Source organism: Pandoraea sp. SD6-2, from assembly GCF_000389825.1.
Lineage (GTDB): Bacteria > Pseudomonadota > Gammaproteobacteria > Burkholderiales > Burkholderiaceae > Pandoraea > Pandoraea communis.
Window position 1 is genome coordinate 115,344 of the sequence record NZ_KB944434.1, and the last position, 57,671, is coordinate 173,014.

Here is a 57,671-nt window from a genome sequence, read left to right on the forward strand (position 1 = left end):
GCGAATCGTCGAACAGACCGGAGGCTTGAGCACCGGCGCCGGCGGCAATGGCGATCACCGACCGGTTGCCCATCGACAGCAGACGGATCTGATTCGCGCCCAGCGCATCGGTAGCGAGCGGTGCGCGTTGGGCACGCCATGTCTTGAAGGCGTCCGTGGCATCGCTGTCGTTGACCAGTTGCCCTTGCAGTGCGTCGAAAGCGGTAGCCAGGCGCGTGCGCATCGCAGCGTCCGAAACGGCGATTTCGCCGCTCACTGCCGGGGCCCCGACAGCCAGCAGCGCGCCGAGTTCGGCGTCGTTGGCCAGCTTGTGCGCCGCATTGTTGTCCTTGATGGCGGCAAACGCAGGCAGGCCGGCAAGCGCGGCGGGCACGACCACATCGCGGGTGTCCACCGTATCTCCCACGGCCGGCAGTGCGCGCACGACCACACGCTTACCGCTGCGCTCAAGCGCGACACCGATACGCCACGCGCTGTCGAACGCCTCCTTGCTCAGGGTTTTCGATGCAATGAGCAGCGCGGGCGAGCCCGGCAACGTGCTCCACGCGTCGTCCAGGCTGGTGACCGACTTCTGGTCAATTCGATAGGTCAGACGCGTTTGCGGCATGATCGTCACCGAATTGGCAAGCGAATGATCCGGCTCGCAGCGATAGGTGCCGGTGCGCGAATGCCAATTCACACCGAGGCGCACGAAGCCGGTGTCGCGCGGACGCGACGGCACGGCCAGACTGCGCTGAAGCGGCCCGTCGCCATCCGGCACCGACTGCGAAGTCAGGGGCTGACCGTCGATCGACAGCACGACCGAAGCCGGGCCCTTCTCCCCCTTCAGATAGCGGCCATCGAAGGTGAGCGAAGCGTCGGCCAGCGGCAACCCCTTCGGAACGGGAAGATAAAAATCCTGGTTTGCGTCACCAGACAGCACGATCGGCGCCGTGACGCCGAGGTCGGCAAGCGCAATGGTGCGCGATAGGTTAGCGCCCGCCCCCAACGCCCGGACACCGTCGCCCAGCGCGCTAGCGTGAGATACGGCTGGCAGCATCACGCCGGCAGCCAGCGCGCTAAGCGCCAGGGTCGAAGTCGCACGGCTCACGGCGCGCTGCGCGCGCGACGGCTGGCGGGAGGAAACGCTGTGGGTGGTCATCCGATTAGGCAACGGCATGGGTATTCCGTGAGTTGACGTGACGTTGCGCAGACGCGACGGCACGGAGTAGAACGGCACCGGCAAATCCGGCAAATTCGCGTACACGTGATCGGACACGGTCGGCGCTCCCGATCAATTGACGCTCGAAGCGTCTGGGCTGCCCGTCAGTCCGGGGGCGAACTCTGCCACCGGACGTCCGCACAGTGCGTCGACGATGCGACCCGCCGCATGGCCATCGCCATACGGGTTCAGGCGTCGCGAGAACGACGTGTGATATGCCTGATCATCCAGAAGACGCATCACGCCTTCGATGATGCGTCCCCGGTTTGCACCGACCAGCGCCACCGTGCCGGCCTCGACCGCTTCGGGCCGCTCGGTGACGTCTCGCATCACCAGCACCGGCTTCCCAAGGAACGGCGCTTCTTCCTGCACGCCCCCCGAGTCGGTGAGGATCACGTAGGCGCGCTGCATGAACCAGACAAAATCGACGTAATCAAGTGGATCGATCAGATGCACGTTGCCGAAGCCGGCCAGCTCGGTCATCACCACTTCGCGAACCGCCGGGTTCAGATGCACCGGGTAGACGATCTGTACATCGTCGCGCCGTGCGAGTTCGGCAAGCGCGGCGCAAATGTTGCGGAAACCATCGCCGAAACTCTCGCGACGGTGGCCCGTCACGAGTACCAGACGGCGCGATGCGTCAAGCCACGAATAACGCGCCGATACGGCAGCGGCGAGCGGCGAGTCATCGCGCAGGCGGGCGGTGAGTGCCGCGAGCGCATCGATCACGGTATTGCCTGTCACGGCAATTCGGCCGTGCAGGTTTTCACGCAGAAGGTTCTCCCGAGATGTCGCAGTCGGCGCGAACAACCAATCGCCAACACTGTCGACCACGCGGCGATTCATCTCTTCGGGAAACGGTTTTGACAGGTCGCCAGTACGCAGACCGGCCTCCACATGACCGACCGGAATGCGGCGGTGGAAGGCAGCGAGTGCGCAAGCAGAGGCCGTGCTCGTGTCGCCGTGAACCAACACGTAATCGGGCTTTTCGGTTTCCAGTACTGCGTCGACCCGTTCGATGGTCCGCGAGAAGAGGCCGTTGAGCGTTTGATTGGGCACCATGACCTCAAGGTCGTACTTGGCCTTGAGATCGAATAACGACATCACCTGATCGAGCATCTGCCGATGCTGACCGGTTACACACACCACGCTATCGATACCGGGTTCGCGATTGAGCGCCGTCACGAGAGGCGCCATCTTGATCGCTTCGGGACGCGTGCCGAAGATAGACAGGACTTTCATAGTTCTACGTTTTCGTCGGAGCCTATTCATGCCGTGCGGCACTCAGGCTTCATTTGCCCCTGGAAACTTCAGGCAAGGGCGGTGTGTGGCATGAGGTCGAGCCCCCGCATCGAATCCAATTCGATTACATTGGAAGCCGACTTATTTCGATGAATTTGGCCATCTCGACTGGCGATCATCAATGCGCGGGTGAGAATACCTGGATCGATGCGCGCCTCTTACCACCTGTGTGTTCGCACGGCGCCGTTCCCCTCCCGGCATCCCATGCAAACTCGATGACGGATGGTATAAGCCAATCGTCCCCTTACTGTCCCCCCAATATTCGGAAGATTACTCATGTCGCGCAGGCACAACACCTGAAGTCCGGCAGAGGCGGGATGGGAGGGGTAGCGAAAGCGACGAAACCCCCGTGCCGACGCCGGAATCGACGTCGAGGCGGGGCCCAGGCGCTGGAAAATAGTCAGGCAGATTTATTGATTTCCCGATCGTCATGAAACCGTCATTGCGCATGACGACTGTGCGATCGCATAAGGAAATCAATAGGAACGGTAAACGCAAAAGGCCGGATGTCTTTAAAGACATCCGGCCTTTCCTATGCATTTTGCCGAATCCGACGCCGGCCGGTCGCGAAGTGTGAACCCACTGCGACCGATAGATGGCGTCCCCTAGGGGATTCGAACCCCTGTACTCACCGTGAAAGGGTGATGTCCTAGGCCTCTAGACGAAGGGGACGGAAACTGTCATTCGTTTGGTGGAGGTAAGCGGGATCGAACCGCTGACCTCTTGCATGCCATGCAAGCGCTCTCCCAGCTGAGCTATACCCCCCGCGCGAAGAGGCGTGACTATAGCGCATTTGGCGGGGGCTGACAACCCGCGCCTCGGGCGCTTCGGCGGGCCGCCGTGAAAGACCGCTGATCGCCCCCCCGGTATCGCCATCGAATTTCCGGCCCCGGCATCCACGCCAAATTACCTGCATCGGACATACAAACAGGCTCTGCCGCCCCCCCTATCAATTCATATAGGATCAATGCCAATGAATTGACTTGAAATAGTTAGTAGTCCAGTATTCCGCGTCCACGCGCCCATCTTCAATGGGGGCGTACCGGGGGAGCATAACAATATGAAAGCCGGCGGATTCTTCTTCCGTCTTGCCATCATCATTTCGATGGCATTCTCGATGGCGTTTGCGGGCCGCGTTCAGGCCCAGGCCGCAGACAAGACAGTGACATTCGCTGGCGCAGCTTATGGGGGCGACGCCGCCAGCATCGACAAACGATTTCCCTATTCGCGCGCCTATGAAACCGGCCTGAAAGCGGCGGGCGATTCGCCATACAAACGTCTGCTGGCGGCCGTCAATCAGAATCCGGCCAGACACCTCACGCTCACGACCGGGCCGATCGACCAGTTGAAGGGCCGTGACCAAGCGCTCGTCGTATCGCTCGTCATCAATACCGAGACTGTCTCCGTCGAGCGCTTCGGCGCTATCCGCAAGCTGTTTGTCCTGCTGCGCGGCCAAGTGCTGTTCTTCGACTTCAAGTCGATGACAGTACTGCGCTCCTATCCGGTCAGCTTCGGTTACGTCGACAACCTCGATCACGAGCCGACGCGCGCAGAAGTGCTGGAACGCGTGCGCATGGTCTATGACGGTGCGAACGGCAAGCCCGGGCTGTACGCCCGCTTTGCCTCGTCCGTCGCACAAGCGCAGTTGCCCGATCAGGCCCCCCGCTATCTGCAAGTCACCCACGTGGAAGTCACGCCGGAGGCCGCAGCCGTGCTGCCCGATTATCTGAAGGCCACACCCGCCGCTGCGCAGACGTGGGTCGCCGACATGGCCAGCGAAGCGATCTCCACACGCATCGGCGTGCCCGTTGTGCCTTACTCGAAGGGCTATGCCATTGGCAATGTCATGTCGATGCAGATCATGGACGGCACGGTCTTCAATCTCAAGCTGCCGCAGCCGGACTATGAGATCGACGTCGCGCTCAAGAATTTCAAGAAGATCAAGTACAGCGAGAACGCTGTGGGCACGGCGTACATCTACGGCAGCTACGCGGATGTCGCCATTCGCGAGCCGCTGACCGGTGCGACCTACCTGAACACCTCGCTCAAGAACGGTGAGGTGAAGCCGGTTCCTGCATCGCAGACGTGGGTCGACGATTTCCCGGCCTATTACGACTCCGTCAACGGTCTGTTCGTGAAGCTTGCCGAGTCGGTGGCGGGGACGGACACATCATGGGTGAAGTCTGCCGCTTCGGCGCCGGACATTTCGTCGCAAATCGACAAGACGATGGGATTGATGAAGCTATGCAAGTAATGAAGCGATTTTTGTTGTTGTGTGCCGCGGCCTTGTTCGCATCGGGTGCTGCTGCACAGGTGCAGCAGGCGCGCGGCAAAGCGACCGTAACCTACGAGGGCTGGTCGATCTCGCGCGACGACAAGGCGCGCGCCCTGTCAGCCGCCCAGATGAAGGCCGTGGAGTTCTACTACGCCGAGGCCGGCGAGGCCGAGTCGGAGAACTTCGACGCGATTCGCCAGAAGATTCTCGCCGAGCCGGATCGCTACATCCTCGACTCGACGATCCTTGCCGAAGAGGAAAACTCGGACAAGAAGCAGTACACCGTGGCCGTGCGTGTCTCGCTCAACGTGGCGAATCTGCGCAACGCCGTGAAGCGCAATTCCGTGGTCGCCAAGGGAGGGCCGGCCGGGCGCTCGCCGCTGGCGTTCATCTTCGTCTCTCGTGAAGTCGGCACCTCGCGGGCGTATGACGACCGCGTGTACAAGCGCATTGACCGCAAAGCCGACGTCAAGGCCCAGGTCAATGCGTCAGAGCAAGGCACCGAGGGCGAGAACATTCGCGGCAATCAGATCGGCACGAGTGCGGCGACGAACGCGAAGATGTCCGCATCGATGCAAAGCTCCGCGTCCGTCGAGACGGGTGGCAGCACCACGCGACGCGCCACCGACAACACGTATCGCCTGATTCCCAGCGCCAATCTGTCGCAAGTCTTCACGTCGACGTTCGCGAAGGCCGGCTTCAAGGTCAACGAAGCCGCGCTGGTCGAGCCTTATACCGGCGGCCAGTTCAAGGTCGCCAATGTCGAGGACGATTACAAGAACGGCATGGATCTGAAGCCGGCAACGCTCGCGTCGATGGTCTCGGGCATGCGCGTCGCACGCATGTCCTACATCGCACTAGGCACGCTCGACGTCGGCCTCGCCGATCGCGATCCGAACTCCGGGCTCATGCGCGTGGCTGTCACCGTCAACGCAAAACTGCTCGACATCGGCCAGACCATTCCGGATACCGTCGCCTCGGTGGGCCCCGTTCAGTACGCCGGCACCGGTCCGACCGAAGACGAGGCCCGAACCAATGCGCTGCGTCTGGCGGCCAACAACGCCGCGCGCGAGTTGACCAGCCAGATCACCAATCTCAGTCTGCGTTAATCAGCAGATTCAACCCTCCCTCTCCTGGAGAAGACGTTCATGAAGAAAATCATCGCTTGCGCCGTTGCGGCCGCTCTGGTGGGTGCCTCGGGCGCCTCGTATGCCCAACTCGGCGGGCTGACCAGCCTCGTGGGCGGCGGCAGCAAGTCGGATAGCACCGCCGATCTGTCGGGCCAGCAAGCGGCGCTGGTGAAGAACTACGTCGCCGCCAACGTCGACGTGCTCAACGCCAACGCCAAGATGGGCGAAGCCCTCGGCCTGAAGACGCAAGCCGAACAAGCAGCCGCCGTCGTGGCGCAACTGTCGTCGGGCTCGACGCAGGACAAGGACTCGGCCTCGAAGGCCGTCAACGCCGTGGGCGACACGAGTGGCGCCATCGCAGCGAAGCTCAAGGAAAAGCCGGTGCTCGACGATGCTTCGAAGAAGACGTTCACGCAAGGCCTCGGCCACCTCGCTCTGGGTATGGTGCACTACGTCGGCATGCGCAACGACGTGACGTCGATGGGCAACAACATGAAGAGCGCCTCGCCGATGGCGCTCACCTCGCTGGGCGGCGCCACCTATGTCGTGTCGAACTTCCCTGGCTCGGTCACGGAAGCGGGCAAGGCACTGAAGAACGCCATCGACTTCGCACGCAGCAACGGCATCGAAGTCCCGGCGGATGCCACCAAGGCACTCGCAGCGCTGTAAGCCAAAGCACCCTACCCACAACATGATGCGTAACTCGCTCACGGGGGCCCTTGCGGCCCTCTTTTTTATTGCCGGATGCTCCGAGAAGCCGGCAGACGCGCCTCAGGCCCCCTCCTCCGCACCGAACGCAGCCGCGCCCGTACCGGACGCCGGTAAGGTCGAGACCGAAAAGACAACGGCAGTCGGTTTCGGCAACACGGCGGGCGAAGCCATGCTCGAAGCGATGAAGCTCGCGCTGATGCAGGTCAACGGCGCCGTGGTGCAGTCCGACAGCGTGACGGCCAAGTATGGGCTGGACGTCAGCCTCAATCAGGATTCGGCATCGCTGCGCGCAAACGCATTCGCCGACATCGTGCAGCAGCGTTCGGGGGGTGTTATTCAGCATCTGCGCGTGATCAGCCTTGACGAGCCGGGCGTGCTGTCCAAACGCTATAAGGCCAGCATCGAGGCCGATATCGCCAAGTTCAAGCCGTCTGCCGACATGCGCAAGCTCAAGGTCGTCGTCGGTCCGGTCGTCTTCTCGCAGGCCTCGCTGCCGATGGGCGACACCACCGTTGCGTCTCGCGAAGTCGCGGCAACACTGCGTCAACGGGTCAGCGATGCCCTCGTGCAGACTGGCCGTTTTGCGGTGCTCGACCGGGAGATGAGCCCCGAGATCGAGCAAGAACTCGACATGATCAAGTCCGGCGAAGCGCCCAGCGCCGAGTTGGCGAAGCTCTCACAAGCCGCCAGTGTCGATCTGGTGTGGAGTGCACGCGTGAGCGCGTTCAACTACACCCGGCAGGCACGGCAGTTGCGCACGAGCGATCGGCAACTCGTGAGCTATTCGGGCGGCTGGGCGCTTTCGCAGAAAATGGTGAACGTGGCGACACGCCAGGTCTCGGCGGCCAGCTCGTTGAGCAATACATTGCCGGCGACCGCGCCGACCACGTTGGGCACCGGCGTCGACGGACAACGCATTCTCGCCGAGATGACCGATCAGGCCAGCAAGGCCATCGTCAGCGCAATCCTGCAATCGACGTTCCCGATTACGGTACTCGGACGCGACGGCACGAATGTCGTCGTCAGTCAGGGCGGACAGGCGCTGCGCGAAGGGGGCCGCTACGCGGTCGTCGCGTTGGGCAACGAGTTCAAGGATCCGCAGACGGGGCAAAGCCTCGGACGCACCGAGAACCCGTGCTGCGAACTGGTTGTGGAACGCGTGACGCAGAACCTGTCGTATGGGCATCTCGAGAACGTGCGCAGCAATCTCAACCTCGACACGCTGCCGATCGCCGGTCTTCAGGTACGTGGCGAGCTTGCTGGCGGGCAAGGCCGCTCGGCACCTCAGGCCGGGAGCACCGCAGCGCCCGCCGCCGTGGCAGGCAAGGCCGCGACCGGGGAGAAGGCGGCGAAGAAGGGCTCGACGCCGGCCAGTGCGCAATCAGCACCGGCGCAAGACGATAAGTGGTAAAGCACCGTAGCAAGTCGTAGCGTACAGTCAAGCATCAGGCCGTCGCCCCTCGCCGGGGCGACGGCGCTGTCCGCAAATCCATGAGCGGGCTCCGAGGCAGGTTGCCGGGGCCGGCCGCGCGAGGCGAGTAGAATCCGCGACACAAACAGTTGGCGATTGTCGCCGCTGCCGCAGAATTCGACGGGCCAGACGCATGAGGCATCATCGTGTGTCGCCCCGCCCTCAGCAAGGTCGACGTCATGAGTGAAACTCCATCCCCTGCGCGCAGCCCACGCTTCGTGCCCAACGGTCCCGCATTGACCGTCGAGCAGATCGCCCTTCAGGTCGCGAACGAGCGGATCTGCATCGCCATGGCCAATGCCGGCACCGGCAAGACGACGACACTCGTCGCGCGTATCGGCGAAGCCATCGCCGGCGGCACACCCCCTGAGCAGATCCTCGCGCTGACCTTCACCGCCACCGCAGCCGACGTGCTGCGTGCCCGCCTGCAACGCTCCGGCATCCACCCCGAGTTGCACAAGCGCGTGCGCGTCTCGACCTTCGACGACTACAGCCACGAAGTGCTCGAGACCTTGCCCACTGCGAACGAACGCGCCCGGCGCATTCAGCGCGACAGCTTCCTCACGTCCTCCATCGCCGACGCCATGGAGACATTGCGGGACGACGTCGAACACCGCTACGCACCGGGCGCCTTCGAGGACAATCACATCAATGTGGCGCAAAGTCTCGAAGCCATGCGAAAGCTCAAAGCGGGCGGCGCGCTATTCGACGACGTCGATGACGAACAGCTTGGCGATTTACTCGAACGTCTGGACGTCACGCCGGCCCAATACGCCATCGCTCAGGCTTATGAACGCATTCGCCTGGGCGCGCTGGACGAGCCGAAGTTCCGGGACCGTTTCGACGCGACGTACGATCTCGCGCAGTTGATCGATCGGGAGAGTGTCTTGCCGCAATACTTCGCGCCTTGCCGGTTGATTGTGTGCGACGAGCAACACGACTTCAACGAAGCGTCGTATCGCGTGCTGCGCCATTTGCTTCGCACGCTGAATTGCCGCTTCGTCGGCGTTGGCGATCGCGATCAGGTCATCCACGGAGAGATGGGCGCGAGCGACGTCTATATGGGCGAGCGCTTCCAGATGGATTTCTCCGGCGCGACCGCCTACAAACTCACGCGCACGTTCCGTCATGGCCCGCATATCGCCTATCCGGTCGCCGCTTTCAAGCGCAAGGCCATCGAATCGTATGTCCGGCGTCACACGCCCATTGAGGTCATCACGGCCGACAGCGCGCAAAATGCCGTTGCCGATGTCGTGCTTGCAGACGTGCGTCGCTGGCTGCAAGAGAGTGATAAGCGTTCGACGTGCGCGGTACTTCTGCGCGACTGGCATCAAAGCGCCGCGATAGAAGAAGCACTGTGGCAGGCCGAGATTCCGTTCGAGTCGCCGAACAAGGGGGGTTTTCAGTTCCGGGAAGAGATCCGTTTCGTGCGCGCCGTATTCGCGTTGGCGATGCGCGCACACGAGACAATCGACGAGCGCGAGCGCATGTCCGTTGCGGCAGTGCTGGGCATCTTCGCGAGCATTCGCCTCTCGCGCGATCAGTACCAACTGACGGCAAAACACCCGGAACTGATCGAACAGATTTACGCGTCGTATTTGCTGGGCGCGCCACCGGGCACACCGGCGGCCAATATCGGGCAGTTGATTCGCGAATTGCGCGCGAGCCTGCCGACGCTCTCGGCCAGCGACGCCTTCCGCCGCATCCGTCAGAAAATCGATTTTCAGGCAGTAGCCACGCGCCTCTACGCGCGCCCCTACGATGTCGATCTCGTCGAACGCACGCTGCGCGCGTTTGCGTCTACACTCCCCTCCGACGACACGCCGCTCGCCGACTATTTCTCGTCGATGATGGCGCGCCTGTCTGCCATCCGGCGCACACGAACGGGCACTCGCGTGAGCGTGGACACTGTTGCGAACCTCAAGGGCAAGGAGTTCGACCACGTCATCATTCCCTTTCTGGAACGCAACGAGTTCCCGAATCCGTTCGCGCAGATGGAAAGCGAGAAGAACCTGTTCTATGTGGCGCTCACCCGGGCGCGGGAATCGCTGTCGCTGATTACGTCGCGGGACGAAACCCGTCAGAGCGGGTTCATCGCCTCGCTCGACCTGCCCCGCACGACTCGCCTCGCCGACGACGCGCTCGTTCGCAACATGGCGACGCCCGTGGACACCGCACCTGCGCGCCGCTATCTGAGCGGCGACACCTATGACGCAAAAGACGAACTGATGGCCCTCGGCGCCGTCTACGACCCCGCGCGGCGACAGTGGTACATCACGCCGGAGAGGGACTCGGCGGCCTTCTCGCAATGGTTGTAACGATGCTCACGCGACGCGGGTAGAATCCGCAACGCGCGGCACACATCGCGGGCGAAGGTCGCTGCTAACGCAACATTTGACGGAACACATCCTCATGAAGAAAGCACTCGGACTGGCACTGGCGCTGACAGCCGCCGCGAATTGGGCACATGCCGAGAGGATCGGCGACGTGAGCACGGCATTCAAATTGCTGGGCCCGGATCACAAGATTGTCGTGGATGCCTTCGACGATCCGAAGGTGCGCGGCGTCACGTGCTACGTGTCGCGCGCGAAGACCGGTGGCATGAAGGGCATGGTCGGGCTGGCGGAAGACAAGTCCGAAGCCTCGATTGCCTGCCGCCCCGTGGGACCGATTTCGTTCGGCGCGCCGCTGCCGAAGGAAGAAGAGGTCTTCTCGGAAGGGCTGTCCCCGCTCTTCAAGAAGCTGCGTATCGTGCGCATGATCGACAAGACGCGCAACACACTCGTTTATCTCACCTACTCCGACAAGCTCATCGACGGCTCCCCGCAGAACAGCGTGACCGCAGTTCCCGTGGACCGGGACACGCCGATTCCGATGAAGTGAGCGCTCGGCCTGACGTCTGCGCGGCAAGCCTCATCCGCGCAGCAAACCGAATCGCTTCAATTTCCGGTAAAGCGTGTTGCGGCTCACACCGAGCTTGCGCGCCGCTGCACTCACTTGCCCCTGACAAGCGTCGAGCGTAGCCCGTAGCGCCTGGCGCTCCGCGGCTTCCAGCGGGGCCTCCGCCCGAGGTGTTTCGGTCGCCACGCGCTCCACGTCGCGCAACTCGCCGGGCAAGTCGTCGAGCGTGACGACACCGCTCTCGCTCAGCGCGACGAGCGTGCGGATGACGCTGCGCATCTGGCGCACGTTGCCCGGCCACGCGTAGGTGCAAAGCCGGTCCTGCGCCGCGTCCGTCACGGTGATCCGGCCTTGTTCGCAGGCCTGTGCCAATAGCCGTTGAATCAGGTCGATCTTGTCTTCACGCTCGCGCAGCGGCGGCACCCCGACTTCCAGCCCGCTCAGGCGATAGAAGAGATCCTCGCGGAATAGCCGTTCGGCGATGCGCTCGGAAAGGTCGCGGTGCGTCGCGCTGAGTATGCGAATGTCCAGCGGCACCGGCTCGCCGCCGCCGAGCGGCGACACCATGCGGTCTTCGAGCACGCGCAGCAGGCGGGTTTGCATGGCGAACGGCATATCGCCAATCTCGTCGAGAAACAGCGTGCCGCCATTCGCTTGCCAAAGCTTGCCGTTCATCCCCTCTTTGCGCGCCCCGGTGAAGCTGCCGCCCACGTAGCCGAAAAGCTCGCTCTCGATGAGCGACTCGGGAATCGCCGCGCAATTCAGCGCGACAAACGGACCGTTCGCTCTCGCACTCGCCGCGTGCACCGCGCGCGCGAAGACTTCCTTGCCGCTCCCGGTTTCGCCGCGAATCAGGACCGGCACATCGTGAGCGAAGACGCGGCACGCCCGCGAAAACTCGCGCGCCAGCGCCGGATCGGAAAACGGCGGTGCAGACGTTTCCTGCCGGGACATCGGCAGATGGCTAACGCGCCGCGCTGCGCGGTGCGGCGCCCGCACCATCGCCAGCAGCGATTCGCCGTGATGCGTGCGAATCGGCCAGCACGCGCTCGGCGCGGGATGCCCTTGTGCCAGCAGCGCGTCGAGGGTTTGCGCAAACCATCGATCCACGCGTGTGCCCACGATCTCGTCGCGCGGCACGCCCAGTCGATTCAACGCGCTTTGGTTGGCGGCAAGCACGCGGCCGGCGTCGTCGAACGCGATCAATGCCTGCGCGAAGCCGCCGAGATGATCGGCCTGCTCCTGCAATTGCAGCAGCCATTCGTCGCGATAGTGCAGGAAGAAATACTCGCTCTCCACCACCTTCGCCGACAGATTCACGAGCGCGAGCGTATGGAATTGGCTCTGCCGGGTGAGGTCGGCGCTCGTCGACGACACGTCGATCACGGCCAGCAGTTCGCCTTGCGGAGCAAATACGGGACTTGCCGTACAGGTGAGCGCCGTGTGCAGCGCGCGGAAGTGATCCTGCTGACAGATGATGACGGGAGCACGCTCGACCACGCAGGTGCCAATGCCGTTGGTGCCTTCGCACGACTCGCTCCAGTCCGCGCCCGGCCAAAGCCCTGCGCGATGGAAATCGTCGCGCTGGCCGTCGTGGAGCCGTGAGTCGACTATCACCCCGTCCGGCGCCGTGAGCAACACCGCCTGATGCGGATTCATCAATTGGCGTTGCAGACGCTCGAGCACAGGGGTGGATACGCTGCGCAGCCGCTCCATTGCGCTGCGCCGCTCGCGCAACTGTGCCGACTCCAGCACGCGCGGCGCCATCCGCGCGCCCGGATCGAGCGCGTGGGTATCCAGACAGCGGCGCCAGGAATCGGCGATGTTCGGGTCCGTCGCGGCGGCACCGTGCAGCGAATGACCTTGTACCGCATTCAGCACACGGCGCGCGTGCGCGGACTCTGTATTGGCTGGCATTGGTCGTCTCCCCCGTGCCGGATGATCTCGTAGTCGTTCCCGAAGCATGTCCCATGCCGGGGTTCATTGCAATGCGCTATGTCAATCGGAAGACGCAAATCGATTGTCTGTCACAACGACGAGACAAGGGGTGTCACCGTCAGGGACAAAGGTGTCACGGATTCGTGACACCCGGCGACCGCCGCACGCCCATGAACCGCGTGGATACGGCATTGGCCGAAGGTGGCCCGCGAATTGCTTACTACCCCGCGTGGCCACAGCGCCACCGACACGACAATATTCGGAGACACAACATGCGATACGCTCCACCCGGCACGCCCGGTGCCCTGCTGTCTTTGCAAGCGCGGTACGAAAACTACATCGGCGGCAAGTTCGTCCCGCCCGTGGAAGGACGGTATTTCGTCAACACGTCGCCCGTCACCGGCGGCACCATCGGCGAGTTTCCGCGATCCAGCGGGGCAGATATCGAGCTTGCGCTCGACGCGGCGCATGCCGCAGCGTCCAAGTGGGGCAAGACGTCGGTACAGGCGCGCTCGCGCATTCTGTTACAAATCGCCGACCGCCTCGAAGCGCAGTTGGAGCGGTTCGCCGTCGCCGAGACATGGGACAACGGCAAACCGGTGCGCGAGACGCTCGCCGCCGACCTTCCGCTGGCCATCGATCACTTCCGCTACTTCGCCGGGTGCATCCGCGCCCAGGAAGGTACGGCTGCGGAGATCGACGAGCACACCGCCGCCTATCACTTCCATGAGCCGCTGGGCGTCGTCGGCCAGATCATTCCGTGGAACTTCCCGCTGCTGATGGCCGCGTGGAAGCTGGCTCCCGCGCTCGCCGCAGGCAACTGCGTGGTGCTAAAACCCGCCGAGCAAACGCCGCTTTCGATCACCCTGTTCGCCGAACTGGTCGGCGATCTGCTGCCGCCGGGCGTGCTCAACATCGTTCAGGGTTTCGGCAAGGAAGCCGGCGAAGCCCTGGCGACCAGCCGCCGCATCGCCAAAATCGCCTTCACCGGATCGACACCCGTGGGCGGCCACATCCTGGCGAAGGCCGCCGCCAATCTGATTCCGAGCACCGTCGAGTTGGGCGGAAAGTCGCCGAACATCTTCTTCGAAGACATCATGCGCGGCGAGCCGGAGTTCATCGAGAAGGCCGCCGAAGGCCTCGTGCTGGGCTTCCTGAATCAGGGTGAGGTCTGCACCTGCCCCTCGCGCGCGCTCGTTCAGGAATCGATTTACGAGCCCTTCATGGAAGTCGTGATGGCACGGGTCGCACGTATCAAGCGCGGCGACCCGCTCGACACGGAAACGGCCGTCGGCGCGCAAGCGTCGCAGCAGCAGTTCGACAAAATCCTCACGTACCTCGATCTCGCGCGCAAGGAAGGCGCACAGGTGCTGACGGGCGGCGGCATCGAAATACTGGAGGGCCCGCTGGCGTCGGGCTTCTATATCCAGCCGACCCTGCTCAAGGGCGATAACCGCATGCGCGTGTTCCAGGAAGAGATCTTCGGTCCGGTGGTCGGCGTGACCACCTTCCGCGACGAGGCGGAAGCGCTGGCCATCGCCAACGACACCGAGTTCGGTCTGGGCGCCGGTGTGTGGACACGCGACATCAATCGCGCATACCGCATGGGCCGCAGCATTCAGGCAGGACGCGTGTGGACCAACTGCTATCACCTCTATCCGGCGCATGCCGCGTTCGGCGGGTACAAGAAGTCCGGTATCGGTCGCGAGACGCACAAGATGATGCTCGACCACTATCAGCAGACGAAGAATCTGCTGGTGAGCTACGACATCAATCCGCTCGGATTCTTCTGAGCGCTCACGCTAGTCGCCTCTGAGTTTGCAACAGATCAAAGACGCATCGCGCCATAGGTGCGATGCTGTCTTCAGTGCTTGCAAACGATGATTCTGGACACCATATGCGCGCTCGCGTCGAGAAACCGGCGCGCGTGGTGTGCCCCTCACAGAACGAATAAGGAGCATGACCATGAGCACGACCTTCTTTATCCCCGCCGTCAACATGATGGGCATTGGCAGCCTCGACGAGGCAATTAGCGCCCTGCGTCAGTACCATTTCCGCCGTGCACTGATCGTGACCGACGCCGGACTCGCCAAGGCGGGTGTTGCAGACAAGGTAGCGAAGCTGCTGGCGCAACAGGACATTCAATCCGTGGTGTTCGACGGCGCGAAGCCGAACCCGACGGTCGGCAATGTGGAAGCCGGACTCGCCGTCCTCAAGCAGAGCCAGTGCGATTTTGTGATCTCGCTGGGCGGCGGCTCGCCGCATGACTGTGCAAAGGGCATTGCGCTGTGCGCGTCCAATGGCGGGCAGATTGCCGATTACGAAGGCGTCGACCGTTCGAAGAAGCCGCAACTGCCGCTCGTCGCGATCAACACGACGGCAGGCACCGCGAGCGAGATGACGCGGTTCTGCATCATCACGGACGAAAAGCGTCATGTGAAGATGGCAATCGTCGACCGTAATGTCACGCCGTTGCTATCGGTCAATGATCCGGCGCTGATGGCGGCGATGCCCAAGGGGCTGACGGCCGCGACAGGGATGGATGCGCTGACGCACGCGACGGAAGCGTATGTGTCGACCGCGGCCACGCCGATCACTGATGCCTGTGCACTGAAGGCGGTCACGCTGATTTCGCAGAACCTGCGTCGTGCGGTATCGCATGGCGACGACATGACGGCGCGCGAGAACATGGCGTACGCACAGTTCCTCGCAGGGATGGCGTTCAACAACGCATCCCTCGGGTACGTGCACGCGATGGCGCATCAGCTCGGCGGTTTCTATGACTTGCCGCACGGCGTCTGCAACGCGGTACTGCTGCCGCATGTGGAAGAGTTCAACGCGAGCGTGAGTGCGGGACGGTTGAAGGATATCGCGCAGGCGATGGGTGAGAAGGTGGACGGTCTGAGCGACGAAGAAGGCGCGAAGGCGGCGATTGCCGCGATCCGCCGGCTGTCGAAGGACATCGGGATTCCGAACGGGTTGACCGAACTCGGCGCGAAGCTGGAAGACGTCCCGACGCTTGCCGCGAATGCGATGCAGGACGCCTGCGGATTCACCAACCCGCGACGCGCAGAGCAAGCCGAGATCGAAGAGATCTTCCGCCGGGCGTTCTGAGAACGAGTTGCATCGGTTCGTTGACGCGGCTCCGTGGCGGGCTCGTCAACGTGCCGAATGGAATGCGGTAAATCGGACGTGAGGCAGAACTAGCTGCGCCGTAGGTAGTAACTGGCCTCGGAGAAGCCGTGCTGGCGGCATAGTTCCTTGACCGGTATTCCCATCTCGGCTTCCCGCAGGAAGCCGATGATTTGCTCGTCGGTGAATCTCTTCTGCATGTCCAATCTCCTGACTACGTGATTGGACTCTAAATCGCCGCGCTACTCAAATCAGGGAGACGTCAGGCGGCCCCTGTCCCCTCATCCGCTACATTACCTGCGGCCGCCGCACTTCGGACGGGTCAATCACGATCAGCGAAGTCGCGAAGCGATCGCCAAAGGTGCGCGAAATCGTCACGGAAGGTGTCGGGCAGCGGCGGTGGGGCACGGGTGCGATGAACCTGGCAGCACCGTTGCGGCTATTAGCCGAGCGACTTCGTCAGCCGCCATCGCAGATATAATTCGGCGAAACTAGCCGCGTCAAACCATCGCCGCCCCTACCCTGAGCACCGCGCTTCAGCGCACAGCGTTGCGATATCGAGAAACCCACTATGCAAGCCGCATCGCGATCCTTCGTGGGGCGAATCCGCTCACAATTGAACGAGTTGCCCGCCGCAGAGCGTCGGCTGGCCGAATTCGTGCTCGATTTTCCCGGCGATCTGGCCAGTTACACGGGCGCCGAGCTTGCCGAACTCGCCGAGGTCTCCAAGGCCACTGTCAGCCGCTTCGTGCGGCGTCTCGGTTATCCCGGCTACGAAGAAGCGCGGCGTCATGTTCGCGACGAGAAACAGACTGGCGCGGCGTTGCTGCTTTCCGACTCGGCCAAAGCTGCCAGCCCCAATGCGGTGGAAGCCCATGCCAACCAGGGCGCGCTGAACCTGACCGGCACATTCGGGCGTCTGTCGAACACGGAGATCGACAGAATTGCGAAGGCCATCGTGGCCGCGCGACAAGTGTTCGTGTTCGGCTTCCGCAGCAGTCAACCCTTCGCCAGCTACTTCCGCTGGCAAATTCTTCAGGTCGTGGAGCGCGTCATCGTGTTGCCCGGTCCGGGCGAGACCGTCGGCGAACATCTCGCAAGCATGGAAGCAAAGGATTTCGTCGTGGTCTTCGGTCTGCGCCGTCGCGTCCCGCAAACGGACGCGATCCTCGATTACGCTGCGTCGGCAGGCACGAAGACCCTCTACATCACCGATCAACAGGCGCCAGAACATCAGGGCGCTACCTGGTCGATCAACTGCGAGACCACGGCGCCGGGGCCGCTCGATAATCATGTCGCCGTGCTCGGTCTGTGCGGGCTGCTCGCGACGAAGGTCCTTGAACATGCGGGAACTCGCGGGCGAAAACGCCTGAGTGCGATCGAGAGCGCACATGATCACATGGGAGAACTTTGACGTCAGTCTGTTCGCCGTATGACATTCCGCACGCCGGCGACTGACGGAACTGAAATTTCATGTCTCTCCAAAAAGAGAAATATGAACTGCACCACCCCGATGCACGCCCAAGTGTCACATGCGCTAACAAGGGGAGAAACACGCTTTCCGGCCCACTTCCCGCACCCCGAATGTGCACATTCAACCCAGCAATGATCGACTACGGTGCAGCTTGAAAAGCATTGAAAACACAGTCACTTAGCATCTCACCTACGTGAAATTAATATTTCTTGATAAATATAAATTGAAATCGTAGGATCGCCTCACGGACGAAGCGGTGGCCGCATTCGTCACCGTCAACACCTGAAAGGGGCGATCATGGCCAGCACACCGAATAGCGCGTCTTCTACGCTCACAAGCTCTGCGCAGCTCGATCAGGCGCTCGACAACATCGGCGTCACACCTGCACACAGGACCATCATCCTGTTGATCCTGATCGGTTGCCTGTTCGACAGTTTCGAGCAGAACGCCGTCGGCCTTATCGCACCGATGTTGCGAGCACAGTGGGGCCTGAGCGCCACAGACATCGGCCTGCTCAATACCGTGACGTTCGCGTCGGCCGCACTCGGTCGGCTGGTCTCGGGCTACATAGCCGACCGATTCGGCCGTCGCATGATGCTGACCGCCGACCTCCTGCTGTTCACGCTTGGCGCGGTAATCTGTGCGCTGGCGCCGACGTTTGTCGTCCTCTGCGTGGGGCGCGCCATCGTGGGCTTCGGTCTCGGCGGTGAAATCGCAATTGCCGTCACCATGCTTGCCGAATTCTGCTCGCAGAAATTTCGCGGCACGGCCGTGGGCCTCGTGAATGTCGGGGCTGGCGGTCTCGGCAACTTTCTCGCACCGGCTTTCGGCATCGCAGTATTCGCCGTCTTTCCCGGCCCCGACGGCTGGCGCTGGTTATTCGCCTGCCTGGTGGTTCCCGCGATACTCGCCGCGTTTTACCGGCATATCATTCCGGAGACGCCTCGCTTTCTCCTCGCCAAAGGCAGGTTCCGTGAGACGAACGTCGTACTTGCCAAGCTGGCCACCGGTAAGCTGACGGGCGAGCCGGCAGAGGTGAAGATTTACGTGTCGGAAAACATGCCGGCGGCAGCCGGTAACGAAAAAGTAAACGTGCTCGACATTTTCCGCGGCCGTCTTGCGCGTCGTACGTGTTCCGTTGGCATCGCCATCTGGATGACTTATGGCGCGCAGATTTCCGTGTTGACACTGATGCCGACGATTCTCGTCGCGCAGGGCTACACGATCACGCGCAGTCTCGTATTTACGCTGATCATGCAAGGCGGCAGCTTATTCGGCGCCTCTGCGGCAGCGCTGCTCGGCTATCACTTCCCGAGAAAGCGCGTTTTGACGATCGGTGCGGTGCTCGCTTGTTTCGCCGCGCTTGCTTTTGGCTTCCTCGCGAAGAGTATCTTATTGATCCTCGCATGCGGTGCCCTGTTCCAGTTCTTTGTCCTGCTGCTCAACACGACGATCTGGATTTACGCGCCCGAACTTTTCCCGACACGGGTGAGAGCGTTCGGCACCTCGTTCATCCTCGCCCTTGGCACGACGGCGGGCGCGCTGATGCCACTCGTGTCGGGCCGCTTGTTCGACTTGCAAGGGATCGCCGGCGTGTTCGGTTTGATCGCCGTGATGTACGCGATATTTACCGCCGTCATCCAGTTCGCTCCCGAAACATATGGACATAAGCTCGATGAATCCGCCGATCTCGACACCCAACCGAACGTAGCAGCAACCGTTCATGGCTGACCTATCACGCTCTCTCGATATGCGCGAAATCCTGCTGCTCAATCCAAACACCTCGACCGAAACGACCGCAATGATGGTCGCGATCGCCCAGTCCTGCGCGCCGCCCGGCTACACGGTGAGCGGAGCGACCGCGACACGCGGCGTGCCGATGATTGTCGATGCGCCGCGCCTTCACGCGGCTGCCGGCGAGGTTGTGGAAGTCTGGAAACGACACACGACGAAGGTATATGGCGTTGTGATCAGCGCGTTCGGAGACCCCGGAATCCACTTGCTGCGCGAACTGACCGACGTGCCCGTCGTCGGTATCTGCGAGTCGTCGATTCTGGAGGCGGCGCAGGATGGGAGGCGGTTTGGCATCGCGACGGTCACACCGGATTTGGTCGAGTCGATCGACGCCAGCGTGGACGCGCTCGGCTTGAGCAGTGTTTATACCGGCACCCGCCTGACCAGCGGGAATCCGCAAGAACTCACGTCCGATCCGCTTCGCCTTGAAGAAGCGCTCGCAGCCGTGGTGTCCGCATGTGTCGAACAGGACGGCGCCGAAGCCGTCGTCATCGGCGGTGGCCCGCTCGGGCAAGCGGCAATCGGACTCGCACACCGCTTCCAAGTGCCGGTGATCGCGCCGATACCTGCCGCAATGCGTAGGCTCTCGAGAATGCTGAGGCCGGATTGATAGCAGGTTCGGGCGCGCCGGGGGATCGATACCCCCTCAGCTAACCATCCGGGCGGCAGGAATGGTCCATGTTCCATTGATGATGGACGGGTCCGTCTCGCTCGGCCAATACATTCTCAACATGAGAATGAAGTCCCCGGGAGGCGCCGGAAGCCAGTTCGACTCCTTATCCTTACCAGGCGAATCCTTCTGGATGTAGAGATCGGTCGAGCCGTCTGCGTTGACCCGCAGATTTTGGCGCGCACTGATCGCATATCGGTTGAGCGCATTGTTCACGAAGAAGTAGCCGTCGTCATACATCGTCAACGACCAGAACCCCTCTACAGGCGGCAAACGGCCTTTGGGGAAATGCATGACGTACTTGTTCGACCCGTTGTATTTTCGCCCCTTCACATCCAGGTTCGAGGTCGGATAGAGCGCGTCCTGCGGGCGGTTTGCCCCGAGCCCGATGGCGGTGACGAGGGCCCGCGTCAGGTAATCGGTGCCGTAGACGCCGGTACGGGTCGTGTACGACCAACCGTTCTCGTTCTTGAGCGTCTTGTATTGCTGCATGATCCTGTTAAACCCGACCTCCGGAACGCGCTTGACGAAATCCCCTTTGAGCTTGCTCTCGTCAAAGCGCTTGCCGGGGACAATGCCGATGCGCGCGAATCGCGCGACGTGAGCCGCATCGGCAGCTGACGGCGGGTTCGTCTTCATCAGTTCACAAAGCAGAGAGAAGTAGGACACCGCATCCATGCGATTGACCTGATCGCGTACCGCCGTCTTCATGTCGATTGACGGGTCGACCTTGCCTGGCGGCGGTGTGTAAGGCTTGCCATAGGCACTGAGCGGAACAAGCTTGAACTCGTCTTGCAGCCTGTGGACCTCGGCGTAGTCTTCCGGTGTTCCAGTGCAATAGATACGGCCAAGCAGCCACACGATACTGGTGGACGACTTGTATTCTTTCACGCCCTCGGGAAGTGTTCCTTTCCAGCCCGGACCGGTGATCGCATACGTCTGCGCGCCAGTGCCCGTCGTGCGCTTACCCGGAACCTGGAATACTGTTGTCCAGCCATCAAGCATTGGCATCAGGAAATAGCGCCCCTTCATATCGGGGATACTGAGCACCCATGGCTCGCTGCCAACGTCGAAGAAGGCGTTTGTGTAGAGCGTGTCGGCGTTCGGCGCTGTGACGTCCCTGAACGCTGCGTCAGGATAGCTGCGCATCTTGATGATGTGCCCCATCGGTCCGCGCGAGCCCGCTATCTCGGAGACATTGGAGATAATCCGCCGGGTCATCTCCATCGTCACTAATGGGTACCCAAAGACGTAAGCATCGATCGCCAGTTGGGAATCCTCGGAACGGTCGCCGGAAGCGTCAAAGGCCCCCTGCGCGGCAAGCGCCGACCGGGTCATTGCGGAGCCGGCGGCCAAGCCCAATCCACCTAACAATACAGAACGACGAGTGATCTTCATACGTGTACCCCTGGGTTGTGAACCACCTGACGTACGGGCGGGATCAGAAACGTGCCGTCGCGCCGACAGTCAGGCCGTTCGTTCGCATTCCTATTTGTATAAGAAAAATAATTGGATGGCGCATGGATCGCGCGCCGCACAGCCAGTTGGCCTCGTAACTGTTCTTGCGGACTATATAAGAACGACTCGATGGAAACTTGCCATTTGGCGCCAAAAACGAAGACGCAGAGTCTCTAGCCCTAATTGACGGAGAGACGTCTTTGGGCGGGCCTTGCCATTTATGAGGTGAAGCGATAGCGCGACGGGATGCTCCCGGTCCAGCGTTTGAAGGCGCGAGTAAAGTGTGCTTGATCGCTATAGCCGACCATATACGCAATTTCGGTCGCGGAATAATTACCGCGAGAAATTAGCTGGAGCGCCTCAAGTCGACGCGTCTCGTCACGTAAGGCATCGAAGTCGACACCGCAATAATTGAGGCGGCGTTGCAGCGTTCGGGGAGACAGCCCAACGCTTCTTGAAATAGTGGCAAGTTTTGATTGATCCCGATCCGATATCCGCGTGATGAGTGTGTTTGCCGTTTCAAGTGTCGATCTGATGGCTTCCGTGATTTTCCTCGCATTATCCCGAGTATGTTGCAGGGGACTGTCGAGCAAATCGCGGTCGAACTCGATCATGTTGTACTCCGCGCTCGTTTCGAGGTTCTGGCCCAGGCATTCTTCGAGGGCATCGTCCCCTCTCGCTCTTGGCATTTTGATGTGTACGCGTATGGCGGAAGGCTCACCGGACATGAGGGGAATTTTCCTGAGCACGGCAAGACTACCCAGGATGAAATGCTTGGGATCGGCTTCGCATGGCCCCCTGAACTGATGAATCAGTTTCGTCGTGCGGCCTTCGGTGACGATCTTCACTTTGCCCCCTTGATGCAGTAAGGCCGAATTGGAGGCAGCCATCGCACAAGCCTGAGCAATGTTTTCCGAACCTAATATCGACTCGCCCCATGCGCCGAGTGAGCGTATTTCTGTCAGGAATCCTACATACGCGCCACCGAATGGATCCTGTGTAATATCTGCCATTTCGTTGCCGATACGAAAGCAGGCCGTCTGTGGCAACCAGATATCGGGGTTTTGAAAGAAGTCCGACGAAATACCGAGCCGCCGGAGAAACTCCAGCGACGACACCCCCCGCATGGCGAGATAGGGCGCCATTTGCAGAAAGCTTCTGAGCCTGATTGTTGGCACGGCATTCGACATAGGCGCTGACACCAATTCCCAGAGGCAGTACGGATGGAAATCGTTTGCGTTCGCGAAAATGCAAATACAAACGATTCGGTAACCTATGTACTTGATAGCAGATTATGCCCGACTGCGGAGGCAAATGACGCCACGCCGTCGTAGGACTATTCGGAGGTGAGCGGGTCAATGCCGAGCAATGCCATCTTTTTGTACAACGTCGCTCGCCCCATGCCCAACCGGGCAGCCGCCTCGGACACCCGTCCGCCGGCGGCGCGCAGAGACTCGGTGAGGAATTGCCGCTCGAACGCCTTCATCGCGTCATCGTATCGTTTCCACTCCACCACCCGCTCCGCAGGTGTCGCCTCGGTCACATCGGCGGCCTTGGCGACATCCAGTGCACCGGCTTCGCTCGTCGAACCGCGCCCGTCGTCAATGAAGCGCGCCAGCGCGAGCGCATCGATGCGCTCGCTCTCGGAGAGCAACGCGACGCGCTCAAGTGTGTTTTGAAGCTCTCGCACATTGCCGGGCCAGTGATAGGCCATGAGTCGCTTGACGGCCCCCTCGTCCAGTTCCAGATGACCTGCGTCGCGCTGCGAACTCAGCCTGTCCAGAATGGCATAGGACATGGCTTCGATGTCCGACGGACGGTCGCGCAACGGCGGCACCCGAATCATCAGCACATTGAGCCGATAGTACAAATCCGCACGGAATCGCCCCTGCGCAACGAGCGTCGGCAAATCGGCCGAGGTGGCGGCAATGATGCGCACATCCATCTGCACCACGCGGTTCGAGCCGATCGGCTCGAACTCCCGCTCCTGCAAGACGCGTAGCAACTTGCCTTGCAGCGGCAGCGGCATGTCGCCGATTTCATCGAGGAAGAGCGTTCCTCCCTGCGCCAACTCGAACTTGCCGGTCCGCCCCTTCCGGTCTGCGCCAGTGTACGCACCGGCTGCCGCGCCGAAGAATTCGACTTCTAGCAACGCGTCGGGAATAGCGGCGACATTGACGCTGACGAGCGGCTTGTCGGCCCGTGGAGACGCGCCGTGAATCGCGTGCGCCAGCAACTCCTTTCCGGTGCCCGTTTCACCGAGCAGCAACACCGGCGAATCGAGCTGAGCTGCGCGGCGCCCGAGGCGCTTCGTCTCCAGACTTGCCGCGCTGGTGCCGACGAAACTCGAAAAACTGTATTTTGCCCGCCTCGCCTGTGCGAGCGACTGACGGGTCGCGAGAAGTTCCGACTGCAGTCGCGAGTACGTGCTGAACATGGGAGTCAGCACCTTCAACTCATCGAACAATGCGAACCCCACCGCGCCCACCGTCTTGCCGTGCGAATCCTTGATCGGCAGCCGGGTGACCACCAGAGGCTCCTGCCCCGTCTCGAGAATATCGAGCAGGATTGGCCTGCCGGTCGTGACGACTTCGCGCATCAGGCTGTTCGGAATCACGACTTCGCAATCGAGCCCGATCACGGCGTCCGGATTGGTGAATCCAAATCGCTCAGCGTAGCTCCGATTGATCCAGACAATTCGCGCATCGCTATCCACGACAACGGTGCCTTCGCTGGAAGTGTCGAGCGTCTCGAACAGCGATTGCATCGCCTGCTTGCGAACAAATGCATAGTCGGAGAGCAACCCACGTTGTTCGCCCAACGCAATCGGGTCCGGTTTTTCGTCTTCGTACATATTGGAATTGTCGTCAGTCTCCATTTCGAGACGATTATTCCACGAATCGAGACATGCGCTCCATCAGTGAAAATGCTGGTCTCAGCGAATATTCCCTGATGACTCGTCCCACGGCAGGTGCGGCGCTCACACCACTGTCTCGAAATTGAGACATTTCGCCGCCATACTGCGGCTTCCCCTTGGCCGACCGACTGCGTAAAGCCCGCAATCCATGTCGGAGTCCTTCCCGATCAACGACTTAAGCCATCACGGCATACTTTTTGCGTATGGGCAGCCGGCCTTAAGAACATCAACCTGCACAACGAAGTGCAGGCAAACATACTGGAGACAAGATGTCGTTTCTCATCGTGCTCGCCGCACTGGCGTTTCTGATGTTGGTCGCATATCGCGGCTATAGCGTGATTCTCTTTGCCCCCATTGCTGCGCTGGGCGCTATCCTGCTGACCAGCCCCGAAGCCGTCGCCCCCGTTTTTTCCGGCATCTTCATGGAGAAGCTGGTCGGCTTCGTCAAACTCTATCTGCCCGTCTTCCTGCTCGGCGCCGTATTCGGCAAAGTCATTGAACTGTCCGGCTTCTCGGAGTCCATCGTCGCGGCAGCGATCAAGTACATCGGACGCACACGGGCCAATGCCGTCATCGTCGCGGTGTGTGCGCTGCTCACCTACGGCGGCGTTTCGTTGTTCGTCGTTGTGTTCGCCGTCTATCCGTTCGCGGCAGAACTCTACCGGCAGAGCAATATTCCGAAACGGTTGATGCCCGGCGCCATTGCGTTAGGGGCTTTCAGTTTCACGATGGATTCGCTCCCGGGCACGCCGCAAATCCAGAACATCATCCCCACCACATTCTTCAAGACCACGGCGTGGGCCGCACCGGTGCTCGGCATCGCCGGCGCGCTCTTCATCATCGTGGTCGGGCTGACCTATCTCGAATGGCGTCGCCGGGTTGCCGCGGCCAATGGCGAAGGCTATGGCACTTCGCTGCTCAATGAACCCGAGCGCGTGAATTCGGACAACTTGCCGAATCCTTTCCTGGCCATTACGCCGTTGATCCTCGTCGGCGTGGTCAACTATGCGCTCACGAAGGCTATTCCGCATTGGTATGGCGATCGCTTCGATGTGACCCCGGACCTTCTTCCCGGGCTTCATGCGCCGTTGTCGGTCTCGATCAACAGCGTGGTCGCTATCTGGGCCGTGGAAGGCGCGTTGCTCACCGGTATCCTGCTGGTACTGATTACGGCTTTCAGTAAAGTCCGCGACCGATTCGCGAATGGCACCAAGGTCGCCGTTTCCGGGGCGTTGCTCGCCACGCTCAATACGGCTTCGGAGTACGGTTTCGGCGGTGTCATCGCCGCGCTGCCGGGCTTTCTGGTGGTGGCAGACGCCCTGAAGAGCATTCCCAATCCGCTCGTCAACGCTGCCGTGTCGGTCTCGACACTTGCAGGCATTACGGGCTCGGCTTCAGGTGGTATGAGCATTGCGCTTGCCGCGATGTCCGATACCTTCATCAAGGCCGCGCAGGAGATGCACATTCCGCTCGAGGTGCTGCATCGCGTTGTTGCGATGGCCAGCGGCGGCATGGACACACTGCCGCACAACGGCGCCGTCATCACGCTGCTCGCCGTCACCGGCTTGACGCATCGCGAATCGTATCGGGACATCTTCGCCGTGACCGTCATCAAGACGATGGCCGTGTTCTTCGTCATCGCGCTCTACTACGCGACTGGCCTGGTTTGAACATGACAGGCGCGCACTCGATCCTCACGCTTTCTTCAGGCGACACCATGACGACTCTCAAGGGAAAAACCGCGCTTGTCACCGGCTCGACCAGTGGCATCGGCCTGGGCATCGCCCAAGTGCTCGCACACGCGGGCGCAAACCTCGTGCTCAACGGCTTTGGCGATGCAGATGCTGCCGTCTCGGCCATCGAATCGATTGGCGCACAAGTCATCCACCATGCAGCGGATATGCGCAGCGCTCATGAGATCGAAGCGATGTTTGCGGCCGCGCAAGCGCGCTTCGGCGGCGTCGACATTCTCGTCAACAATGCCGGCATTCAGCATGTCTCCCCCATCGCGACCTTCGATCCGGACAAATGGGACGACATCATTGCGATCAACCTCAGCTCGGCCTTCCATACGACGCGCCTCGCCCTTCCGGGCATGCGTGAGCGGAACTGGGGGCGGATTATCAACATCGCATCGGTGCATGGCCTGGTCGGCTCCACGAACAAATCGGCCTACGTGGCGGCCAAGCACGGGCTGGTGGGACTAACGAAGGTCACGGCACTGGAAACAGCAAAAACCGGTGTGACGTGCAACGCCATTTGCCCTGGCTTTGTGCTGACACCGTTGGTGCAGAAGCAGATCGACGATCTGGCCAAGCGCGACAACTTGTCTGCCGACGACGCGCGTGCTCGCTTGCTGGGAGAAAAGCAGCCGTCGGGGGAGTTCGTGACACCTGAAGCTCTCGGAAATGTGGCCCTGACGCTCTGCTCGCCGCTGGCGTCCGAGGTGCGCGGCGCAACGTGGGCCGTCGACGGTGGTTGGACCGCGCAGTAACGCTTAACCAGTAAGTCCGGACCCTTGCTGACGAGCCTGGGTCCGTCGATGTCAGAACGTTTGTGAAAGATTCCGTGGCGCCATCTTCCTAACCCCTAGTTTCTTCCGAGCCGGGACATACATCATGAACAGCAACGAAAACAAGTTCTCTCACATCAAGCCGGGCGACACCGCGTTCGTCAGCGGCGGGCTGCGTGACTTCTTCGTGTACCGAGATCTCGGTATTTCGGACGCTACCGGCGGCAAGGTTATCGCCCATCTGGTTCGCGCCAACAGCGCACCCGAGGCCGGGACGGGATGGCATATCCACGGCGCCGACTTCCATATCGTGTACATGCTCAAAGGCTGGGCCAAGTTCATGTACGAGGACGAGGAAACGCTCGTCGAAGCCGGCGATTGCGTGCACCAGCGCCCCGGCATCCGTCACTTTCTCTTCGACTATTCGCCGGATATGGAATATCTGGAAGTCGTCGGGCCAGCGGATTTTACGAGCGTTGGCGTTGAAGGGCCATGCGAGGTGCCGGCTCCGGCGAAATGGTGAGGCTCATCGCACCTGCGGAACAGGCGATGCGACAGGCCGCTACCGACTCATTTTTCATCGTCATCCATTGAGATCTGGATTCGGTTGCGGCAATGAACGCGCTCAAGCACGCGCACGCCAGACGCCGGGAGACCGGACAGTTTTGATTTTTCGCCTTAGCCCTCGGAAATCTCACCCAAGCGACAATCACCACGAGGAGCGTGGCTGCGCTCGCTGGGTTTAAGCGGCCTCCGCGCGATTTTTCTGAAAGATGACGCCGCGTGGCTCTCGACACTCGGCGAGCGGTGCCCAAGCGATCTTGCGTGCCTCCCGCGCGCTCACACCGAACGCTTGCAACAGCGCGAACATTGCCTGCTCCGTGTAGTCGGCAGGCGCCTCGCCGGACACCAATGTGGCGATGCCGTACATGATCGATCCCAAGGCGATGTCGCGTGCCACCGTAATGTCCCCGACCTTGAATCTTCCGCTCGCGATTGCGGCTTGCAAGTCTCGAGTCAGATATTCATCAAGCAGTCTCCCGCGCGATCCCCGCCGAGCACCGACCCGAGTCACGAATGCTCCCCACATGGGATAACGCGCGGCCATGCCCATATATAGCCGCGAACCCACTACGACGCGACATGCAGGATCGGATTCGTTCTGCACGACCGGATCGATGACGTCCAAGACTTCGTCACTGGTTTCGCCAGCGACGGCGGCAAGCAATTCGTCAGTTGTTTGGAAGTAGTTGTAGAACGTGCCCCGCGCAACACCCGCGGCAGCAATGAAATCCTCAATCGTCGCAGCGTCCGGCCCTTTTCCGGCAAACACGGCGAGCGCGCTCTCGATCAAACGGTTGCGCGTCTTCTCCCGGCGCAACGCGCCAACTCGGCTTTGATAGTTCTTGGTCGGTGTATCCATCGGTGAATTGTACGCGTTGTTGAGCGCGGGTTTATCGGGTAAGTCCTAGTATTGACGATTTTGTCAAATCGTAGCCAAATACGTTTTGACAAATTCATCAAATCATCGCCGAAGATCCCTATTGCGGCGAGTCATTGGAGACAAATATGCGATTGGTCAGTTTCGAACGTAACGGCAAGGCAGCGCTCGGTGTGCGCGAAGGCGATAAGGTGCGGGTGCTGGGTGAAGAGACGTTGGAGTCGCTGCTTGCGCGCGGGGTGAATCTTCTGGCCTATGCCAACAGCCAGGGTTCGCAAGAGGAATATGTGGACCCGGCCGGACTGAAATTCCTTCCGCCGCTGAGTCGTCCGCCAAAGATCATCTGCGTGGGTCTGAACTACGCGGACCACACCGCCGAGAGTCCGTATAAGCAGCCTGAGTATCCGACACTGTTCTTCCGTGTCGCGACGAGTCTGATTGCGCACGAGCAGCCGATGATCCGTCCACGCGTAACCGACTCCGAGGGGTTGGACTTCGAGGGCGAAATTGCCGCCGTGATCGGCGAGGGTGGCCGTCATATCGCCAAGGCTGACGCGCTCTCGCATGTGCTCGGCTATTCGGTGTTCAACGACGGTTCGGTACGCGAATACCAGTTCAAGGCGCCGCAATGGACGGTTGGCAAGAACTTCGACGGTACTGGCGCATTCGGCCCGGATCTCGTGACGGCGGATGAACTGCCACCGGGCATCAAGGGACTGAAACTTGAGACGCGCCTGAACGGTGAGGTCGTGCAGTCGGCCAGCACGAACGACATGATCTACGATGTGGCGACGCTGATCAGCGTCATTAGCGAGGCGATCACGCTTGAGGCCGGGGATGTGATCGTGACGGGTACGCCAGCCGGCATCGGCTGGGCACGTGCACCCAAGCTGTTGATGAAAGCCGGCGACGTTTGCGAAGTGACCGTGGAGAAGATCGGCACGCTGCGAAACGTCATTGCCGACGAAGCGGTAATCTGAAGCGTTTGATCAGGGTACCCGGCCATAGAGCCGGGCCAAATTCCACGGAGGTAGGAGACGAATCATGGATAGCGTGATTTCCGCAGGCGTGGCCGTGCATTCGATAGACCATTTCGCGCTTAACGTTCCCTCGGTTGACGTGGCCGAGCGGTTTTTCAGTGCATTCGGACTCAATGTGAGGAGAGTGGGGGCCACGGGTTCGGAGCTTGAGCTTCGTGCTGCCGACGGCCATCGCTGGGCACGTGTGCTGCCCGCCGAGAAGAAAAGTCTGGCGTGGCTGAGCTTCAATTGTTTCGAGGGGGATCTGGAGGGGCTGCGCGCCCAGGTTCGAGCGGCTGGCGCGACCATCGAAACGAGCGACGTACCCGACGCGCAGGGTTTCGGGTTCCACGATCCCGACGGCAACCTGATTCAGGTGAAGGTCGGACCGAAAACCAGTCCGTCGGCGAAATCGCCAAGCAAAGTGGATGTCTGCGCCGCCGACGAGCGCGGCTCCCATACCCGTTCATCGTCCCAGAGCGTGCGGCCGCGACGCTTGTCACATCTGCTTCTGTTCACGCCCGATGTTTCGCGTGCGCTCGATTTTTACTCGAAGGCCTTGGGCCTTCGATTATCCGATCGCTCGGCCGATGTGATTGCATTCACTCATGCCCCGCACGGCAGCGATCACCATCTCGTTGCATTCGCGAAGAGCAGCGCGCGCGGCTGGCATCACTCGGCGTGGGACGTGGACAACATCAACGTCGTGGGCGAAGGTGCGTCGCAAATGGCGGCGGCTGGTTATACGAAAGGGTGGGGCACAGGCCGGCACGTCCTCGGATCGAATTATTTCCATTACGTCGAAGATCCATGGGGATCATTCTGCGAATACTCGGCTGACATCGATTTCGTTACCGCTGGGCATCAATGGCCCGCGGGTGATTACCCCCCCGAAGATTCGCTATATCTGTGGGGACCGCCGGTTCCGCAGAATTTCATTCATAACACTGAGGCGCCGGTATAAGCGCCCGGGTGTGAAGCCGCAAGGCTAAGCAATCTCATTTCTAGATTTGTGCCGTATGGCTGCCTATGTTTGGTGCCAGGGAGTCGCACATATTTATTTAGGTATCCTAATATGTTTGAAGACAAAATTCACGATGTGGCCGTGATCGGCTACGGGCCAATCGGACAATCCCTCAGCATCATGCTCGGCGAGCGCGGTTATGACGTCGCGGTTTTCGACCGTTGGCCGTCGCTGTATCCGCTGCCCCGCGCGGTGGTTCACGATCATGAAATTCGGCGCGTATTTCATGCGATGGGGATAGGCAAAGCGATCGAAGCAGTCTCGCAACCGTCCGCCACGTACCAGTGGTTCAACGCCGACTGGAAAACGCTCGTGGAAATCGACTGGTCTGCGGAATCGATCAGTGATGGCCCGAACTGCTATCTCTTCAATCAGCCGAACCTTGAGGCACTGCTCGACCAAAAGGCGAAGTCGATTCCCGCCATCTCCGTCAATCAAGGGTGGGAGGCCGTGGAACTGCGTCAGCTTCCCGAATACTGCGAAGTGGTTCTTCAGCGCATTGGCATGGAGAACGGAAAACTCGCAGCAACGGATGAAAAGCGGATTGTCCGGGCACGTTATGTGGTCGGTGCGGACGGAGCCAACAGCTTTGTGCGCAAAGCCAGCGACATCGAATTCGAGGATTTGGGGTTCCAGGAAGATTGGCTCGTCATCGACCTGAAACCGAACGAGGGCGTCACGCTCGACGTGCCTGACATCGGCCAATGGTGCAATCCGGCTCGCCCTACGACGATGGTTCCCGGTGGCCCCGGATACCGGCGCTGGGAATTCATGCGCCTGCCGCACGAAACGTTGGACGAAATGCAGAAGACGGAGAGAGTGTGGGAACTGCTTTCGCCGTGGGTCAGGCCGGATCAGGCAACCCTGGTTCGACATGCCGTCTATACGTTCCGCTCGTTGATTGCCAAAAACTGGCGCAAAGGGCGTGTCTTGCTTGCCGGCGACGCCGCGCACCAAATGCCGCCATTCATGGGCCAGGGTCTGTGTTCGGGCATGCGCGACGTTTGGAATCTCGCCTGGCGTTTCGATCTGGTTCTCAAGGGCATCGCTTCGCCCGATCTCTTTGACGGCTACACCCCGGAAAGACGCCCGCAGGTGCGCGCGATCATCGACGCGTCCATTGCGATGGGACGTCTCGTGTGCATCTCCGACCCGGCAGAAGCGGCAAAGCGCGACGAGGCGTACCTGTCCGGCCGTGTCCCGCCGCTTCCGCCGTTCCCCGGTCTGACCGACGGCCTGATCCGCGCGGATCAAAGCTCAGCAACGGGTGGCATTGCCGGTCAGTTGAGTGTGCACGGCCAGATCCGAAACGATAACGAAACGATGCGCTATGACGAAGCGATGCAGAACGGTTTCCACGTCATCGCACTCGATGCCGATCCGGAGATGCTGATCGACGCCGATTCGCTTGCGACGATTGCGAGCATCGGGGCGCAGACCGTTGGGATAACTCGAGACGAGAGCAAGGTGGTTGCCGGTCGAGTGCTGTTCGACGTCAGCGGCAAGTACAGCGATTTCCTGGCGAGGCACGGCGCGAAGGCAATGATCGTTCGGCCTGATTACTACGTGTTTGGTGCAGTCGAGTCACTGACCGAGTTGCCGGCACTGATTAGCCTGCTTGCTTCGGGACTGGAACTGGCATCGCAGAGGGGCACGAAACGGGATGCTTGTGATGCGGTAGCGGCGTTGTGAAACGGGGAGCGATGAAGAGACGCATCGCTCCCGATCAGCACAGGCGGTGTTGGCAGTCACTAAAAAAATAACGTCATGGAAAGGAGATCTTGATGAGGAAAGTTTGTTTGTACCTTGCTGCGCCGTTTGTTTTTGCGTCGGCCGCACATGCGCAGAGCAGTGTCACTCTGTACGGAATGATGGATGTCGGCCTGAGCTACGTATCGAACGCGGGCGCTGGACATTCATTCAATGCTGAGGATTCGATCTGGACGCCGAGCCTGTGGGGCATCCGCGGTTCGGAAGATCTGGGGGGTGGCTACAAAGCCGTTTTCCATTTGGCTTCGCAGTTCTCGGTCAACAACGGGAGCCTGGTTGCCGGCTCAGGCAATCTGTTCTCGCGGCAGGCACTCGTCGGGATCGAGAAGAACGGAATCGGGCAAGTTACGTTCGGCCGACAGTACAACCTGATGGCCGATTTTCTGTTCTTTCCTCCTGCCAAGCTCGACGGAACCTTTATGTATGGCGGCCTATACAACATGCGGCAAGGGCCGTTCTCCGCACTGGGTATCCCGCATAACCCGACGGGTTCGTTCGACTTCGACCAAACGGCCGGTACGTCTCAGGTTTCAAATTCCGTCAAGCTCACGAGCGAGAGTTTCGGCGGCTTGCGATTCGGCGTGTTGTACGGCTTCGGCAACACGGCCGGTTCGTTTTCGTCGAACAACACGGTTGGCTTCGGCGTGAATTACGCGATAGGGAGCTTTGGCATCGGCGCTGCGTATAACGAAACACGCTATGCCTCGATGAGCGATGGTCGCGACGGCATCCGGAACTTCGGCGTGGGTGTCGGCCAGGCGTTCGACTCCCTGTATCTCAATGTGTTGTACACCAATACGAGAAACACGCTGACAGGTGGCATGGTGCAGGTCGGCCAGGTCGGCGGTCTGTATTCCTTCAATTCGTTCTGGCGGCTGGGCCTGAACTATCAGTACATGAAGGGTAACGCCAAGCTCGAGCACAACCAGGCTCAGCAGATCACGTCCGCTTTGCAGTATTCGCTGTCCAAGCGCACGACACTGTACGTGGAGGGCGTTTATCAGTGGACGGGCGGCGATGTCGCAGGACAGCACAACGCCTGGGTCAACGGCGAGGCGCAGTCGAGCAGCACACGTCAGCTCATCGGTCGAGTTGGCATGCAAACGTTCTTCTGACGTGCAAAGAGAAAACCATCTGGAGACATGGATATGAACACGAACATCGGTGCCCGCTGGGACACCTCATATGAATGGAAAGCGGTACTGTTGCTTTCGCTCGGTTTCGGGCTGGTGGGTATCGATCGCTTCATGATCATGCCGCTCTTCCCGATCATGATGAAAGACCTTCAGCTCGACTATCAGGATCTCGGATACATCACGGGCGCGCTGTCGGTCGCCTGGGGGGTGTCCTCGATTTTTATGGGCAATCTTTCCGATCACGTGGGTCATCGTCGCGTGATCATCCCTGCGATCGTGGTGTTTTCTCTGCTGGCCGGGCTGAGCGGCGTGGCGACTGGTCTGGGTTCGCTGGTCCTTATCCGCGCCCTGATGGGGCTTGCCGAAGGCGCATGCACGCCGACTAGCATCACGGCAACGCTCGATGCCTCGCATCCGAGCCGTCATGGCCGTAACGTGGGCATTCAGCAGATGGCGCTGCCGCTATTCGGTCTGGGGCTCGCACCGATTCTCGTCACTCAACTGCTCAAGATCATGCAGTGGCATTCGATTTTCGCGATCGTGTCGATTCCCGGTCTCGTCGTTGCGTTCCTACTGTGGAAGGTACTGCGTGATACGAAAGCACCGAGTGCGGCGGTGCACACGCTGACGCATGACGCCACGGCGCATAAATGGAGCGATGTATTTCGCTACCGGAACATCCGTCTCAATCTGGTCGGCATGCTCTGCTGGCTGACTTGCCTGGTCGTGCTGACGGCACTGTTCCCAAACTATCTCGTGGACTATCTGCATCTGGACATGCAGCAGATGGGCTACGTGCTGTCGGCCATCGGTTTCGGCGGGATGTTGGGCACGGTGACAATGCCGGCACTGTCGGATCGTCTGGGGCGCAAACCGGTCATGGTTCTCTCGGTGATCGGCTGCGCGATCTTTCTGACGCTTCTTTCGCGAACCGGCGCGAAGCCTACCCAGTTGTTCGTCTACCTCATGATGACGCTGTTGTTCGTATTCAGCATGATCACACTGACGGTTGGCCCGCTGAGTGCGGAATCCGTTCCGGCCACGCTGATGACGACGGCATCGGGCCTCGTCGTCGGCGTGGGTGAAATCTTTGGTGGCGGTGTGGCACCGGCGGTTGCCGGATATGTGGCTAAACACTATGGAATCCAGTACATCCTCGTACTCGGCTTCATTGCCCTGGCGGTCGGCTTCTTCGTCGCGATCAGTCTGAAAGAAACGGCACCGTCTCTCGTAGAGAAGCGGGCAGCTATTGCGACGTGATGTCTGGTCTGTGGAAATTTGAGTGGGCGGTGCGGCTTACACCACAGTGGAAGATTTGACGTTTTGGTGTGAGCCCCCTCCTGACCCTGTCCCGAGGCGGAGAGTTCGCTGGGGAAATGCGAAGTGGTGCGCGGTCATGCCAGGGATAGCTGGTGTGACGTACAACGTACGGCCTAGCGTTTTGTTGGGAAAGTTTTTGCTGTGGTCGGCCGGCCGATCTATCGGATAACTGCCTTTCAGGTGCCTGAGAGAGGCTTGACGATGGTTGCCATGTACCGTTCTCGACAGCGTACCGCATCGAAGATTTACCGTTGGCCGGCCACAAAGACAAACGGGTTACGTGAAAATCACGTAACCCGTTGTTTTATTTGGTGCGGCTGCAGGACTCACGAATATACAACAATGCATTGAATTTAAATAATATATTATTATCTTAAAGAAATAGTACCAACAAAAGTACCAACAACCTCACTGAATGTCAGCGGCTGGCAGCGAACGTTGATGGACTCTAGCGCAATGGTCGCCGAGCCTACTTATGCTCACTGCATCCTCGTGAAGTTCAAATCTTGCGCCTCAGCGTGACTTCTTCGGCAACCCTGAGGCCCTCAGGACTGTCAAAGGTTGCCGTAATCATTGGCCCTCGCCGGAAACGGCCGTGGTCACGAGCGCAATACCGTCGCCAGCAAGCAAAAAAACAGAATCACGATTGTCGCCCCCATCGAAATCATGCCAATGTGGAGCTTCTGTACCTTCGCGCGGTAGGTACTCACTTCTGTCGTCAGGGTAATCAACTTCATTCGCAGCGTCGCCGCCTCCCCCTTTTGGGCGTTGGCTCGTTCGTTAGCAGCGACCATCTCACTGCGCATGCTCACCACACCTGCCTGTGCTGCCTGCAGGTCTCCGGCCAATCTTTGCTTCGAAAGGCGCAATGAAGCTACGTCGTCAATTGCCGTCTTAGCAGTAAGTTCTGCCCTTCGGGTCGTGGACATCGCCTCCGACAATTTAGCCTCCAAGTACTCAACGGAACTCGGATTACTCAGCACAACTGCCGACAGGAATCCTTTGTCGCTCTCGAGCATGCGTTTGATCCTCTGTCGGTAAGCTTCCTCTCTTTCATCGGTGGTACCAGTCTCGCCAAACTCATACAACAGCGAGTCGGGAATCGTTATTTCCACCATAGGAATCCGCTGCCGCCTGACTTCGTCGATTTTGCTGGCATCTACAAGGTGTGTTTTGTGAATCTCGATGTAGACTTCGTTCGACCACTTCACACTGAGTTCGGAGTCGCATTCGAATCTCAAGTAAAGATCGGCGAAGTAGCTTCCTCCGGAATACCGAATCTCTTTCTCGGTCTCCGCATGCGTCACCCTAATGCTATGGTCTCGAAACTTACCAAGGCTAAGCCTAGTTTTCTCGACCAATGAGATAGCCTCTTTGAAGAGCAAATGTTCCAACGACTCGCCCGCGCCACCGTCATGCTCGTCTGAGCTATTTATGTAGCGAAAAAACGGCATGTCTCCACGGGGATAGACGTGAGCCATGGGCTTTCTCCTCCCCTCTCTATGAAGGCTGTAGTAGGTTCGGCCGTTCGACCCGCCTCGATAGACGGCATCCCGCTCTTTTGCTACTGCCCACGCTGATACTCGCGCATTCCCCGTTGGCATCAAATATGCTCTGGTCTTCGTCACACCCATTCGAAACCTTTCAGCAACCGCTGCAAATTATTCAATTAATCGAATTATTCTGACCTGCAAGACAACGTACGCTACCGATGTTTGTAGTGGTCAACCCATCCCGGACATTGCGTCAAGTTTTTCTTCTGCTACGGCAGGAGCTAGCCTCTCGTCGCACACAACCATTTTTCGTCAAACAAACAACATGGATGACAGACTCGGCGCCTCCTCCCGTAGGCATCTAACATGCACCTTAGAAAAAAACTTTTGATTGCCATAGCCCCCCAAGATTGCGCACGCTACGGCAACACATACCCAATAGACGGTTCGATCTTTTGAACTCATTTTCTCCCATTGCTCTGGGGTTGGTCCTCCGCCTGCAGCCATAATTACCTCCCTTATTTCAACGGTTCCGTTACCTGAGTGGAATGCCCCCAAGGCTGTGCGCCGACGGTGAGCGGACCTAGCGTACCGATGCCAAATTCAATCCCGGTCGCCCCTCCGTACGAATGGGTGATCGCACCACTAACGTTAACCCTAAAAGGTGTTGGAATGGAAATGAACATCTGATTGCCGTCCCCTGCAAGGAAACTGCTAGTTCCTTTGGCGCTGTCAACACCAAAGATCCAGCCAACGGTGGCGCTTAAACCAGGCCGCCAAGAAATTGAAGATGGATTTGTTTGAGCCACGCCTCCTGATAGATAGGTAGATCCATCGTAGAAATTGATGACGCCGGTCACAACCCCAGATAAGGCTCCGGTATTCAATGTTCCGTAGTCGGGCTTAAGACCACGACCACTTGTGCCCAACCCTGCTGAATAGTCCCCCGTATTAAATCCCGGTGAAAACGGCCCGTTACCTTGACTATTCGGCAAATCGGCGTGCGAGCGCCCAATACTCTCAGACGACGATACGTTCCAGCTGTACGGCGAACTTCCGCCCCCAGTATTCGTTGCGATCAGGTCGCGCAACGCATCGGGAGGTGGGGATAGCATCGCAGCATTCTGGACAAGATACTTGTTTCCGGACGTATCGATGAAAACACGCATGCCGGTACTATCGTAAATCTCCTTTGCCTTTGTGTCGGCATTGAGCGGCACTACCATTCCCGTCCACGCGGTCTCACCGTAGGCGCTGTTATTGGCTGAGCGCATAGCATTCTCAATTTGATCTATCGAGATCGGAGATCCATCTTGGTTGACGATGCCTCGCCGTCACACCTCGCTCGCTGCCGCTCTCCGACTGCGGCAGCATGGGTGCGATGCCACCCGTGTTCTTGCCCGAGCTCGGCCCCGTCGTACGCTCGTTAGCGCCGCCGTTGCCGAACGTGCCCCCGCCGCCAAAGCCGAAGCTGTTCGCGCTGTAGTCGGAATGGTTCTGGATATCGGAGAACGTCAGCGTGCCCGTCGTCAGTTGGTTCTTCGACGGATCTGCCGTACTCGCGATGTACGCGCCCTTCAGATCCGTATTGCCCTTGACGTCGACGTCGAACCCGCCACCCACACTCTGTTGATGCGCCGAACTCTGGCTCATGTTCTGCACGCTGGCGATGTTCAGATCGCCGCCCACACGCGTATTCACCTTGTCCGCACTCACGTTGCCGCCGACGATATTTGTATCGCCGCCGCTCACAATCACTGCCGTCTTGCCCGTATTGATGTGAGAGTTTTTTAAGAATATCGAATGATAATTCTCGTCGATTACTCGTTATGGCAAACACCAAGTCCGAATCACTTCGCCGTTTCGTATTATTTTTATAAACAAAATTCATTAATTACCGATGAATTCCGATCATTCTAAGAATTTTTGCAACACCACCATCATCCTTCTTTTTTTCAAACATGAAATCGTAAGAATTTTTATATTCTGGCAGTGGCCTTACAGGGAGCAAATTTGCGGGAATCAATGAACTTTCAAATTCCACCTCAATCCCGTGCCTCCAACATATTTTCGCCTCCAAAGTTGCCGCAACAGAGAGCACTCCATCAACCACCGGACGCAAAGGTTTTTCCGACACCTTTTCCGAAATAGATTTTTCAAGCCCCCTTACATCCCGAGCAATCAACAGGGAAAAAAAATCCCTACCATTTATCGCATTACTTCTCCAGTCCTTTCTACCGTTCTTAGAAATTTTATAAATTTTATTTTGCAGCTCATCCCAATTAGATCTAATTGCCAATTGGTACATATGAGATACAAACTGATGAAGCAATGGATTATTTTTGTTTTTTGAAAAACCTTCACCATCAAAATTACATATATCAAACAAAATAGAATCACAATCCGACATCAACGAGCAAAATATTTCAATATCTGTCGAGAACGCATTCGCCCCCCCACTTTTCAAAATCTCTACCGTAAGCTCGCTCGCAGCATAGAGATTTTTCTTTAAACTCAACTCATCCCCACCCGAAAAATAATCATATATCGCAACATTCAGATGATCTGACCTCAACATTGACAAAAAAGCCGGTGAAACCACGATCTTTCCATTATAAAATTTTCTCTCAACTTCACTTAAGCTTTGTTTTGAAGCTTCGTATCCATGTATATTTTTACGAAAAAATTCGTCATTCATGTTTCACCTCACTTTAGTCTGACCGCGGTCACGCCATCCGAATTGACACCTGCCACAATCTTCACCAATCTATTCTCCTCGATCGCGGATCGAATCGCAGCAGCAGTCGCTCGTTGATCATTAGATCCTCGACCCAGTCGATCAATAGCCGATTCTATCCATCCGTCACTCATCTGCGTCGGAAGATTTCCACTCTCGGCACTCAACTTGATCGACCCATTACTCTTCAACGGCTTAACCTCCACCACATAGAGAGTGTCACCCTTGATGTACACACCATCAAAACAATTGCTGCCACCACACTTCCCTTCCATCGATTTGAAACCATTCCGTACGAAATAGTTATTGACCACATACTCCCGAAGATCACCTTGAAGGGCAGTATTGGCGACCGTATCCAATTGTGACAAGAGTGTACGATCGGCGGACGTAAGTCGAAGTTGCGTGCTTTCCCGTGTGATCTGCTGCGCGCTAATATTCCCCCCGGCTGAAGCGGAGGCACGCCCTAAGATTGCGATATCTGTCGACGACAACAGTCGCCCAAGTGTGCCAATCAGCGTATCAACAAGTTTCCCTCCGATGAGCCACTCTTCCAGTGGGTAGACCGGTTGTGCCGCGCCGTTAGGAGTAGCTAGATAAGTTAGACGACTCTGATCTCGCAACTCCATCCCCAGAATGATCGATCCCGGTGGTTGACTGCCAAGTAAGTAGTTTGTGTATGGGTTGGCTCGCTGTTCGCCCGTCGCACTGAAATAGGTCTGCGGAGATCCATCAGAGATCACAGGACTTCCTTTAACAAGGATTGTTTGCCCCATGAATGATGAAAGCATGTCCTGCGCTTCTTTCATGCTCGCAAGGTACTGCGCTACACCTCCTTGAGCACCGATACTATTGTTGCTCCCTGCCGCTTGCATCATCCTCTGAAGGTAGACCAGGTTTTTCTCATTTTCCGCATCGTCAACTAGCCCCCTGGCAGTGCGTTCGAGGACATCTGTCCAGTAGACAGTGGCTTGCCCGATACAGGCAGCATCTCCCTGACATACTTGCTCGGCCTTTTCACTCGCCAGCTTCGAGATGACGACGCTCTCTTGAGAATGCAACTGCCGGTTAAACCGATCAACGTTATACCCGGTGAACGCCCCAGAACTTCCACCAACCGCTGCCCCCACCGCAGTGCCAACGCCCGTCGCCACAATCTGTGCCAACGCCTGATCAATGTCGGCATTTCCCATCGGATGTGCCTTCTGAATGTTCTCGCTCAGTTCGTTCAGCGCGCCACCAAGCTTCGACGTAAGCCCTGCGCCTAGCGCACCACCCAGGGCATTCCCGCCTCCTAAGCCTGCGATGATCGCTCCACCTGCCGCGTGCATTGCCGCACGGTAGTCACCGCCCTCCTTCCAGTCGTCAGCTTCCTTCTGATACTGCGCCTTCAACTCCGGATCGGTCGTGGCATCGGCTAGCTTTTGCGCAGCCTCTCGCTTCTTATCTGCATACGTCCCGATATCCCGCGCCACCGCTTCCCCGGCCGCCGTCGCGGCCGCCATCAGGCGCGACTGATCGTTAAGCAGGTTCTGCAAATCCGGTGTGCGGTTCACCGTTTCGTTCAGGTTCGACGTGTCGCGGTTCAGACTGGCGAGATCCTGCGTCTGATTCGCGCCGTTCGTCAGCGTGATCGTGCCTTCGCTCACGCCGCTGCGCGTCACACCTCGCTCGCTGCCGCTCTCCGACTGCGGCAGCATGGGTGCGATGCCACCCGTGTTCTTGCCCGAGCTCGGCCCCGTCGTACGCTCGTTAGCGCCGCCGTTGCCGAACGTGCCCCCGCCGCCAAAGCCGAAGCTGTTCGCGCTGTAGTCGGAATGGTTCTGGATATCGGAGAACGTTAGCGTGCCCGTCGTCAGTTGGTTCTTCGACGGATCTGCCGTGCTGGCGATGTAGGCCCCCTTCAGATCCGTATTGCCCTTGACGTCGACGTCGAACCCGCCCGCCCCCGCCTGAATCCCCGATTGCTCAACAACACCGGCGTAGTTGCCGCTCGCATTGCCGCGTGAATAGCCGAAGCTGCCCGACGCGCCTCCCATGCTGAGGCTCAGACCACCCCCCATGCTTTCCTGATGCGCCGAACTCTCGCTCGTGTCCTGCACGCTGGCGATGTTCAGATCGCCGCCCACACGCGCAATCACCTTGTCCGCATTCACGTTGCCGCCGACGATATTCGTATCGCCGCCGCTCACAATCACCGCCGTATTGCTCGCATTGATATGCGAGTTATTCTGGAAAGTCGAATCCGAGTTGGCGTCGCCGTTGGACTTCGAGAACGATGCCGATACACCCCAGCCACTCGTGCCGAACGACACACCAAAACTGCCGCCCTTCGACTCGTTGTCGCTGCGCGTCGACTCCGTGTCCTTGCTGCTGAGCACATTGACCTGGTTGTTGGCTTGCAGAAGGACATCCTTCGCATCGATGTTCGATCCGATGATGTTGACGTTGCCTTTACCAGAAGCCGCATCCCCGGTGGCAATGAATGCGGCGGTGCCTCCTGCCTTGATGTTGCTTGCGACGTTTTCCGTGCTATCGAACGACGACGTCGACTTGCTGCTCGACGAACCCCAGCTCAGTTCCACCTTGGCTTCAGGCTTCGCCGCCGATTTCGGGTCAGCAAGCATATCAACCGCTCGCGTGGCCTCGTTGTAAGCGCCATAAGCGCCACTTGCCGCAGCGTATCCACGCAGCGCCGAGACACGCGCATCACCCCCGGAATCCGCTGCGGATTTGACCTGATTGGTGACGTTTTGAATCGCATCAATGACCGGCGACTTCACCGCCAGCGTAAAACCCGAGCTCTTGAACTCATGCGTCTCGTCATGATGCTGCTGATTGAGCGCCGATTCGATCGTGACGTTTTGACCGATGCCAGTAATATCGCCAGCCGCCATGATGTCGCTGCCTCTGACCAGCAGGTCGTTGCCCGCCACCACGCTGACATTGCCGTTCAGGCTGCCCACCATGCTGCCTGTCTGCGTCACGCTGCTGTCGTTGGTTCGATCGCGTTGCTCGTTCTTGCCGTACGAAATACCCACACCGCCCGACGAACCCAATCCGGAACTCTTCTTCTCGTAGAACGAGCTGCTCTGGCTCTCGTTCTGCGCCGACTCGATGCGCACGTCGCGTCCGGCCTGCAAGGCGACGTCCTGCGTGCCAACGACCGTTGACCCACTCACGACGAGGTCTCGTCCGGCCGACACCCCGACCGCATTGCCCGACACCGTCGAGCCCACCGCAATCGTCTGATGTGAGCTGGACGAAGATGTCTCCTCCGTTTTGGAGAGGAATCCCGAACTGCTGTCGTGCTGCCATTTCTGGCTGTCGTGGGTCTCCGTCACCGTGCCAATATTGACGTCGCCCGTCGCCGCCAATGCGATGGTTCCATTACCCTGCGACGACACGGATGAACCCAGCACCGACAGATTTCCGGTGCCCGACGAGGCCGCGACCGGACTGATCTGATACGCACCAAGTACGCCACCGACCGCGCTCATCTGCCCCGCGCCGATCAGCACGTGGTTGCCTGCGCTCACGGAGGCGCCATTGACCGCCTCATCCAGAGACGATTTGGTGTACTGCAACGAGCCACCGAAGGAGCGCTCATCGTGCGTATGCGAATCCTTGACCGCCGTCACCGTGACATCATTGCCCGCGAGTACCGTCGCATTGCCACCCGCGGCAACTGTCGTTCCGCTCAACGTGGTGTCGCGCCCTGAGACCGTCGTCAGATTGCCTCCAGCGGAGATCGCACTGCCGACGTTCTGCACAATGACGTCGTTCCCTCCGTTCTGTCCATCGGTCGTACCGACGGTCTGCGACTGGCCGACCGTCAACGTGTTTGCGTTGATGTCACGCCCCGCCGCGACCACCACAGCGCCATCGCTGGCGATCGCGCCCGCATTAAGGGTGACGTCGCGCGCCGCCACGACGGTGGCGCTGTTCGATCCCGAGATGATGCCGACCGCACCGATACCTGTGGCCGACGCCGACGATGTAAAGCTTCCGCCGTTGTCCGTCCCTGCCGTCTGGGTGAGCGTGGTCGACTCGTTGATGAGGTCACGACCGGCCTGCACTACGACGTCCTTGCCGCCGACGCGTCCGCCGGTGTTCCGGATATCGCCGAGCGACGAAAGCGCGGTCGTGCCACCGCTGCCGATGACGCCGAGGTTGACGATGGCGTCGCCGAGAATCGTCGTTGCCGTGTCGCTGACGATCTGGCCACTGTTCTTCACGTCGCCCGTCGCAGCGAGCTTGACGCTGCCGCCCGAGACCAGCGCGCCCGTGTTCGTCAGATCGACGGTATTGGCCTGCGCCAGATATACCTGCGGCACGAGCACGGATTGCACCGAGCCGTCGGGCAACGTGACGTCCTGAGAAACCAGCCACACCATGTCGCTGGTCAGTTGCTTCATCTGGGCATCCGACAGCCCCACACCCACGCTCAGCCCGAATTGCTTGCCGTAGGTCACGCCGTTGTTGAGTAGCGCCGTGTACTCATCGAGATAGTTCGTGTAGTCGGCCAGCAGTGTCTTGCCGGTCAACGCCGTAATCTGATCCCGCACCAGTTGCGTTTCATAGAAGCCGTCGCCGATGCGCTTCTGCGTTGTCTGCGGATCGAGATTCAGTCCAGTGAGCATGTAGTCGCTGGAGATGAATTTGCCGTAATCGGTGAAACGCGAATCCGTGGCGACGAGATAGGCCTGCCCCGGTGCCGAACGCAATTGGAACAGCGCGTTTTTTGGCAACGTCAGGCCGGGAATCGCCTGCGCAGACGAGCCTAGGGTCTGACGGTTGACCACCGCGCCCGACAAATTGCCCAACTGCGTTCCCGTCGCATTCCCCCCGGTCACACCTGCACTACCCACCGTATTACCGGAACGGTCCACACTCGACACTGCGATATTCCGGCCGGAGGATTGCACCGACTGATTACCCACGGCAATCGCGGGAAGCGACGCAAGTGTGGTCGGTGGCAACGGCGTGACGGGATAGGCCACCGTCTTTTGATCGCTGTCGCCGCCCGATTTCTGATGCCAGTAGAAAGTCGACGTCTGCGTTTGCGTCACCGTCTCTTGCAACGTGATACCAACGTCGTTGACGGACCCGCCGGTCGCCCGTCGAATGAGGTCGCGCCCTGCCGTCATCGTCGACGACTGGTTGTTGATCGCACCGCCATCGGCATTGATGCGAATCGATCCTTGCGCCTGGAGCTTCGCTTCGGGAGATGCGCTAATGAGTTCGTCGCGCGTTCGCGTCGTCGTGACGATGCGCGTGATCTCGTTGTAGTCGCGCTGGTCGATCCCCAGATCGCCGCGCGAGATCGCCTGATCCGGCCGAATCATCGTATTCGGGTCCCAGTCCGGCCAGAACACGATACGGTAGCTGTCCCCGTTATCGACGATGCTGTTGAAGTACTGGGTCGGGTTCTTGCCGACTTCGCGTGTCTTAGTGGACGATCCACACTGGCCATGGTCGTCGCACGCCCCCTGTCCTTGCGTCGTCATGTCTTGATAAGACTCTTCGAGCGGCTTCGTCAGACTGAAGGTCTTCGCCGCGAGATCCACATTCGTCACCTGCGACTTCGGAATGTTGACCGTCAGCGGTCTGGCAAGCTTCTCCAGAAGTGAGGACGATATCGGCGCTCTGCCTCCGCTCCAGAACCATTCGGGGAACGTCAGGCTCATGTGCATCATCGTTTCATCGCCACCAGTCAGCCCCGCCGTGTAAAGACTGAAACCTTGCGTCGTGGACTGTGGCGTTCCGGGCTGCGTCACGATGCTGGTGCGCGAGTTGTTGATGACGCGAGCCGCAATGTCCAGATTGCCATCGGCAACGATGCTGGCTGAACGGTTGATCAGCAACGCCATCTGATTGGCGAGCAGCCCCTGCCCATCGCGTGTGCCGTCATGCGCAATCTCGATGTCGCCCGTGCTGTAGAGCAATGCCCCGTCGTAGTTGGAGACGGAATTCGACGCATACAGCGCGAGTCGCTTCGCGCCCCCGATGATCGCCGACGCGCTGTTGTTCTCGATATCGACGGCATTGATCTGCACATCGTTGCCCAGCACACCATAGCCATTGAAGAAGTAGTTCGCCTTGAGTCGAACCGTATCGCCACTGATGCTGCCGGAGTTGGAGAACAGGCCCGCGGCACTCAGTTGTGTCGTCGTCGCATTGATCGAGCCATTCGCGTTATTGATGATCTGGGCGGCTTGTACGTCGAGCGTGCCGGGCGCCGTTAGCGTGCCATCGTTGGTGAAGCGCCCCGTTGACGTCAACTTGAGTATGCCGTCCGCACGCAGACGGTTGGCGGATGCGTTCACGTAGTCGCCAACGGCAGCAAGCGTCAGATTTCGACCGGCCGTCATTTGTCCGGCACCGTTCATGGCGCCGCCCACACCCACGTCGCGGTTCGAGCGGATGACCCCGCTTCCGTTATCGAGCGACGCGATCTGCAACGAGACGTCGCCACGACTTTCGATGGTCCCGCCCGAATTGGTCACGCGCGCGGTGGCTGGCGTCACCGTCAGCGATGTGCCGCCGAACAACTGCCCCGCCGAGTTGTCGAGCAAGCCGACGACACCCAGCAGAACATCTCCGCCGCCAATGATCTTGCCTCCGGAGAGGTTGCTCAGAGTCGCCGCATCGACGCTCAGCCTGCCGTTGCCACCGATCGTTCCTCCGGCATTGCCGACATCCCGAGCCGCCGTCACAGTAGTGTCGCCGTCTCCGGCATTCGTCAGTTGCCCGGCGGCATTCACGAGGCTACCGACGGTCACCGTCAGTGCATCGTGCGCGCCATTGGCACTGATACGACCGCTGGTGTTGGTGAGCGTGCCGTTGGCATCCAGCTTGACGGCTCCCCCCGACTGCATCGATCCTGCCGCGTTGTCGATGTCGGTGTCCGCCGCAACCGTCAGACTATTCGCGCCGTACACGACCCCGCCGCTGCGATTGACGATGTTCTTCGTCGCGGTGAGCCATACGACATCGCTCGCGCTAAGTTCTCCGCCTGTGTTATCGATGCGCGCCGCAGAGATCCGAAGCGCACCCAGACTGCCCAGCAGCCCCGTCATGTTCGTGACGTCGCCAGTCGATATGACCGACAACGTACCGTTGCCGAGATGGCTGATCTTCCCTTGATCGTTGACCAACTGTCCGACGTTCAGTGTCAGCCCGCTGGCCTTGGTTGCCACCGTGCCTGCAGTGTTGTCCAGCACCCCACCGACTTTGACGGTCTGCGCCGAATCGCCGTACTGCTTGATCTCTCCCGAACGGTTGGACGCATCCCCCAACACTGTCAGCGACAGGGTGTCCGCGTCGATCAGTCCATGATCGTTGACGAGTTGCCCGGCGCGAAGCGTCGATGTCGTCGCGGAAATCGCGCCCTGACGATTGGTCAGAACACCTTCGGCGCTCACGTCGATTTGCTCGCTGGAAAGTGTTCCGTTGGTGTTGTCCAGTTGTCCGGACGTAAGGGTCATCGTCGTCCCGGCGACGAGTTGCGCAGCATTGATCAGCGAACCGGCATGCAGACGCAGGTCGCCGTTGGTGCCGATGACCCCTCCGGGGGCGCCGAGTCCGTTCGCGCCCGCCGCGTTACGCAATTCGCCGTCGATATCGATGGACGTTCCGTCGCCGCCGAGCGATACGACGCGTCCGGCGGTGTTGTTCAGCGCTGCCCCCCTGACCTTGAGAAGCCCGCCCGATTGAAACAGACCGCGCTGGTTGTCGAGATTTGCTCCCGTGACGTCGAGCCGTGTTCTCGCGGCCGTTTGTGCGTCGTTGTTATCGATACGGCCCAACGCCGCCAATGTGATCGTGTCGGCCGACAGCGCGCCATTAGCGTTGAGAAGACCTTGCGCCGCCTTCACGCGCAGCGCATTGGAAGCGGTGACAATGGCACGCTGGAGGTCGATATCGCCGGCCTGTGACGTCAGCGACAGGCTTTGACTGGCATCTGTACGGCTACCGGAAAGGTCCAGCGTATCGGCAACAACTGTCATGTCGCCACGCGCGACGTTGCGGCCCGTTGCAACCACTTTTCCGGATGCCGTCACTGTCAGACTACCTGCGAGCGTCGCCTGACCGTCGGCATCGATACCGGCACCGAGCGTGCCGCTCGATGTCAACCCGGCGGCCTGCGCGATCAGATTCCCCGCGGCGCTCAGCACACCGCTGTTATCAAGGATGCCGCCAGTGCGGACGTCTGCAAATCCGCCCGCGTAGACACTGCCCTGATTGTCGATACCTGCCCGGGCGTTCAAGCTCACATTGCCCGTCGCCTCAGTCTTTCCAGTCGTGACGAGCTTGCCCTCGGTCGTCAACGTGAGATCGCCAGCCTGCGCCGCGATCACGCCCTTGTTGGAGACGCCGACACCGTTCTCCGTGCCCACGAGAAAGATGCGTTGCGCGTACATCCCGCCCAACTGACCGACGTCCACTGCCACATCCGGTGCGACACCGTCGCCCGTCGTCTTCTGCACCGCAAGCGTTTCGTGATCGACACGATTCGTGCCCGTCACCACATTGAGTTGCTTTGCATGCAACGCAGCGTTGACCTGAACGGCACGTGCGATGAGGTCGACCTGATCGACATTCGCCGCGTTCAGCCCGTCTCCCTGAATCACCAGACGTCCGCCGTTGACCTGATAGCCAGCGAGGCTGCCGTCCGCACCCATGATTGGGATACCGGTGGTCAGCACCGCACGCGTGGTGTTGATGAAACCCCCACCGTCGACCATGATTCCCGCGCTGTTCGCCACGACGACTTGCGCGGCCTTGCCCGCGACTTCGAGATAACCCCGTAGCTGACTCGGGGAATTGCTGTTGACCTGATTCAGGATCACGCGCGCAGCCTGATCCCGAGCGAGATTGGGGTTGCCGTTGACGTACCCCGCTTGCTGCGTGTTCACGATCGTCGGCGAGTTGTTCAGGATGACACCCTGACGCGGCACGTCGAACTGCGAATAGACGTTTTTTGATACGCCCGCGGCCGTAGGCGTGGTGATATTGACCTGCTGCAAACCGTTGGCGGTTTGCACAACACTGGGCCCACCCGGCGCCGGGACAACCTGCGCCCGAACCGAAATCGGGGCAATGATCTGCGCAAGCACCAACGCACGTACCAGGCCGTGCTGCAGCCCAATTTCCAAGGGGCTTCCCCGAAGCGCGCCCCGCGCGCGCCGATTCGTGTGTTTTTTCATCTGATCTTTGTACGACTGTTTTTTGTTAGGGTCTTTGCCCGATGCTCTACTTCTATCGTTACAAACTTCGCATGCCGAATATTACTAAATTTTTCATTATTATTTCGCTATGCCAAACTATCTTCCGAAAAGTAATCAATAGCGGTAACATCCGGAAAAACTAATAATCCGAATTTTTATCGCCGGGGATTCAAATGCGCTTCGACACCTGATTCAAGGTCGTCCAATAGGACACGCCTCCTGTCTTTGACTTCGCTTTTCGATCCACCACTTCGGGTCGGGCTGGCGCTCGTCTTGTCTCCGAGAATCCTTTTCAGTTGCCTCGTAATGACTTTCGCATCACGTTGGTCCACAGCACAGCTTCGTCGCCTGGCTTTGGCTCTGCTCTCCCTCCCGCTGTCATTCGAGGCCACGGCGCAGCCGTCGCCCGCGCCGGTCATCGATGCGGCTGCGTCGAATGCGCGACAGCAGCAACTGCTCGAGCAGCAACGTCAGGCACAGGAGCGCGCCGCCGCGATCAATACGCCAACGGTGCGCTTGGCGCTTCCGGCTGCAGACGGATTCCCTGCGCTTCCCGTGGAGTCCCCATGTTTTCCGGTCGAGAGGTTTTCGCTGCACGCTCCCGAGACACTCCCGCAACGTGCGCAAGCCGCTGGTGCGTCATTGCTTCCTCTTGATCCATTTGCGTTCGCAACGGACTGGCTCGCGCACTATCGGGGCGAATGCGTCGGCCGCGAGGGCATTGCAGCGATAACGGCGGGGCTCACTAAGGCGATTCTGGCCAAGGGCTATGTGACGACACGCGTTCTCGTGCCCGAGCAGGACCTGACGACCGGAGAACTGAAGCTCATGCTCGTTCCCGGCATCATCGGGGACATCCGCTTCTCCGATGCATCGCAATACGGCACCTGGCGTACGGCGTTTCCCACGCGCCCGGGCGATCTCCTCGAACTGCGAGACCTTGAGCAGGGGCTTGAGCAGATGAAGCGCGTCGCAAGCCAGGACGTGACGATGCAGATCGTGCCGACGGAAGTGCCCGGAGAAAGCGATGTCGTCATCGACATCAAGCGAACAGAGCGATGGAGTGTCGTCGCCTCGGTCGACAACTCAGGGGCTCGCGATACAGGGAAATTACAGGGTAACCTCGCCCTCGGCATCGACAACCCCCTGGGTCTGAACGACATCCTGAACGTTGGTGCGACACATGATCTCTCGCTCGCTGACAAACGCTTCGGGTCGAACGGGTGGAATGCTTTTTACTCGATTCCGTGGGGATTCTGGACCGCTACAGTCGCGGCTTACGCCAATCGGTATAACCAGCAAATTGCAGGCGTGAACGATACCTTCGTGACGCGTGGACAGTCGCAGAATCTCGATTTCAAACTGTCGCGCGTACTTCAGCGCAGCCAGAGCAATGTGCTGAGTGCGCATGTCCGATTGAGCAAGCGCTTTGGACGCAGTTTCCTCGAGGATGCTGAAATCGATCAGCAGTACCGGAACAACACTTTCATCGAGTTCGGGATCTCGGATCGTCACTACATCGGCGCCGGGCAATTTGACGGCACCCTTGCTTATCGGCAAAGTGTGTCGGGGCTTGGGGCAGCGCCGGATAACGCCTTGCCTGGCACGCCGACGTATCGCTTCAAGATGGCGGTACTTGACGCGAACCTCTCGCTACCGCTCGGCCAGTTGCCACTGCGTTACGTCACCACGTTCCACGGCCAGTTCACCAACGACGTTCTGCACTACATCGACGACATGAGTATCGGCAGCCGCTATACGGTTCGTGGCTTCGACGGCGAAACATCTCTCGCGGCCGAGAAGGGGTTCTATTGGCGCAATGAGCTGCAATGGACGTTGGGCACATCCGGTGTGTCGTTGTTTGCGGGTGTGGACTATGGCCGTGTCAGCGGTCCCAACGCGCAATACTTGGCTGGGACACAACTTGCGGGCGCAGCCATTGGCGTACGCGGCAATACCAAACTCCCGTTCGGCTTTGTCGCTGGTGAAGTATTTGTCGGCACCCCTATCTATAAGCCCACTTCCTTTCAAACCGCACACACTACGGTCGGATTCTCGCTTACCGCACAGTTCTGATCGCGCATAGCGCGCGGACCACAACCAAAAATCAGCATCACCCGTTCGCAAGGGAACGTGTAACTCTCAACTAATATGGGAGCAGGTACCGCGATCAACCTGCCAACGCGATTGCACATTTTTTTAACGTGTCCGTTGCTACTTCGTCAGAGAAACAATCAAGAACTTGTTGGTGAGCACGCTGCCGCCGACGTTCAGCTTCAGTTGATCCATCTTTTCGCAGGCATAGGCCTTCCCATCCGTTTTTCTGACGGCGCGACGGAATGCTCGGTAGCTGATCCCAAGTAGCGCCGGGTAGAGCGGCAGCATCAACCATTGCGACGACGCACTCTTCTCGGTTCGATGAACCTTCATCGAGCTAAAGCCAGCGAGTATGGACAACGTCCGAAGCTGCTGCGCTCCGATCAGGAACAAGTGACCGTAATACCGTTTGTCGCCAGACTCTCCCCACACACTCTCCATTGAGCTTGGCGGTGTTCCCGACGTCCCCCCGTCTTCAGTAGCACTGAGCTCTAGAGTCCGAGGGTTAATGTAACTGCTTTTCCGCCAGGTTCCGGGCGTAGGTTGCCGGCGTTAATCCGCCCAGTGATTTCTTCGGCCGCTCCTCGTTATATTCCCGTCGTCATGCCTCGATCACCACCTTGGCATGCGGCAGGCTGGTGAACCAGTGTTCGTTCAGGCATTCATCCCGGAAGCGTCCGTTGAACGATTCGATGTAGGCATTCTGGTTGGGTTTGCCCGGCTCGATCAGGAACAGTTTTACGCCTCGCTCGTGCGCCCAGTTCAGCATCGCCCGACCGCAAAATTCCTTGCCGTTATCGGCACGAATCGCTTGCGGCAAACCACGGCGCAATGCCACACGATCCAGAATTCGCGTTAGCGCTAGCCCCCCAATCGCCCGCTCCGGCACAATGGCCACAGCCTCATGCGTGGCGTCATCGACCACTGTCAGGTTCTTGATGACACGGCCTTCCGCCGTTCGGTCGAACACAAAATCCATCGACCAAACCTGATTCGCAGCCGACGGTCGCCCCAGCGGCTGACGATCCGATACCGGCACCTTCTTGCGCTTGCGGCGACGCACCTGCAACTTCTCTTCGGCATACAGCCGCTCAACCCGCTTGTGGTTGACTGTCATGCCTGACTGCCGCAGCTTCAGATAGATCATGCCCGAGCCATAGCGACGATGCCGCTGAGCCAAGGCCACGATCTGCGCTCGCAGGGCCTCATTGCGATCCGGCGATGGTTGATAACGATAGGCGCTTGCGCTCATGCCGATTACCCGCAGGGCCAGGCGTTCGCTCAAGCCACTATCGGTCATATGGCGCACCAGCTCTCGGCGGGACGGTGCGCTCACCACTTTTTTCGCAACGCCTCGCGCGTCACCTCATTCTCCAGCAGCGATTCCGCCAGCAGTTTCTTCAACCGGGCGTTTTCGGCCTCCAGATCCTTCAGCCGCTTCGCGTCGGATACATTCATGCCGCCGAACTTACTGCGCCATAGGTAGTAACTGGCCTCGGAGAAGCCGTGCTGGCGGCATAGTTCCTTGACCGGTATTCCCGTCTCGGCTTCCCGCAGGAAGACGATGATTTGCTCGTCGGTGAATCTCTTCTTCATGTCCAATCTCCTGACTACGTGATTGGACTCCAAATCGCCGCGCCACTCAAATCGGGGGAGACGTCGGAAGCCCAACGCATTATTCGTATCAGCGAAGAAGTCCGCATTTCGTTGGAACGTCCTGTCGAAAGTTGCGCAGAAGTGGTGGCGAAGGAGGATCGCGCTGCTAGCCTGACAATTGAAAAGCTCACGTCGTCAAAACTTGGTAGACGTCTTGGCATGCGCACGAACGAACTTCTGGAACGTGCTGTCGCTGCCGGGTACTTAGAGTTACAACACGGCGAATATGTCCTCTCGACTCAAGGGGCAAGTGCGGGCATCGAGTTTGTCGCGAAGTCCCGGCATGGTGCTTATTATCTGTGGCCTGAGAACATCTCACTCTGACAACCCGACAGCAAATGACGACGAGGTTTTACCTGCGTCTCGTCGTCTTCCCTCCACCATGACTGAGCATTACGTTCGAAGGCGAGGCGTCAAAGTTACGCCAACCAAGTAGATTCGGCAGGCGTTTAGATTTCCTATTTCGGAAAACTTGTCCGGACGACTGCCGTTTCACTTCATGCCGCTCATCGGCTTCACACCACGCGGCGCCCAACCAAAAGCACCAATATGGTGCAATTATGGAAGCGTTGGATCACTCTCGCGCGGCCGCCATTACGCTTACGACGGATAAGGGGGAGCATCCCACTGTTGAAGTGCCTCCGGCAGCGCTGAAGCTGATCGGCCAGTTGCTAGGAGCGATGAGCGAAGGGCGTTCGATTCTCCTTAGCCCGGCTAACCGTGAGTTCACGACAGTTGAGGCGGCAAATCTTCTTAACGTTTCACGTCCATTTCTCATAAAGGAAATAGAGGCCGGAAGATTGCGACATCGAATGGTCGGGACTCACCGTCGAATCGCGTTTGAAGACCTCATGGCTTACAGAGACGATATGCGAAGCAAACAGACAACTGCCTTAGAACGGATGGCTGATAACGCGCGTGAGCTGGGACTCGACTACTGATGGCAGGATACGCACGCTATACGGCTCTTCTTGACGCATGTGTCCTGTTTCCGCTTGCAACGACTGACGCGCTGATGAGTTTGGCGACTGCTGGCTTCTTTGCTGCGAAGTGGACCCAAATGATTGAGACTGAATGGATCGCGTCGCTTGAAGAACAGCGCCCGGAACTCAAAGGCAAGCTTCAATTCCGCAGAGATTGCATGCGTGACGCAATTCCAGACTGGGAGGTACCGGAGGCTGCATGGACGCCTCTCATCGGGAGCTTTACTTTGCCAGACCCTGTGACGATAGGCATGTCCTCGCCGCCGCCATTGCGGGTCACGCAGATTGCATCGTGACATCGAATCGTCGCGACTTCCCCGATGCAATCGCATCGGAATACGGTCTTGAGATAGTCGATCCAGACAGGTTCATCATCAACCAATGGGATCTGGATTCGGTTGGGGCAATGACGGCGTTCAAGCAAATGCGTGCCAGACGTCGAAAGCCACAATCCAACGTGGAAGATTTCGCCCAAGCTCTGGAGCGCAGCGGTCTTCCGTCAACCGCTCAACGCATTCGTGACGCCGCAGACTTGCTCTGACCCCGCGTGATCAGGTGACAAAATAAACGGGCTTGTCGGCGGATTTGTAGAACTGCGGCGCGTTTGTAGAACAAAAAAAAGCGGGTCCCATTTCTGGGACCCGCTTCGGTATTTGGTGCCGGCTGCAGGACTCGAACCCGCCACCTGATGATTACAAATCAGTGGAGAATGGTATTTCTCGACATTGATCGATGTCCGAGAAATCGACAAACCGTTATAAATAAAGGATTTTTTGCATCGCATGACGATGTCCGCATTGACCGAGATTGATCGAATGCCGCACAATCGGGTTACATGGTGGTTACATGCAGCCATGCAACCCGACTTCCCGATTCAGAATGGCCAAAGTCAACTTCACCTCCGCGCGCGTAGATGCGCATCAATGCCCTCAAGACAAAGCACAAGCCTTCCTCTGGGATTCTGCGTCGCCCGGCCTTGGGTTACGCGTTACCGCAGGTGGAGCCAAGTCCTACATCTTCCAAAGCAAGATTCACGGGCAAACAGTTCGCCTAACCATCGGCGACCCGCGTAGCTGGACCATCAGCAAGGCCCAAGAAGAAGCACGCCGACTGCAAACACTCGTCGATGCCGGCCATGACCCGCGCGAAGTGAAGGCGGAGCAGCGTGCCAGCCATGAGGCCAGGCGAGCAACGGTAATCCGTGAAAGCGTGATTGTCGCGGACGCGTGGGCCAACTATCTCGACGCCCTACGCACCAAGATCTCGCCAAAGACAAAGAAACCGAGATCCCCCGGCTATATCAATGATCACCTCAAACTCGCCGCACCAGGCGGTGAACTGACCAAACGCGGCCGCAAGCAAACGGAGCGCGGGCCGCTTTACTCGCTGATGGCCGTAAAGCTGTCCAGCCTTACGGCCAAGACAGTCGGCGCATGGCTGGAATCCGAAGCGCCAGCCCGGCCGACCAGCGCCGCCTACGCATTCCGCATGCTCAAGGCATTCGCGAAGTGGTGCGAAGGCGAGGACAAGTACGCAGGCATCATTCCATCGGATTGCTGCACCTCCCCCAAAGTCACCGGGGCCTTGCCTGGCATTAGCACCAAGGAAGGCGACAGCCTGCAAAGAGAGCAACTCGCCGCATGGTTCTCCGCTGTCCGCACTTTGCACAATCCAGTGCAATCTGCATACCTGCAGGGCTTGCTCATCACAGGTGCGCGTCGAGAGGAGCTCGCCGCCCTGCGTTGGGAAGATGTGGACTTCCAGTGGCGAAGCCTCAAGATCGCGGACAAGATCGAATCCGGCCGAGTGATTCCTCTCACGCCCTACCTGGCCTCCTTGCTGCTCAATCTAAAGCACCTCAATGAAACACCCCCAAGCGGGCGCCGCTTGCGCAGCCTGGAAGCTCGCGGGCTGAAATGGGAGCCGTCGCCCTGGGTGTTTCACAGCCCCAACGCCGAGAAGGGTCGGATTGCCGAACCACGCTATGCACACAATCAGGCAATCGAAGCAGCCGGCCTACCTCACGTGACGCTGCATGGCCTACGCCGGTCATTCGGCACACTGTCCGAGTGGTGCGAGGTTCCCGTTGGCGTCGTCGCACAGATTCAGGGGCATAAGCCCTCGGCGCTAGCCGAGAAGCACTATCGGCGCCGACCACTCGATATGCTTCGAATGTGGCACGACAAGATCGAATACTGGATGCTAGAGCAAGCCGAAATTGACCTTGTGGGGGCCACATCCGAGATGTGAATATGTCTAGACTAAAGCTGGACGCTCTAGCTGCTCCATCGAACATGGCTGGGAACAGGCTGCGTTTGCAAAACATCCCATGCTAACTGGACCATCACGAATTTTGTTGAACCCGCCATGCCAGGCCAGTGGACAGCCATGAGTCAGGACGACGCCATGCGAGCGAGCCATTTCGACGCACCGCAATGCCGCATCTGCATCTTCTTGGTCAGCTAAAGACTAGCTGAAACGACTCAGAGAGCGCTATTCGAAGGTCTCGATCAAATTGTCACCGGCAATGCCGCCCCCAAACCCACGTTTTTATACAAATGCTTGAAGGACGGCAATGCGGCAATCCCTTCGCCCAAGACGAAGGGATTATCGATAGCTCTTTCTGCGCACTTATCCACCACTCCCGAGCGTGCGCTCGATTTTCTTGTCGGTCTTGTACTGGCTGAGCGCATACACCGACCAGATAGCAGCAGGAATCCACCCGATCACCGTGAGCTGAAGTAGCAAGCAAACGATACCGGCAAACGGACGTCCGATAGTAAAAAATTGCAACCAGGGAAGAATTAGGGCAAGCAACAAACGCATGTGATTCCTTCTTTTGGTGTCACCACTCCCGGCAACGGGCCGGCACCGGGCGCTCACACGCCAAATATTTCCATTCTGTTGCCGCTCCCCACCGTTCTCGACCAATCACAACAGTCAACTCCCTCTTTCATCGGGCGTCGATAATCATCAGTGCATCGGCCCGCGAGAAGCGTCATTTTCAAAGGTACGAAATTGCCACCCGAATCGCAAAGCGATCATCCGTGCACTAAACCCGGTTATACAAGCCACTGCCGCGGAGAGACTGCTACTCACACCGAAGAGCAACAGCAGAACATATATGGCTCCACATAGACATGCTGCACTCGCATACACTTCTCGGCGTAGAACCAATGGAACTTGCCCGCAAAGTAAATCACGTGACATTCCACCGGCAATTCCAGTGAACATACCGGCCAGCACGACGATCACAGGGTTGTCGCTGACTATCATCCCGATATCGCACCCAAGAATAGTAAACGTCACCAATCCCACGGCGTCCACCACAAGGAAGGTCTTTCGCAAGTGGTGGATATGCTTAATCAGAATGGATGCACATGTCGCGGCACCGATAGTTAGCAACAGGTACTCGGGGTGCGAAATCCAGACGAGCGGGTGGTGTCCCAATAAGATGTCACGAATTGTGCCCCCACCTAATGCCGTCACCACCCCGACAAAAACCAATCCAAAACGGTCCAGGCCTCGTTGCATTCCCATAATGGCACCAGACATCGCTTCTGTGACGATGGCGATCAAATAGAGCGCGTAAAGAACTTCCGTTTTCATGTGAGGCCCTCTCCGATCTTTGCATTTCCTTGCCCCCCGTCCGCTCTAAAAGATCAAGCCTCTTGTTTTGCTGTTAGCCAGATCCATTTTTGGCAAAAAGTCCACGCTAGCCTTCGAGATTGAGTTCCCATTCTCGAATTCGTCGCGCAGTCTTTGTCGCCGCCAACACCACTACGCTGCATGAAGCTCTGCGCGCGCCCGGCTGAACCGAGTCGTCATAGCAAACGACGGGGGACGCCCCACTAGGCTTACGACGAAGATAGTGATGGCGCTGAACAGGAAGCCAGGAATGATCTCGTAGAGCCCAAACCATGCGTACTGCTTCCAAACGATAACCGTCACCGCACCGACCAGCATGCCCGCCAGCGCACCATTTCGAGTCATGCGCGACCACGTTACCGAAATCAGCACCAATGGGCCAAAGGCCGCGCCGAAACCCGCCCAAGCATAGCTAACCAAACCCAGCACGCGATTTTTCGGATTGGCGGCTAACGCAATTGCCACTACCGCCACCAACAACACCATGAGGCGCCCCACCCACACCAGTTCACTCTCACTAGCACTTTTGCGCAGAAACGCCTTGTACAGATCTTCGGTAATCGCGCTTGAGCAGACCAATAGCTGACAACTCAAGGTGTTCATCACTGCGGCCAGGATGGCGGACAGCAGTATCCCTGCCACCCAGGGATTGAACAATTGAAGTACAAGCTCGATGAAGATTCGCTCACCGTTCGCTAGAACGCTACCGGCTCGGGTGGGATTGTTTTCGAAGTAGGCGATACCGAAAAAGCCGACTGCGATAGTGCCAAGCAGGCATAAAACCATCCAAGTCATGCTTATGCGCTTGGCATGCCGAATGGTGTGATGGGAGTCAGCGGCCATGAAGCGAGCCAAGATGTGGGGCTGCCCGAAATAGCCCAGCCCCCAACCAAGCAACGACAAGATAGCGACAACGTCCAGATCACTGAGCATGTCGACATTCGCTGCGTTTTTTGCCTCTATCACCAGCATCGAGGCGTCAACGCCACCAGCAGCAAGGACCACAAACACTGGCGTCAGAAGCAGGGCGAAGATCATCAGAGTTGCACCGATGGTATCGGCCCAGCTAATCGCCAGAAATCCACCAACAAAGGTGTAGAGAACGGTCGCAGATGCGCCGGCCCAGAGAGCTACGTTATAGCTCATGCCAAAGGTGCTCTCGAAAAGGCGCGCGCCGGCCACGATGCCAGAAGCGCAGTAAATGGTGAAGAAAGCCAAGATAACAATG

General features: G+C 59.1%; 40 protein-coding genes, 2 tRNA genes and 2 pseudogenes (2 of these 44 cut by a window edge). 24 read left to right on the plus strand and 20 right to left on the minus strand.

All coding sequences use genetic code 11. The features are described 5' to 3' along the window. The 4 genes from C266_RS09290 to C266_RS09305 form a co-directional block, all read right to left on the minus strand. A protein-coding gene (locus C266_RS09290; protein ID WP_010808736.1) for a hypothetical protein crosses the window boundary here: on the minus strand, window positions 1–1,258 show its 5' portion. 1,109 nt of this gene lie to the left of the window's left edge; only the first 1,258 of its 2,367 coding nucleotides appear in the window; it begins with the start codon at window positions 1,256–1,258; its stop codon lies beyond the left edge, outside the window. A 15-nt stretch (window positions 1,259–1,273) separates the two neighbouring features. Next, the gene (gene wecB / locus C266_RS09295; protein WP_010808737.1) at window positions 1,274–2,443 is read right to left on the minus strand and encodes a non-hydrolyzing UDP-N-acetylglucosamine 2-epimerase; all 1,170 of its coding nucleotides are present in this window, start codon (window positions 2,441–2,443) and stop codon (window positions 1,274–1,276) included. Between the two features lie 656 nt (window positions 2,444–3,099). Beyond that, a tRNA-Glu gene (locus tag C266_RS09300) sits at window positions 3,100–3,175 on the minus strand. Between the two features lie 17 nt (window positions 3,176–3,192). Beyond that, window positions 3,193–3,268: transfer RNA gene (locus C266_RS09305), tRNA-Ala, on the minus strand. Between the two features lie 295 nt (window positions 3,269–3,563). Between C266_RS09305 and C266_RS09310 the strand changes: the two genes are divergently transcribed. From C266_RS09310 to C266_RS09335, 6 genes are all read left to right on the plus strand, one after another. Beyond that, window positions 3,564–4,757, plus strand: coding sequence for a hypothetical protein (locus C266_RS09310; protein ID WP_010808738.1), 1,194 nt, complete (start codon window positions 3,564–3,566; stop codon window positions 4,755–4,757). Further along, window positions 4,757–5,887, plus strand: a complete 1,131-nt coding sequence (locus C266_RS09315) for a hypothetical protein (RefSeq protein ID WP_010808739.1) — start codon at window positions 4,757–4,759, stop codon at window positions 5,885–5,887. The genes C266_RS09310 and C266_RS09315 overlap by 1 nt, the downstream gene beginning before the upstream one ends. Window positions 5,888–5,926: 39 nt before the next feature. Continuing rightward, a complete protein-coding gene (locus C266_RS09320; RefSeq protein WP_010808740.1) occupies window positions 5,927–6,577 on the plus strand; it encodes a hypothetical protein in 651 nt (216 codons plus the stop codon). A 22-nt stretch (window positions 6,578–6,599) separates the two neighbouring features. Continuing rightward, on the plus strand, window positions 6,600–8,030 hold the full coding sequence (locus C266_RS09325; protein WP_010808741.1) for a CsgG/HfaB family protein: 1,431 nt from the start codon (window positions 6,600–6,602) through the stop codon (window positions 8,028–8,030). 239 nt (window positions 8,031–8,269) lie between these two features. Then, a complete protein-coding gene (locus C266_RS09330; protein WP_144265761.1) occupies window positions 8,270–10,408 on the plus strand; it encodes a UvrD-helicase domain-containing protein in 2,139 nt (712 codons plus the stop codon). 94 nt (window positions 10,409–10,502) lie between these two features. Then, the gene (locus tag C266_RS09335; RefSeq protein WP_010808743.1) at window positions 10,503–10,973 is read left to right on the plus strand and encodes a CreA family protein; all 471 of its coding nucleotides are present in this window, start codon (window positions 10,503–10,505) and stop codon (window positions 10,971–10,973) included. A gap of 30 nt (window positions 10,974–11,003) precedes the next feature. On the opposite strand, the gene C266_RS09340 is transcribed toward C266_RS09335, so the two are convergent. Continuing rightward, window positions 11,004–12,908, minus strand: coding sequence for a sigma-54-dependent Fis family transcriptional regulator (locus C266_RS09340; protein ID WP_010808744.1), 1,905 nt, complete (start codon window positions 12,906–12,908; stop codon window positions 11,004–11,006). 293 nt (window positions 12,909–13,201) lie between these two features. Here C266_RS09340 and C266_RS09345 point away from each other — a divergent pair, with 293 nt between their 5' ends. Both C266_RS09345 and yiaY read left to right on the plus strand, forming a co-directional pair. Beyond that, window positions 13,202–14,722 (plus strand): aldehyde dehydrogenase family protein, encoded by a 1,521-nt coding sequence (locus C266_RS09345; RefSeq protein ID WP_010808745.1) that lies wholly within the window; start codon window positions 13,202–13,204, stop codon window positions 14,720–14,722. 172 nt (window positions 14,723–14,894) lie between these two features. After that, window positions 14,895–16,043, plus strand: a complete 1,149-nt coding sequence (yiaY, locus tag C266_RS09350; RefSeq protein ID WP_010808746.1) for an L-threonine dehydrogenase — start codon at window positions 14,895–14,897, stop codon at window positions 16,041–16,043. Between the two features lie 92 nt (window positions 16,044–16,135). Here yiaY and C266_RS09355 read toward each other — a convergent pair. After that, window positions 16,136–16,261, minus strand: a pseudogene (locus C266_RS09355) (IS3 family transposase); the annotation flags it as partial. Between the two features lie 371 nt (window positions 16,262–16,632). On the opposite strand from C266_RS09355, the gene C266_RS09360 reads away from it, so the two are divergent. The 3 genes from C266_RS09360 to C266_RS09370 all read left to right on the plus strand — a co-directional run bounded on the left by C266_RS09360 (window position 16,633) and on the right by C266_RS09370 (window position 19,939). After that, window positions 16,633–17,475: a MurR/RpiR family transcriptional regulator gene (locus C266_RS09360; RefSeq protein ID WP_010808748.1), complete on the plus strand. Its 843-nt coding sequence runs from the start codon at window positions 16,633–16,635 to the stop codon at window positions 17,473–17,475. Between the two features lie 357 nt (window positions 17,476–17,832). Next, complete coding sequence (locus tag C266_RS09365; protein WP_010808749.1) at window positions 17,833–19,266, plus strand: MFS transporter; 1,434 nt, start codon at window positions 17,833–17,835, stop codon at window positions 19,264–19,266. Between the two features lie 19 nt (window positions 19,267–19,285). Then, on the plus strand, window positions 19,286–19,939 hold the full coding sequence (locus C266_RS09370) for an aspartate/glutamate racemase family protein (RefSeq protein WP_036662293.1): 654 nt from the start codon (window positions 19,286–19,288) through the stop codon (window positions 19,937–19,939). A gap of 36 nt (window positions 19,940–19,975) precedes the next feature. On the opposite strand, the gene C266_RS09375 is transcribed toward C266_RS09370, so the two are convergent. The 3 genes from C266_RS09375 to C266_RS09385 all read right to left on the minus strand — a co-directional run bounded on the left by C266_RS09375 (window position 19,976) and on the right by C266_RS09385 (window position 24,224). Further along, complete coding sequence (locus C266_RS09375) at window positions 19,976–21,397, minus strand: DUF1254 domain-containing protein (protein WP_036662296.1); 1,422 nt, start codon at window positions 21,395–21,397, stop codon at window positions 19,976–19,978. A gap of 278 nt (window positions 21,398–21,675) precedes the next feature. Beyond that, window positions 21,676–22,647 (minus strand): AraC family transcriptional regulator, encoded by a 972-nt coding sequence (locus C266_RS09380; protein WP_036662298.1) that lies wholly within the window; start codon window positions 22,645–22,647, stop codon window positions 21,676–21,678. A gap of 146 nt (window positions 22,648–22,793) precedes the next feature. Further along, entirely contained in the window at window positions 22,794–24,224 is a 1,431-nt protein-coding gene (locus tag C266_RS09385) for a sigma-54 interaction domain-containing protein (protein WP_371257059.1), read from the minus strand. Between the two features lie 419 nt (window positions 24,225–24,643). On the opposite strand from C266_RS09385, the gene C266_RS09390 reads away from it, so the two are divergent. From C266_RS09390 to C266_RS09400, 3 genes are all read left to right on the plus strand, one after another. Beyond that, the gene (locus C266_RS09390; RefSeq protein ID WP_010808754.1) at window positions 24,644–26,044 is read left to right on the plus strand and encodes a GntP family permease; all 1,401 of its coding nucleotides are present in this window, start codon (window positions 24,644–24,646) and stop codon (window positions 26,042–26,044) included. 47 nt (window positions 26,045–26,091) lie between these two features. After that, complete coding sequence (locus tag C266_RS09395) at window positions 26,092–26,868, plus strand: 3-hydroxybutyrate dehydrogenase (RefSeq protein WP_010808755.1); 777 nt, start codon at window positions 26,092–26,094, stop codon at window positions 26,866–26,868. A 124-nt stretch (window positions 26,869–26,992) separates the two neighbouring features. Continuing rightward, window positions 26,993–27,409 carry a cupin domain-containing protein gene (locus C266_RS09400; RefSeq protein ID WP_010808756.1) on the plus strand — a complete coding sequence of 139 codons (417 nt, stop codon included), beginning with the start codon at window positions 26,993–26,995 and terminating at the stop codon, window positions 27,407–27,409. A 219-nt stretch (window positions 27,410–27,628) separates the two neighbouring features. On the opposite strand, the gene C266_RS09405 is transcribed toward C266_RS09400, so the two are convergent. Continuing rightward, a complete protein-coding gene (locus C266_RS09405) occupies window positions 27,629–28,240 on the minus strand; it encodes a TetR/AcrR family transcriptional regulator (RefSeq protein WP_246189919.1) in 612 nt (203 codons plus the stop codon). 215 nt (window positions 28,241–28,455) lie between these two features. Here C266_RS09405 and C266_RS09410 point away from each other — a divergent pair, with 215 nt between their 5' ends. The 5 genes from C266_RS09410 (at window position 28,456) to C266_RS09430 (ending at window position 34,536) form a co-directional block, all read left to right on the plus strand. After that, the gene (locus C266_RS09410) at window positions 28,456–29,307 is read left to right on the plus strand and encodes a fumarylacetoacetate hydrolase family protein (RefSeq protein WP_010808758.1); all 852 of its coding nucleotides are present in this window, start codon (window positions 28,456–28,458) and stop codon (window positions 29,305–29,307) included. Between the two features lie 64 nt (window positions 29,308–29,371). Further along, window positions 29,372–30,310, plus strand: a complete 939-nt coding sequence (locus tag C266_RS09415; protein ID WP_010808759.1) for a VOC family protein — start codon at window positions 29,372–29,374, stop codon at window positions 30,308–30,310. A gap of 111 nt (window positions 30,311–30,421) precedes the next feature. Next, a complete protein-coding gene (locus C266_RS09420) occupies window positions 30,422–32,062 on the plus strand; it encodes a bifunctional 3-(3-hydroxy-phenyl)propionate/3-hydroxycinnamic acid hydroxylase (RefSeq protein ID WP_010808760.1) in 1,641 nt (546 codons plus the stop codon). A 92-nt stretch (window positions 32,063–32,154) separates the two neighbouring features. Next, window positions 32,155–33,255, plus strand: a complete 1,101-nt coding sequence (locus C266_RS09425) for a porin (RefSeq protein WP_036662305.1) — start codon at window positions 32,155–32,157, stop codon at window positions 33,253–33,255. 33 nt (window positions 33,256–33,288) lie between these two features. Further along, window positions 33,289–34,536, plus strand: coding sequence for an MFS transporter (locus tag C266_RS09430; RefSeq protein ID WP_010808762.1), 1,248 nt, complete (start codon window positions 33,289–33,291; stop codon window positions 34,534–34,536). A 659-nt stretch (window positions 34,537–35,195) separates the two neighbouring features. Here C266_RS09430 and C266_RS09435 read toward each other — a convergent pair. The 5 genes from C266_RS09435 to C266_RS09445 form a co-directional block, all read right to left on the minus strand. Continuing rightward, window positions 35,196–36,077, minus strand: coding sequence for a hypothetical protein (locus tag C266_RS09435; protein WP_010808763.1), 882 nt, complete (start codon window positions 36,075–36,077; stop codon window positions 35,196–35,198). 530 nt (window positions 36,078–36,607) lie between these two features. After that, window positions 36,608–37,363 carry a polymorphic toxin type 22 domain-containing protein gene (locus C266_RS27340; protein ID WP_144265762.1) on the minus strand — a complete coding sequence of 252 codons (756 nt, stop codon included), beginning with the start codon at window positions 37,361–37,363 and terminating at the stop codon, window positions 36,608–36,610. A gap of 7 nt (window positions 37,364–37,370) precedes the next feature. After that, window positions 37,371–37,847: a hemagglutinin repeat-containing protein gene (locus C266_RS09440; protein WP_010808764.1), complete on the minus strand. Its 477-nt coding sequence runs from the start codon at window positions 37,845–37,847 to the stop codon at window positions 37,371–37,373. Window positions 37,848–37,983: 136 nt separating this feature from the next. Then, on the minus strand, window positions 37,984–38,787 hold the full coding sequence (locus C266_RS27345) for a hypothetical protein (protein ID WP_144265763.1): 804 nt from the start codon (window positions 38,785–38,787) through the stop codon (window positions 37,984–37,986). Window positions 38,788–38,795: 8 nt separating this feature from the next. Next, entirely contained in the window at window positions 38,796–47,987 is a 9,192-nt protein-coding gene (locus C266_RS09445) for a hemagglutinin repeat-containing protein (protein WP_010808765.1), read from the minus strand. 378 nt (window positions 47,988–48,365) lie between these two features. On the opposite strand from C266_RS09445, the gene C266_RS09450 reads away from it, so the two are divergent. Further along, window positions 48,366–50,135 carry a ShlB/FhaC/HecB family hemolysin secretion/activation protein gene (locus C266_RS09450; RefSeq protein ID WP_010808766.1) on the plus strand — a complete coding sequence of 590 codons (1,770 nt, stop codon included), beginning with the start codon at window positions 48,366–48,368 and terminating at the stop codon, window positions 50,133–50,135. A gap of 138 nt (window positions 50,136–50,273) precedes the next feature. Here the strand turns inward: C266_RS09450 and C266_RS09455 are convergent, their stop codons facing one another. Together C266_RS09455 and C266_RS27350 are read right to left on the minus strand one after the other, a co-directional pair. After that, window positions 50,274–50,597, minus strand: a complete 324-nt coding sequence (locus tag C266_RS09455) for a hypothetical protein (RefSeq protein WP_010808767.1) — start codon at window positions 50,595–50,597, stop codon at window positions 50,274–50,276. A gap of 64 nt (window positions 50,598–50,661) precedes the next feature. Next, a pseudogene (locus tag C266_RS27350) lies at window positions 50,662–51,752 on the minus strand (IS3 family transposase). Between C266_RS27350 and C266_RS27355 the strand changes: the two are divergent. The 4 genes from C266_RS27355 to C266_RS09480 all read left to right on the plus strand — a co-directional run bounded on the left by C266_RS27355 (window position 51,726) and on the right by C266_RS09480 (window position 55,045). Next, complete coding sequence (locus C266_RS27355) at window positions 51,726–52,136, plus strand: hypothetical protein (RefSeq protein WP_144265764.1); 411 nt, start codon at window positions 51,726–51,728, stop codon at window positions 52,134–52,136. The pseudogene C266_RS27350 and the gene C266_RS27355 overlap by 27 nt on opposite strands. A gap of 236 nt (window positions 52,137–52,372) precedes the next feature. Continuing rightward, window positions 52,373–52,753, plus strand: a complete 381-nt coding sequence (locus C266_RS09470) for an excisionase family DNA-binding protein (protein ID WP_010808770.1) — start codon at window positions 52,373–52,375, stop codon at window positions 52,751–52,753. Window positions 52,754–52,994: 241 nt separating this feature from the next. Further along, the gene (locus C266_RS28040) at window positions 52,995–53,336 is read left to right on the plus strand and encodes a hypothetical protein (RefSeq protein WP_010808771.1); all 342 of its coding nucleotides are present in this window, start codon (window positions 52,995–52,997) and stop codon (window positions 53,334–53,336) included. A gap of 338 nt (window positions 53,337–53,674) precedes the next feature. Beyond that, a complete protein-coding gene (locus tag C266_RS09480; RefSeq protein ID WP_010808772.1) occupies window positions 53,675–55,045 on the plus strand; it encodes an integrase family protein in 1,371 nt (456 codons plus the stop codon). A 381-nt stretch (window positions 55,046–55,426) separates the two neighbouring features. On the opposite strand, the gene C266_RS09485 is transcribed toward C266_RS09480, so the two are convergent. The 3 genes from C266_RS09485 to putP form a co-directional block, all read right to left on the minus strand. Then, window positions 55,427–55,621, minus strand: coding sequence for a YqaE/Pmp3 family membrane protein (locus tag C266_RS09485; protein ID WP_010808773.1), 195 nt, complete (start codon window positions 55,619–55,621; stop codon window positions 55,427–55,429). Between the two features lie 147 nt (window positions 55,622–55,768). Further along, a complete protein-coding gene (locus tag C266_RS09490) occupies window positions 55,769–56,404 on the minus strand; it encodes a trimeric intracellular cation channel family protein (protein ID WP_010808774.1) in 636 nt (211 codons plus the stop codon). Window positions 56,405–56,575: 171 nt separating this feature from the next. Next, on the minus strand, window positions 56,576–57,671 hold the 3' portion of the coding sequence (gene putP / locus C266_RS09495) for a sodium/proline symporter PutP (RefSeq protein WP_010808775.1). Its footprint extends 383 nt past the window's final position; only the last 1,096 of its 1,479 coding nucleotides appear in the window; its start codon lies beyond the right edge, outside the window; it ends in the stop codon at window positions 56,576–56,578.

Bases quoted from the DNA above. Each gene is read 5' to 3' on its own strand.
- C266_RS09480 (WP_010808772.1), top strand. From the start codon at position 53,675: ATGGCCAAAGTCAACTTCACCTCCGCGCGCGTAGATGCGCATCAATGC.
- C266_RS09435 (WP_010808763.1), bottom strand. From the start codon at position 36,077: ATGGCTCACGTCTATCCCCGTGGAGACATGCCGTTTTTTCGCTACATA.
- C266_RS09425 (WP_036662305.1), top strand. From the start codon at position 32,155: ATGAGGAAAGTTTGTTTGTACCTTGCTGCGCCGTTTGTTTTTGCGTCG.
- C266_RS27345 (WP_144265763.1), bottom strand. From the start codon at position 38,787: ATGAATGACGAATTTTTTCGTAAAAATATACATGGATACGAAGCTTCA.
- C266_RS09410 (WP_010808758.1), top strand. From the start codon at position 28,456: ATGCGATTGGTCAGTTTCGAACGTAACGGCAAGGCAGCGCTCGGTGTG.
- C266_RS09330 (WP_144265761.1), top strand. From the start codon at position 8,270: ATGAGTGAAACTCCATCCCCTGCGCGCAGCCCACGCTTCGTGCCCAAC.
- C266_RS09385 (WP_371257059.1), bottom strand. From the start codon at position 24,224: ATGCAATCGCTGTTCGAGACGCTCGACACTTCCAGCGAAGGCACCGTT.
- C266_RS09320 (WP_010808740.1), top strand. From the start codon at position 5,927: ATGAAGAAAATCATCGCTTGCGCCGTTGCGGCCGCTCTGGTGGGTGCC.
- C266_RS09335 (WP_010808743.1), top strand. From the start codon at position 10,503: ATGAAGAAAGCACTCGGACTGGCACTGGCGCTGACAGCCGCCGCGAAT.
- C266_RS09375 (WP_036662296.1), bottom strand. From the start codon at position 21,397: ATGAAGATCACTCGTCGTTCTGTATTGTTAGGTGGATTGGGCTTGGCC.
- C266_RS09370 (WP_036662293.1), top strand. From the start codon at position 19,286: ATGCGCGAAATCCTGCTGCTCAATCCAAACACCTCGACCGAAACGACC.
- C266_RS09315 (WP_010808739.1), top strand. From the start codon at position 4,757: ATGAAGCGATTTTTGTTGTTGTGTGCCGCGGCCTTGTTCGCATCGGGT.
- C266_RS09395 (WP_010808755.1), top strand. From the start codon at position 26,092: ATGACGACTCTCAAGGGAAAAACCGCGCTTGTCACCGGCTCGACCAGT.
- C266_RS09365 (WP_010808749.1), top strand. From the start codon at position 17,833: ATGGCCAGCACACCGAATAGCGCGTCTTCTACGCTCACAAGCTCTGCG.
- C266_RS09325 (WP_010808741.1), top strand. From the start codon at position 6,600: ATGATGCGTAACTCGCTCACGGGGGCCCTTGCGGCCCTCTTTTTTATT.
- C266_RS27340 (WP_144265762.1), bottom strand. From the start codon at position 37,363: ATGCGCTCAGCCAATAACAGCGCCTACGGTGAGACCGCGTGGACGGGA.
- C266_RS09400 (WP_010808756.1), top strand. From the start codon at position 26,993: ATGAACAGCAACGAAAACAAGTTCTCTCACATCAAGCCGGGCGACACC.
- C266_RS09340 (WP_010808744.1), bottom strand. From the start codon at position 12,908: ATGCCAGCCAATACAGAGTCCGCGCACGCGCGCCGTGTGCTGAATGCG.
- C266_RS09390 (WP_010808754.1), top strand. From the start codon at position 24,644: ATGTCGTTTCTCATCGTGCTCGCCGCACTGGCGTTTCTGATGTTGGTC.
- C266_RS28040 (WP_010808771.1), top strand. From the start codon at position 52,995: ATGGACGCCTCTCATCGGGAGCTTTACTTTGCCAGACCCTGTGACGAT.
- C266_RS09430 (WP_010808762.1), top strand. From the start codon at position 33,289: ATGAACACGAACATCGGTGCCCGCTGGGACACCTCATATGAATGGAAA.
- C266_RS09380 (WP_036662298.1), bottom strand. From the start codon at position 22,647: ATGTCGAATGCCGTGCCAACAATCAGGCTCAGAAGCTTTCTGCAAATG.
- C266_RS09420 (WP_010808760.1), top strand. From the start codon at position 30,422: ATGTTTGAAGACAAAATTCACGATGTGGCCGTGATCGGCTACGGGCCA.
- C266_RS09345 (WP_010808745.1), top strand. From the start codon at position 13,202: ATGCGATACGCTCCACCCGGCACGCCCGGTGCCCTGCTGTCTTTGCAA.
- wecB (WP_010808737.1), bottom strand. From the start codon at position 2,443: ATGAAAGTCCTGTCTATCTTCGGCACGCGTCCCGAAGCGATCAAGATG.
- C266_RS09470 (WP_010808770.1), top strand. From the start codon at position 52,373: ATGGAAGCGTTGGATCACTCTCGCGCGGCCGCCATTACGCTTACGACG.
- C266_RS09310 (WP_010808738.1), top strand. From the start codon at position 3,564: ATGAAAGCCGGCGGATTCTTCTTCCGTCTTGCCATCATCATTTCGATG.
- yiaY (WP_010808746.1), top strand. From the start codon at position 14,895: ATGAGCACGACCTTCTTTATCCCCGCCGTCAACATGATGGGCATTGGC.
- C266_RS09415 (WP_010808759.1), top strand. From the start codon at position 29,372: ATGGATAGCGTGATTTCCGCAGGCGTGGCCGTGCATTCGATAGACCAT.
- C266_RS09360 (WP_010808748.1), top strand. From the start codon at position 16,633: ATGCAAGCCGCATCGCGATCCTTCGTGGGGCGAATCCGCTCACAATTG.
- C266_RS09455 (WP_010808767.1), bottom strand. From the start codon at position 50,597: ATGGAGAGTGTGTGGGGAGAGTCTGGCGACAAACGGTATTACGGTCAC.
- C266_RS09490 (WP_010808774.1), bottom strand. From the start codon at position 56,404: ATGAAAACGGAAGTTCTTTACGCGCTCTATTTGATCGCCATCGTCACA.
- C266_RS09450 (WP_010808766.1), top strand. From the start codon at position 48,366: ATGACTTTCGCATCACGTTGGTCCACAGCACAGCTTCGTCGCCTGGCT.
- C266_RS09485 (WP_010808773.1), bottom strand. From the start codon at position 55,621: ATGCGTTTGTTGCTTGCCCTAATTCTTCCCTGGTTGCAATTTTTTACT.